At 68.2% G+C, this 53,945-nt stretch carries 60 protein-coding genes and 2 tRNA genes (1 of these 62 only partly in view); 36 read left to right on the top strand and 26 right to left on the bottom strand.

Annotated elements, in window-relative coordinates; genetic code table 11:
* Positions 1 to 67: 67 nt before the first annotated feature.
* Complete coding sequence (locus tag MOX01_RS06670; RefSeq protein ID WP_141368972.1) at positions 68 to 1,618, top strand: amino acid permease; 1,551 nt, start codon at positions 68 to 70, stop codon at positions 1,616 to 1,618.
* Between the two features lie 59 nt (positions 1,619 to 1,677).
* On the opposite strand, the gene MOX01_RS06665 is transcribed toward MOX01_RS06670, so the two are convergent.
* Positions 1,678 to 1,950 (bottom strand): metal-sensitive transcriptional regulator, encoded by a 273-nt coding sequence (locus tag MOX01_RS06665; RefSeq protein ID WP_045263421.1) that lies wholly within the window; start codon positions 1,948 to 1,950, stop codon positions 1,678 to 1,680.
* Positions 1,951 to 2,055: 105 nt separating this feature from the next.
* Between MOX01_RS06665 and MOX01_RS06660 the strand changes: the two genes are divergently transcribed.
* The 3 genes from MOX01_RS06660 to MOX01_RS06650 are packed head-to-tail and all read left to right on the top strand — an operon-like array spanning position 2,056 to position 4,798.
* Positions 2,056 to 3,333, top strand: a complete 1,278-nt coding sequence (locus MOX01_RS06660; RefSeq protein WP_061017772.1) for a DUF445 domain-containing protein — start codon at positions 2,056 to 2,058, stop codon at positions 3,331 to 3,333.
* A gap of 2 nt (positions 3,334 to 3,335) precedes the next feature.
* Positions 3,336 to 4,268: an arginase family protein gene (locus MOX01_RS06655; protein ID WP_141368970.1), complete on the top strand. Its 933-nt coding sequence runs from the start codon at positions 3,336 to 3,338 to the stop codon at positions 4,266 to 4,268.
* 8 nt (positions 4,269 to 4,276) lie between these two features.
* Positions 4,277 to 4,798 carry an AAA family ATPase gene (locus MOX01_RS06650; protein ID WP_170224165.1) on the top strand — a complete coding sequence of 174 codons (522 nt, stop codon included), beginning with the start codon at positions 4,277 to 4,279 and terminating at the stop codon, positions 4,796 to 4,798.
* Positions 4,799 to 4,927: 129 nt separating this feature from the next.
* On the opposite strand, the gene MOX01_RS06645 is transcribed toward MOX01_RS06650, so the two are convergent.
* From MOX01_RS06645 to galU, 4 genes are all read right to left on the bottom strand, one after another.
* Positions 4,928 to 5,000, bottom strand: a tRNA-Ala gene (locus tag MOX01_RS06645).
* 52 nt (positions 5,001 to 5,052) lie between these two features.
* Positions 5,053 to 5,898 carry a hypothetical protein gene (locus tag MOX01_RS06640; RefSeq protein ID WP_141368968.1) on the bottom strand — a complete coding sequence of 282 codons (846 nt, stop codon included), beginning with the start codon at positions 5,896 to 5,898 and terminating at the stop codon, positions 5,053 to 5,055.
* Between the two features lie 93 nt (positions 5,899 to 5,991).
* A complete protein-coding gene (locus MOX01_RS06635; RefSeq protein ID WP_141369147.1) occupies positions 5,992 to 6,603 on the bottom strand; it encodes a GNAT family N-acetyltransferase in 612 nt (203 codons plus the stop codon).
* Positions 6,604 to 6,646: 43 nt separating this feature from the next.
* Positions 6,647 to 7,534, bottom strand: a complete 888-nt coding sequence (gene galU / locus MOX01_RS06630; RefSeq protein ID WP_046749794.1) for a UTP--glucose-1-phosphate uridylyltransferase GalU — start codon at positions 7,532 to 7,534, stop codon at positions 6,647 to 6,649.
* A 41-nt stretch (positions 7,535 to 7,575) separates the two neighbouring features.
* Here galU and MOX01_RS06625 point away from each other — a divergent pair, with 41 nt between their 5' ends.
* Genes MOX01_RS06625 through mscL form a run of 3 tightly spaced genes read left to right on the top strand, consistent with a single transcriptional unit; the run spans position 7,576 to position 8,906 of the window.
* Positions 7,576 to 8,172 carry a 5-formyltetrahydrofolate cyclo-ligase gene (locus MOX01_RS06625; RefSeq protein ID WP_046749795.1) on the top strand — a complete coding sequence of 199 codons (597 nt, stop codon included), beginning with the start codon at positions 7,576 to 7,578 and terminating at the stop codon, positions 8,170 to 8,172.
* A gap of 14 nt (positions 8,173 to 8,186) precedes the next feature.
* The gene (locus tag MOX01_RS06620; RefSeq protein ID WP_046749796.1) at positions 8,187 to 8,459 is read left to right on the top strand and encodes an FmdB family zinc ribbon protein; all 273 of its coding nucleotides are present in this window, start codon (positions 8,187 to 8,189) and stop codon (positions 8,457 to 8,459) included.
* 24 nt (positions 8,460 to 8,483) lie between these two features.
* Positions 8,484 to 8,906 carry a large conductance mechanosensitive channel protein MscL gene (gene mscL / locus MOX01_RS06615; protein ID WP_046749797.1) on the top strand — a complete coding sequence of 141 codons (423 nt, stop codon included), beginning with the start codon at positions 8,484 to 8,486 and terminating at the stop codon, positions 8,904 to 8,906.
* A 284-nt stretch (positions 8,907 to 9,190) separates the two neighbouring features.
* Here mscL and MOX01_RS06605 read toward each other — a convergent pair whose 3' ends face one another.
* Positions 9,191 to 12,859 carry an ATP-binding protein gene (locus tag MOX01_RS06605; protein ID WP_174799759.1) on the bottom strand — a complete coding sequence of 1,223 codons (3,669 nt, stop codon included), beginning with the start codon at positions 12,857 to 12,859 and terminating at the stop codon, positions 9,191 to 9,193.
* 228 nt (positions 12,860 to 13,087) lie between these two features.
* Here MOX01_RS06605 and MOX01_RS06600 point away from each other — a divergent pair, with 228 nt between their 5' ends.
* Complete coding sequence (locus MOX01_RS06600) at positions 13,088 to 13,600, top strand: methylated-DNA--[protein]-cysteine S-methyltransferase (protein ID WP_058631257.1); 513 nt, start codon at positions 13,088 to 13,090, stop codon at positions 13,598 to 13,600.
* Between the two features lie 66 nt (positions 13,601 to 13,666).
* Here MOX01_RS06600 and MOX01_RS06595 read toward each other — a convergent pair whose 3' ends face one another.
* Entirely contained in the window at positions 13,667 to 15,301 is a 1,635-nt protein-coding gene (locus tag MOX01_RS06595) for a monocarboxylic acid transporter (RefSeq protein WP_058631258.1), read from the bottom strand.
* Entirely contained in the window at positions 15,298 to 15,645 is a 348-nt protein-coding gene (locus MOX01_RS06590; RefSeq protein WP_061015963.1) for a DUF485 domain-containing protein, read from the bottom strand. Before MOX01_RS06590 ends, MOX01_RS06595 begins: the two co-directional genes overlap by 4 nt.
* Positions 15,646 to 15,754: 109 nt before the next feature.
* On the opposite strand from MOX01_RS06590, the gene MOX01_RS06585 reads away from it, so the two are divergent.
* Together MOX01_RS06585 and MOX01_RS06580 are read left to right on the top strand one after the other, a co-directional pair.
* Positions 15,755 to 16,612, top strand: a complete 858-nt coding sequence (locus MOX01_RS06585) for a LuxR C-terminal-related transcriptional regulator (protein WP_046749803.1) — start codon at positions 15,755 to 15,757, stop codon at positions 16,610 to 16,612.
* Between the two features lie 96 nt (positions 16,613 to 16,708).
* Entirely contained in the window at positions 16,709 to 17,056 is a 348-nt protein-coding gene (locus MOX01_RS06580) for a histone-like nucleoid-structuring protein Lsr2 (protein WP_058631260.1), read from the top strand.
* Between the two features lie 39 nt (positions 17,057 to 17,095).
* Here the strand turns inward: MOX01_RS06580 and MOX01_RS06575 are convergent, their stop codons facing one another.
* Positions 17,096 to 17,743: a MarR family winged helix-turn-helix transcriptional regulator gene (locus MOX01_RS06575; RefSeq protein ID WP_082738431.1), complete on the bottom strand. Its 648-nt coding sequence runs from the start codon at positions 17,741 to 17,743 to the stop codon at positions 17,096 to 17,098.
* 89 nt (positions 17,744 to 17,832) lie between these two features.
* Between MOX01_RS06575 and idi the strand changes: the two genes are divergently transcribed.
* From idi to MOX01_RS06530, 9 genes are all read left to right on the top strand, one after another.
* Positions 17,833 to 18,354, top strand: a complete 522-nt coding sequence (idi, locus tag MOX01_RS06570) for an isopentenyl-diphosphate Delta-isomerase (protein WP_141368966.1) — start codon at positions 17,833 to 17,835, stop codon at positions 18,352 to 18,354.
* 3 nt (positions 18,355 to 18,357) lie between these two features.
* Positions 18,358 to 19,440: a polyprenyl synthetase family protein gene (locus MOX01_RS06565; RefSeq protein WP_058631262.1), complete on the top strand. Its 1,083-nt coding sequence runs from the start codon at positions 18,358 to 18,360 to the stop codon at positions 19,438 to 19,440.
* Positions 19,437 to 20,345 carry a phytoene/squalene synthase family protein gene (locus MOX01_RS06560; RefSeq protein WP_058631263.1) on the top strand — a complete coding sequence of 303 codons (909 nt, stop codon included), beginning with the start codon at positions 19,437 to 19,439 and terminating at the stop codon, positions 20,343 to 20,345. The genes MOX01_RS06565 and MOX01_RS06560 overlap by 4 nt, the downstream gene beginning before the upstream one ends.
* Complete coding sequence (gene crtI / locus MOX01_RS06555) at positions 20,342 to 21,943, top strand: phytoene desaturase family protein (protein WP_113681618.1); 1,602 nt, start codon at positions 20,342 to 20,344, stop codon at positions 21,941 to 21,943. Before MOX01_RS06560 ends, crtI begins: the two co-directional genes overlap by 4 nt.
* The gene (locus MOX01_RS06550; protein ID WP_127012508.1) at positions 21,943 to 22,287 is read left to right on the top strand and encodes a lycopene cyclase domain-containing protein; all 345 of its coding nucleotides are present in this window, start codon (positions 21,943 to 21,945) and stop codon (positions 22,285 to 22,287) included. Before crtI ends, MOX01_RS06550 begins: the two co-directional genes overlap by 1 nt.
* Positions 22,284 to 22,631 carry a lycopene cyclase domain-containing protein gene (locus tag MOX01_RS06545; RefSeq protein ID WP_307723495.1) on the top strand — a complete coding sequence of 116 codons (348 nt, stop codon included), beginning with the start codon at positions 22,284 to 22,286 and terminating at the stop codon, positions 22,629 to 22,631. The genes MOX01_RS06550 and MOX01_RS06545 overlap by 4 nt, the downstream gene beginning before the upstream one ends.
* On the top strand, positions 22,628 to 23,521 hold the full coding sequence (locus tag MOX01_RS06540) for a prenyltransferase (protein ID WP_141368964.1): 894 nt from the start codon (positions 22,628 to 22,630) through the stop codon (positions 23,519 to 23,521). Before MOX01_RS06545 ends, MOX01_RS06540 begins: the two co-directional genes overlap by 4 nt.
* Positions 23,522 to 23,556: 35 nt before the next feature.
* Positions 23,557 to 25,743: an MMPL family transporter gene (locus MOX01_RS06535; protein WP_113681617.1), complete on the top strand. Its 2,187-nt coding sequence runs from the start codon at positions 23,557 to 23,559 to the stop codon at positions 25,741 to 25,743.
* A 60-nt stretch (positions 25,744 to 25,803) separates the two neighbouring features.
* Positions 25,804 to 25,876: transfer RNA gene (locus MOX01_RS06530), tRNA-Arg, on the top strand.
* Between the two features lie 62 nt (positions 25,877 to 25,938).
* Here MOX01_RS06530 and MOX01_RS06525 read toward each other — a convergent pair.
* From MOX01_RS06525 to MOX01_RS06515, 3 genes are all read right to left on the bottom strand, one after another.
* Entirely contained in the window at positions 25,939 to 26,436 is a 498-nt protein-coding gene (locus MOX01_RS06525; RefSeq protein ID WP_045263393.1) for an HNH endonuclease, read from the bottom strand.
* Positions 26,437 to 26,745: 309 nt separating this feature from the next.
* Positions 26,746 to 27,501, bottom strand: a complete 756-nt coding sequence (locus MOX01_RS06520; protein ID WP_046746555.1) for a M23 family metallopeptidase — start codon at positions 27,499 to 27,501, stop codon at positions 26,746 to 26,748.
* A 361-nt stretch (positions 27,502 to 27,862) separates the two neighbouring features.
* Positions 27,863 to 28,564 (bottom strand): iron-dependent transcriptional repressor DtxR, encoded by a 702-nt coding sequence (locus tag MOX01_RS06515; RefSeq protein ID WP_045263392.1) that lies wholly within the window; start codon positions 28,562 to 28,564, stop codon positions 27,863 to 27,865.
* Between the two features lie 101 nt (positions 28,565 to 28,665).
* Here MOX01_RS06515 and serC point away from each other — a divergent pair, with 101 nt between their 5' ends.
* Positions 28,666 to 29,778, top strand: a complete 1,113-nt coding sequence (serC, locus tag MOX01_RS06510) for a phosphoserine transaminase (RefSeq protein WP_141368962.1) — start codon at positions 28,666 to 28,668, stop codon at positions 29,776 to 29,778.
* A gap of 10 nt (positions 29,779 to 29,788) precedes the next feature.
* On the opposite strand, the gene MOX01_RS06505 is transcribed toward serC, so the two are convergent.
* Together MOX01_RS06505 and MOX01_RS06500 are read right to left on the bottom strand one after the other, a co-directional pair.
* Positions 29,789 to 30,394, bottom strand: coding sequence for a DUF3027 domain-containing protein (locus MOX01_RS06505; RefSeq protein ID WP_113681616.1), 606 nt, complete (start codon positions 30,392 to 30,394; stop codon positions 29,789 to 29,791).
* Positions 30,378 to 30,758 (bottom strand): cold-shock protein, encoded by a 381-nt coding sequence (locus MOX01_RS06500; protein WP_045263389.1) that lies wholly within the window; start codon positions 30,756 to 30,758, stop codon positions 30,378 to 30,380. Before MOX01_RS06500 ends, MOX01_RS06505 begins: the two co-directional genes overlap by 17 nt.
* 118 nt (positions 30,759 to 30,876) lie before the next feature.
* On the opposite strand from MOX01_RS06500, the gene MOX01_RS06495 reads away from it, so the two are divergent.
* The 3 genes from MOX01_RS06495 to MOX01_RS06485 are packed head-to-tail and all read left to right on the top strand — an operon-like array spanning position 30,877 to position 34,550.
* On the top strand, positions 30,877 to 31,152 hold the full coding sequence (locus MOX01_RS06495; RefSeq protein WP_046746551.1) for a hypothetical protein: 276 nt from the start codon (positions 30,877 to 30,879) through the stop codon (positions 31,150 to 31,152).
* Positions 31,153 to 31,162: 10 nt separating this feature from the next.
* Entirely contained in the window at positions 31,163 to 32,872 is a 1,710-nt protein-coding gene (locus tag MOX01_RS06490; protein WP_141368960.1) for a helicase-associated domain-containing protein, read from the top strand.
* 37 nt (positions 32,873 to 32,909) lie between these two features.
* Positions 32,910 to 34,550 (top strand): DNA repair helicase XPB, encoded by a 1,641-nt coding sequence (locus MOX01_RS06485; RefSeq protein WP_141368958.1) that lies wholly within the window; start codon positions 32,910 to 32,912, stop codon positions 34,548 to 34,550.
* Between the two features lie 10 nt (positions 34,551 to 34,560).
* On the opposite strand, the gene MOX01_RS06480 is transcribed toward MOX01_RS06485, so the two are convergent.
* Positions 34,561 to 35,625 (bottom strand): CPBP family intramembrane glutamic endopeptidase, encoded by a 1,065-nt coding sequence (locus MOX01_RS06480; protein WP_141368956.1) that lies wholly within the window; start codon positions 35,623 to 35,625, stop codon positions 34,561 to 34,563.
* A gap of 163 nt (positions 35,626 to 35,788) precedes the next feature.
* On the opposite strand from MOX01_RS06480, the gene MOX01_RS06475 reads away from it, so the two are divergent.
* From MOX01_RS06475 to MOX01_RS06465, 3 genes are all read left to right on the top strand, one after another.
* The gene (locus MOX01_RS06475) at positions 35,789 to 36,481 is read left to right on the top strand and encodes a response regulator transcription factor (RefSeq protein WP_017828926.1); all 693 of its coding nucleotides are present in this window, start codon (positions 35,789 to 35,791) and stop codon (positions 36,479 to 36,481) included.
* Positions 36,482 to 36,542: 61 nt separating this feature from the next.
* Positions 36,543 to 38,237 (top strand): sensor histidine kinase, encoded by a 1,695-nt coding sequence (locus tag MOX01_RS06470; protein WP_141368954.1) that lies wholly within the window; start codon positions 36,543 to 36,545, stop codon positions 38,235 to 38,237.
* A gap of 122 nt (positions 38,238 to 38,359) precedes the next feature.
* Positions 38,360 to 38,647, top strand: coding sequence for a WXG100 family type VII secretion target (locus MOX01_RS06465; RefSeq protein WP_058631004.1), 288 nt, complete (start codon positions 38,360 to 38,362; stop codon positions 38,645 to 38,647).
* A 63-nt stretch (positions 38,648 to 38,710) separates the two neighbouring features.
* Here MOX01_RS06465 and groL read toward each other — a convergent pair whose 3' ends face one another.
* The 4 genes from groL to MOX01_RS06445 all read right to left on the bottom strand — a co-directional run bounded on the left by groL (position 38,711) and on the right by MOX01_RS06445 (position 42,362).
* A complete protein-coding gene (groL, locus tag MOX01_RS06460) occupies positions 38,711 to 40,330 on the bottom strand; it encodes a chaperonin GroEL (RefSeq protein WP_058631003.1) in 1,620 nt (539 codons plus the stop codon).
* A 124-nt stretch (positions 40,331 to 40,454) separates the two neighbouring features.
* Complete coding sequence (locus tag MOX01_RS06455; RefSeq protein WP_307723494.1) at positions 40,455 to 41,021, bottom strand: LytR C-terminal domain-containing protein; 567 nt, start codon at positions 41,019 to 41,021, stop codon at positions 40,455 to 40,457.
* Positions 41,022 to 41,102: 81 nt separating this feature from the next.
* Positions 41,103 to 41,360, bottom strand: coding sequence for a DUF3263 domain-containing protein (locus MOX01_RS06450; RefSeq protein ID WP_058631002.1), 258 nt, complete (start codon positions 41,358 to 41,360; stop codon positions 41,103 to 41,105).
* A gap of 9 nt (positions 41,361 to 41,369) precedes the next feature.
* Positions 41,370 to 42,362: a DUF2332 domain-containing protein gene (locus MOX01_RS06445; protein ID WP_141368952.1), complete on the bottom strand. Its 993-nt coding sequence runs from the start codon at positions 42,360 to 42,362 to the stop codon at positions 41,370 to 41,372.
* A 71-nt stretch (positions 42,363 to 42,433) separates the two neighbouring features.
* Here MOX01_RS06445 and msrB point away from each other — a divergent pair, with 71 nt between their 5' ends.
* A complete protein-coding gene (msrB, locus tag MOX01_RS06440) occupies positions 42,434 to 42,838 on the top strand; it encodes a peptide-methionine (R)-S-oxide reductase MsrB (RefSeq protein ID WP_017828933.1) in 405 nt (134 codons plus the stop codon).
* Positions 42,835 to 43,398: a nitroreductase family protein gene (locus MOX01_RS06435; protein WP_058631000.1), complete on the top strand. Its 564-nt coding sequence runs from the start codon at positions 42,835 to 42,837 to the stop codon at positions 43,396 to 43,398. The genes msrB and MOX01_RS06435 overlap by 4 nt, the downstream gene beginning before the upstream one ends.
* Position 43,399: 1 nt before the next feature.
* On the opposite strand, the gene MOX01_RS06430 is transcribed toward MOX01_RS06435, so the two are convergent.
* On the bottom strand, positions 43,400 to 44,311 hold the full coding sequence (locus MOX01_RS06430) for a DMT family transporter (RefSeq protein WP_141369145.1): 912 nt from the start codon (positions 44,309 to 44,311) through the stop codon (positions 43,400 to 43,402).
* Between the two features lie 48 nt (positions 44,312 to 44,359).
* On the opposite strand from MOX01_RS06430, the gene MOX01_RS06425 reads away from it, so the two are divergent.
* From MOX01_RS06425 to MOX01_RS06405, 5 genes are all read left to right on the top strand, one after another.
* Positions 44,360 to 45,040, top strand: a complete 681-nt coding sequence (locus MOX01_RS06425; RefSeq protein ID WP_227750912.1) for an SOS response-associated peptidase family protein — start codon at positions 44,360 to 44,362, stop codon at positions 45,038 to 45,040.
* Between the two features lie 96 nt (positions 45,041 to 45,136).
* Entirely contained in the window at positions 45,137 to 46,048 is a 912-nt protein-coding gene (locus MOX01_RS06420; RefSeq protein ID WP_141368950.1) for an ABC transporter ATP-binding protein, read from the top strand.
* On the top strand, positions 46,045 to 46,860 hold the full coding sequence (locus MOX01_RS06415; RefSeq protein ID WP_046746539.1) for an ABC-2 transporter permease: 816 nt from the start codon (positions 46,045 to 46,047) through the stop codon (positions 46,858 to 46,860). Before MOX01_RS06420 ends, MOX01_RS06415 begins: the two co-directional genes overlap by 4 nt.
* Positions 46,861 to 46,869: 9 nt before the next feature.
* Positions 46,870 to 48,144 (top strand): sensor histidine kinase, encoded by a 1,275-nt coding sequence (locus tag MOX01_RS06410; protein ID WP_141368948.1) that lies wholly within the window; start codon positions 46,870 to 46,872, stop codon positions 48,142 to 48,144.
* Positions 48,141 to 48,860, top strand: a complete 720-nt coding sequence (locus tag MOX01_RS06405) for a response regulator transcription factor (protein WP_061018031.1) — start codon at positions 48,141 to 48,143, stop codon at positions 48,858 to 48,860. The genes MOX01_RS06410 and MOX01_RS06405 overlap by 4 nt, the downstream gene beginning before the upstream one ends.
* On the opposite strand, the gene MOX01_RS06400 is transcribed toward MOX01_RS06405, so the two are convergent.
* Together MOX01_RS06400 and ppk2 are read right to left on the bottom strand one after the other, a co-directional pair.
* On the bottom strand, positions 48,823 to 49,776 hold the full coding sequence (locus MOX01_RS06400; protein WP_141368946.1) for an aldo/keto reductase: 954 nt from the start codon (positions 49,774 to 49,776) through the stop codon (positions 48,823 to 48,825). The genes MOX01_RS06405 and MOX01_RS06400 overlap by 38 nt on opposite strands.
* A gap of 66 nt (positions 49,777 to 49,842) precedes the next feature.
* Entirely contained in the window at positions 49,843 to 50,691 is an 849-nt protein-coding gene (gene ppk2 / locus MOX01_RS06395) for a polyphosphate kinase 2 (RefSeq protein WP_371861846.1), read from the bottom strand.
* Positions 50,692 to 50,873: 182 nt separating this feature from the next.
* On the opposite strand from ppk2, the gene MOX01_RS06390 reads away from it, so the two are divergent.
* On the top strand, positions 50,874 to 51,197 hold the full coding sequence (locus MOX01_RS06390; RefSeq protein ID WP_061018027.1) for a DUF7882 family protein: 324 nt from the start codon (positions 50,874 to 50,876) through the stop codon (positions 51,195 to 51,197).
* A 30-nt stretch (positions 51,198 to 51,227) separates the two neighbouring features.
* Here MOX01_RS06390 and MOX01_RS06385 read toward each other — a convergent pair whose 3' ends face one another.
* Positions 51,228 to 51,506, bottom strand: coding sequence for a hypothetical protein (locus tag MOX01_RS06385; RefSeq protein WP_061018024.1), 279 nt, complete (start codon positions 51,504 to 51,506; stop codon positions 51,228 to 51,230).
* 115 nt (positions 51,507 to 51,621) lie between these two features.
* Here MOX01_RS06385 and MOX01_RS06380 point away from each other — a divergent pair, with 115 nt between their 5' ends.
* Positions 51,622 to 52,254, top strand: a complete 633-nt coding sequence (locus MOX01_RS06380; protein WP_141368942.1) for a hypothetical protein — start codon at positions 51,622 to 51,624, stop codon at positions 52,252 to 52,254.
* A gap of 39 nt (positions 52,255 to 52,293) precedes the next feature.
* Here the strand turns inward: MOX01_RS06380 and MOX01_RS06375 are convergent, their stop codons facing one another.
* Both MOX01_RS06375 and MOX01_RS06370 read right to left on the bottom strand, forming a co-directional pair.
* Entirely contained in the window at positions 52,294 to 52,692 is a 399-nt protein-coding gene (locus MOX01_RS06375) for a VOC family protein (RefSeq protein ID WP_058630992.1), read from the bottom strand.
* 285 nt (positions 52,693 to 52,977) lie between these two features.
* Positions 52,978 to 53,160, bottom strand: coding sequence for a helix-turn-helix domain-containing protein (locus MOX01_RS06370; protein ID WP_141368940.1), 183 nt, complete (start codon positions 53,158 to 53,160; stop codon positions 52,978 to 52,980).
* Positions 53,161 to 53,317: 157 nt separating this feature from the next.
* Here MOX01_RS06370 and MOX01_RS06365 point away from each other — a divergent pair, with 157 nt between their 5' ends.
* Positions 53,318 to 53,530: a hypothetical protein gene (locus tag MOX01_RS06365; protein ID WP_141368938.1), complete on the top strand. Its 213-nt coding sequence runs from the start codon at positions 53,318 to 53,320 to the stop codon at positions 53,528 to 53,530.
* Positions 53,531 to 53,645: 115 nt separating this feature from the next.
* Here the strand turns inward: MOX01_RS06365 and MOX01_RS06360 are convergent, their stop codons facing one another.
* Positions 53,646 to 53,945, bottom strand: the 3' portion of a protein-coding gene (locus tag MOX01_RS06360; protein WP_141368935.1) for a zinc ribbon domain-containing protein. Its footprint extends 330 nt past the window's final position; only the last 300 of its 630 coding nucleotides appear in the window; its start codon lies beyond the right edge, outside the window; it ends in the stop codon at positions 53,646 to 53,648.

The raw sequence follows: 53,945 nt of genomic DNA, 5'->3' as shown, positions 1-53,945 counted from the left end.
CCATTGGCTGTCACAATCATCCGCAAGGTGCACCCGGCGCCTGTGTGTGCTTGCGAACGGAGAGCGGATGTCTGAGCAGAGCAGTGAATCCCGCAAGGTCGCTGGGGCGACCTATACACGCGCCGGGAACGAATACTTCGAGAAACGCACCCTGAAGAGGTCTGCCGGTGTCTGGGGCCTGTGGGGTCTCGCGGTCGCCGCCGTCATCTCCGGAGACTTCTCCGGCTGGAACTTCGGCATCGACTTCGCGGGCTTCGGCGGAATGCTGATCGCCTTCGTGATCCTCGTGCTCATGTACTACGGCATGATCTTCGCGATCGGCGAGATGGCCGCGATGATGCCCCACACCGGGGGCGCCTACTCCTTCGCGCGATCGGCGATGGGACCGTGGGGCGGCTTGGTCACGGGCGCAGCGGAGACGATCGAGTACGTCGCGACCACGGCGGTGATCGTCTACTTCTCGGCGTCGTATGCGAACGGCATCACGAGCGAGCTGCTGGGAATCCAGCTGCCGGGGTGGCTCTGGTACCTCATCCTCTACGTCGTGTTCATCGCGCTGAACTCCGCGGGGGCCGCGATCTCGTTCCGATTCGCGATCGTCGTCTCGATCATCTCGATCGGCATCATCCTGGTGTTCTCCCTGATGGCGATCTTCTCCGGCGCCTTCAGCTGGGACGCGCTGTGGGACATCACCCCCGACCCCGGCCAGACGGAGTTCCTGCCGCACGGCGTGCTGCCGATCCTGTTCGCGCTCCCGTTCGCGATGTGGCTCTTCCTCGGCATCGAAGAGCTGCCCCTGGCCGCCGAGGAGTCGCACAACCCGACCCGCGACATCCCCAAGGCCGGCTTCTGGGCGCGCGGCACCCTCATCGTCACGGGTCTGCTCGTCCTCTTCCTGAACACCGGCGTGATCGGCGCCGAGGCCACCGGCACCGCGGGCGAGCCGCTGCTCGACGGCTTCCGCGCCATCGTGGGCGACCAACTCGCCGCGGTGCTCGCGCTCTTCGCCCTGATCGGGCTGCTCGCCTCCCTGCAGGGCATCATGTTCGCCTACGGCCGCAACATGTACTCACTCTCCCGCGCAGGCTACTACCCTCGCTTCCTCTCCCTCACCGGCAAGCGGCAGACGCCGTGGGTGGCGCTCGTCGTCGGTGCGGCGATCGGTTTCGTCGCCCTCATCGTGCTCGACGTGCTCGCGGCCGTCGACGCCGAGGGCGCCGGGTCGGTGGCAGGCGCGATCGTGCTGAACATCGCGGTCTGGGGCGCGGTGCTCGCCTACGGACTCCAGCTGGTGTCGTTCATGATCCTCCGCAGGAAGTACCCGGACGTCGCGCGGCCGTACCGGAGCCCGTGGGGGATCCCCGGCGCAGCTGTCGCGCTCGTGATCGCCGCGCTGATCTTCGTCGGGTTCCTGCTGAATCCGACGTTCGGCCCCGCCATCGTGGCGATCGCCATCGTCTACGTCGTGATCCTGCTCGGATTCGGGCTCTTCTTCCGCCACCGTCTGGTGCTGTCGCCCGAAGAGGAGTACGCGATCTCCGGCGGCTCCCACGGCGACCCGCAGGCCGAGGGTTACGACGCCATGGAGGGCGAGGTGTTCGACGACAGCGGCAGGTGACTCACCGCGCAGCGCCTCGACGACTCCGTCGGGGCGCTGTGTCGCGCCGCCCCTGGACCCTACTTGCGGTCGAAGTCGAAGGCCTTGAGCAGCTCGACGACGGCCTTCTCCCGCTCCTCGCCGCCCTCCTCGAACATGTGGGTGACGTGCGTCTGCAGGTGGTTCTCCAGCAGCAGGCGGTTGAGTGACTCCAGGGAGCGCTGGATGGCGCGGGACTGCGTGATGATGTCCATGCAGTAGTCCTCGTTCTCGATCATCCGCGCGACGCCGCGCATCTGTCCTTCGAGGATGCTGGTGCGGTGCAGCGCACGTTTCTTGATGTCTTCGATCACCCCTCGAGGGTACTCCCCCCAGGGGGTATCCGGCTGTCTGTGCGCCGAGACAGCGCACGCTCCGCGCACAGGGCCGCCGGTGCGGTGGCGTGAAAGGATGACGTCATGCCGCGAACACCGATGACGCAGCTCTCGCCCGCCGACCAGGAGCGCCTCCGCGCGCTCCGACGCATGAAGGCCGTCGCCCTCGGCGCCCTGGTGTTCATGGCCGTCGTGTTCGTGTTCGCCTTCGCGTTCCAGCAGCGCATCGAGGGACTCGCCTATGTGCGCGCGGCGGCCGAAGGCGGCATGGTGGGTGCGCTCGCGGACTGGTTCGCGGTGACCGCGCTCTTCCGACGCCCGCTGGGGCTCCCCATCCCGCACACCGCGATCATCCCGAACCGCAAGGACGAGATCGGCCGCTCGCTCGGCGAGTTCGTGGAGACGAACTTCCTCGCCGCCGACGTAGTGCGCACCAAGCTGTCGACCACGAAGATCGCTCTGCGCGCAGGCGACTGGCTGCGTGAGGCCCCGCATGCGGAGCGGGTCGGCGCCGAGGGTGCGACGATCGCCACGGCCGTGCTCAACGCGCTGAGCGACGACGACGTGCGAGACCTGATCACGGACCTCGCCCGCGAGCATCTGGTCGATCCCGAGTGGGGTCCGCCCGCCGGAGCGTGGCTCGAGAAGATCGTCGAGGCCGATGCCCATCACGGCGCTGTCGACCTCGCCGCCGACAGCATCTCGCGCTGGCTCGACGCGAACGCCGAATCGTTCAGCGGTCTGGTCTCCCGGCGCCTTCCGGGGTGGGTGCCGAAGCTGGCTCACCGCTTCGTGGACGACACGGTGTATCACGAGGCGGTCAAGTTCGTGCACGCCGTGCAGGCCGACCCCCACCACCCGGCACGCCTCGCGGTCGACGGCTATCTGGCACGTCTGGCCGACAGCCTGCAGAACGACCCGGCGACGCGGGCGAAGCTCGAGAACGCCAAGGCGTCGCTGTTCGACAGCCCCCGCGTCGGCGCTCTGGCCGCTGAGGCGTGGAACACCGCGAAGAACGGCTTGCTCGCTGCCCTCGCCGATCCCGAGAGCGGCCTCCGACGCCGCGCCGTGCAGGCCCTGCAGGAGGTCGGGGAGCGCCTCACGACCGACACCGCGCTGCAGAACCGCGTCGACACGTGGGTATCGGACGCCGCGGTCTTCCTCGTCGACCGCTACCGGCACGACATCGCCTCGATCATCACCGACACCGTCGAACGCTGGGACCCGGCGGAGACGACGGAGAAGATCGAGCTCATGGTCGGCCGCGACCTGCAGTACATCCGTTTGAACGGCACGTTCGTCGGCGCCCTGGCCGGTCTCGTCATCTTCTCCATCGCGCACGCCCTGATCCCCGGAGTCTGACCATGCCCTCGTCCTCCCGACCGCTGAGCCACGATCCCCTCTGGCCCCGAGCCGGGTCCTGGCCTGCCTTCGACGGCACCGCCGACGCCGTGCTCGTCGGGGTGCCGACCTGGCGCACCTCGCTCTCCCCGACCGGTGCGCACGCGACGCCCACGGCGATCCGCGCGGCTCTCCCCCGCTACGGCACCGCGCTGATGGGACCGCCGGTGATCGAGCTCGACGAGGTGCTGCGCATCGCCGACGCCGGCGACATCGCCGATCCTGACGGCTCCGCCGGTGAGGCCAGGGTCATCTCCCGCGTGCGCGAGCTCGCCGCCGCTTCGAAACTCGTGATCGCCCTCGGCGGCGACAACTCGCTCACCTATCCCGTGGCGCTCGGTGCCGAAGCGACGGGACTGATCACGTTCGACGCCCACTTCGACCTGCGCGACGGCATCTCGAACGGCACTCCCGTGCGGCGCCTCGTGGAAGATGTCCCCGCCACGTCGCCGCTGGATACCACGCGCATCGACCCGACCAAGGTCGTGCAGATCGGCATCGCCGACTTCGCGAACTCCGCCGCCTACGCCCGACGCGCAGCCGAGTGGGGCATCCGTGTCATCCCCCTCGACGAGCTCCGCCGCCGCGGAATCGACGATGTCGTCGCGGAGGCCGTGGAGGTCGCCGGTTCCGGAGCCGATGCGCGCATCCATCTCGACATCGACGTCGACGTCTGCGACCGGTCGGTCGCGCCGGGCTGCCCGGCGAGCGTGCCCGGCGGTCTGCAGGCGTGGGAGCTGCGCGCCCTCAGCAGGGCCGTCGCGGCGGATCGACGTGTCGCGAGCGCCGACCTGGCCGAAGTCGACGCCACCGCCGACGCCGACGATGCCCGCACCGTCCGCCTGGCGGCTCTGTGCGTGCTGGAGCTGCTCGCCGGACTCGCCGCACGCACATGAGGATCGTGGTGTCGGGGACGCACGCCAGCGGCAAGAGCACGCTGATCTCGGACTTCCGTGCGGTCCGCCCCCAGTACGTCGTACTGCCCGACCCCTTCGAGGACCTCGATCTCGACGATCCCGCGAGCGAGCACAGCTTCGCCGTGCAGCTGCGCGTCACCGCGGCGCGACTCCGGGAGTCGGCCGCCGCTTCCGCGGTGATCTGCGAGCGGGGGCCACTCGACTTCCTCGCCTACCTGACCGCTCTGGAGGAGCTGGGCCGCAGTGACGGCGCGCTCCTCGCCCGCGCCGCAGAGATCGTGGAGGCGTCGATGGCCGCGATCGACCTCGTCGCGATCGTGCCCCTGGACGGGAGCCGGCCGATCCACGTCACCGGCGACGAGGACCCGGCTCTGCGCGTCGCGATGGACGAAGCGCTGGTGGGACTCGTCGATGACCTCGAGCGCGCAGGCTCCGTCCCGCACGTGGTCACGATCGTCGGCAGCCCCGAGGAGCGGCTCCGGCTACTGCTCGAGGCGAGCCGGGGCTGACCAGCCCCAACCCCCGTGCGGCGAGGGCGCTCACTCACAGACCCGGTCTCGACCTCCAGCACGAGCGGCCGAGGAACCAGAACGGCCGACGGGACATGATCTCTCATGTCCCATCGGCCGTCTTCACGGTGGACCTAAGGGGATTCGAACCCCTGACCTCCTCGATGCGAACGAGGCGCGCTACCAACTGCGCCATAGGCCCGTGAACAGGTTCTACGCTATCACGACGAGAGGGCCGCTCGCGTCGCAGACCGTCATCCTGCGGCCCGACGGGAGAGCAGTTCGCGCACGTGGGCCTCGATCTCGGCGTCGTCGACGAACCCCATCCGCGCGTACGGCGACGACGCGGCCGGCAGGGCCACCGGCGGCTCCGGTGCCATCTGCTCCGCCCGCTCGCGCAGTGCGGCGACCCGCGCGGCCTTGCGGCGCGCCTCCTGGGCGTCCAGCTGAGCCTGCGCGACCTGCGCGCGGGACCCCGCCACGGATGCCATCGGCTCGGGCAGCGGACGCGGCGTCCACGTCGCTCGGCCCTGGTCGTGAAGCTCGGGGGCCACACGCGGAGCAACAGGGGTGGCCACGACGTGGGCGGCGCGCGCGGCACGGTTCGCGACCGCGGCCATGCGCTGCAGAGCGACACCGGCGACGACGACCACCGCACCACCGACCCAGATCAGAGCAGATCCGCCGGCAGCCAGCAGCTGCCACACGCCCAGCCCGGCGACGATGAGCCCGACCAGCAGGCTGCTGGTCGCGAGGATACGCACACGTCTGCGCGCGCGCGCCCGACGGATCACAGGGTCGGCCCTGGTGGCCGCGAGTTCCTGCCGCAGAGCCTCGAGCGCGGCGGCCTCCCGCTCCGACTGCACCCTCTTCGCCAGCTTCTGCTGAGCGAGCGCGGTGCGGGCGTTCAGCTCGACGCGGACCTCCCCCGGCGTCTCGCTCGTCTCGGCGAGCACGCGCAGCGCCTGGTTCAGTCGCACGGCGTTGCGTTCGGCGGCGTTGTACTGGAACCGGCCTCGCCACGACGGCAGCAGATAGAGCATCCACAAGAGCACGGCGACGAGCACGATCACTCCTCCGCTCAGCACCGGCCCGTCCATACCGACAACGCTAAGGGCTGGGAGCGGGCAGCGCCGTACAGACGGGCGCGTGTCGCGGCGTGTTCGTCCGGATCCGCTGTCCGGACGGGTGTTTCAGGACGATATGCGGTCGGCCGGCGGCACCGTCGCGGCGTCGGGAGGCACCTGGCCGCTGAGCCACCGCGCCAGCACACCCTGCGGCACGTCTTCCGTGGTCAGGGCGAATGCGTAGTGGTCGCGCCAGTCCCCGTCGATGTGGATGTAGCGCCGCCGCAATCCCTCGTACCGGAACCCGAGCTTCTGGACGATGCGCAGGCTCGCGGCGTTCTCCGGACGGATGCAGATCTCCATGCGGTGCAGGCCGTACTCGGTGAAGCACGCATCGGTGGCCATCGCGACCGCTGTCGGGGTGATCCCGCGACCCGCGAACCGCTCGCTCACCCAGTACCCGATCGTGGCAGAGCACAGCGAGCCCCGAGAGACTCCCCATACGTTGAGCTGCCCCGCGACCTCCCCGTCGTACTCCATGATGAAGGGGTAGCCGGAGCCGTCACGGTACTGCTGGAGCAGGCGACGGATGCTGAGCCTCATATCGAAGGACACCGATCCGTACGGGACGGTCGCCTCCCACGGCTGAAGCCATGACCTGTTGGCGAGCAGCTCATGCTGCAGAGGCCGCGCATCCTTCGTTCGGACGAGCCGCAGCTCTATCGGGCCGTGTCGCATCCCCGTCGCCAGATCCATGCCGCACCGACGCCCGCGAAGCCGCCTAGAGGCGTTCCGCGAACTCCTTGAGCCAGGGGCGCAGCTCCGAACCGAGGTCGTCGCGGTCTGCCGCGAGCTGGACGATCGCCTTGATGTAGTCGACGCGGTCGCCCGTGTCGTAGCGGCGACCACCGAAGACGACGCCGACGACGCCGGGGCCGTCAGGGTCGGCCGCCATCACCTGCAGTGCGTCCGTGAGCTGGATCTCGCCCCCCTTGCCCGGCTCGGTGTGCTCGAGGATCTCGAAGACCGAGGCCGGGAGGACGTAGCGTCCGATGACCGCGAGGTTCGAGGGGGCGTCCTCCTGTGCCGGCTTCTCGACGAGACCGGTGACCCGAACCGCATCCGACCCTTCGAGGGGTTCGACCGCAGCGGCGCCGTACATGTGGATGTTCGCGGGATCGACCTCCATCAGCGCGATCACCGCGGCGCCGGTGCGCTCGTGCTCGGCGATCATCTCGGTGAGCAGCGGATCGCGCTCGTCGATCAGGTCGTCACCGAGCAGCACGGCGAAAGAACTGTCGCCGACATGGGTGCGCGCACGCAGCACTGCATGACCCAGACCCTTCGGCTCCCCCTGACGGACGAAGTGGATGTCGGCGAGGTCGCTCGACTTCATCACGCGCTCGAGGCGACCGGTGTCGCCCTTCTCCATGAGCTTCACCTCGAGCTCGGGGACCGAGTCGAAGTGGTTGGAGATCGCGTTCTTGTTGCGCCCGATGATGACGAGGATGTCGTCGATCCCGGCGTCAGCCGCCTCTTCGACGACGTACTGGATGGCCGGCTTGTCGACGACCGGGAGCATCTCCTTCGGCATCGCCTTCGTGGCGGGCAGGAATCGTGTCCCCAGTCCGGCGGCGGGGATGACTGCTTTGATCTTGTGGTTGCCCATCCTCTCAGCCTAGTGGTGAGCGTCGACGTAGACTCGGAGCCATGTCGAACGACGTCGAACACGCCAAGCGCGCACTCCGCGCCGAGCTCCGCGAACGACGCCAGCTCCTCTCCGACACACAACGCGAGACGGCGGCCACGGCCATCGGCGAACGCCTCGATGCCCTCGTCGACGAACTGGGCGCCCGATCCATCTCCTGCTTCCTCTCCACCACGACAGAGCCGGGCACCCGTGACTTCGTGACCAGGGCCGTGCGCCGCGGCATCCGCGTGCTCCTCCCCGTCACCCGCGCCGACGGACTGCTGGACTGGGCTGTCGCCACGGACGATGACGAGGTCGCCGAGGGCCTCTTCGGCCTGCCGGAGCCCACGGGCGAGGTGCTGGGCCCTATCGCCGTGAACGACGTCGACCTGATGATCGTCCCTGCCGCGGCGGTCGACCGTTCCGGCATGCGCATGGGCTGGGGGCGCGGGTACTTCGACAAGACGATCGGCTCGATGGAGAAGTGCCCTCCCGTCTACGCGGTCATCTATGATTCCGAGGTACTCGACGAACTTCCGCGAGAGGTCCACGACCAGCCGGTGAACGGCGTCGTTACCCCGTCGCAGACCCTCACCCTGTCGCCGCGGCGACGCTGATCTCAAGGACCCCCATGCCCACCTACGCCTATGCCTGCACCGCGTGCGGTCACACCTTCGACGCCGTGCAGAGCTTCGCCGACGACGCTCTCACTGTGTGCCCCGAGTGCGGTGGCGCGCTGCGCAAGCAGTACGGCTCGATCGGTGTGACCTTCAACGGCTCCGGTTTCTATCGCACGGACTCGCGCGCCAAATCCGGTGGATCGAAGGATGGTTCGGCATCATCGAAGACGGAATCGACGACGAGCGCCAAACCGGCGGCTGCGTCGACTCCGGCCTCTTCCTGAGGTATCGATCTGTTGGGGGATCCCATGCTCAAAGGTTTCAAGGACTTCCTGCTCCGGGGCAACGTCATCGATCTGGCCGTCGCGGTCGTCATCGGCACGGCGTTCACCGCGATCGTCACGGCGGTCGTCAACAGCATCATCAACCCGCTCATCGCGCTCTTCCTCAAGGCGGACGCGGCCGGACAGTTCGGGATCCAGGTTCCGAACATCTACGGCGAGACGGTGACCTTCCCGATCGGCGACCTGATCTCGGCGATCATCAGCTTCCTCGCCGTCGCCGTCGTCGTGTACTTCGTGTTCGTGCTGCCGATGAACACGTTCAAAGCTCATGTCGAGGCCCGCAAGGGCACGCCCGCGGAAGAGCCGGAGGAGGAGCCGGCCGCGGCGACCGAGTCCGAGCTGCTCGTCGAGATCCGCGATCTGCTCAAGGCACAGCGCGGAGCCTGACCGGCTGGAACCACTCGAGACGCACGGTCCCTCTTCGGAGGGACCGTGCGTCTCTCCGTTCCCGGCCGAGGTAGGAGCCGCACAGTCAGTAGTGCGGCGGGACGTCCTGGAGCAGCTGGTCGTCGTTCGGCCCCTTGGCACCCTTCGGCCGGTTCCGCGCCGGCGGCGTCTCCGCTGGCCCCGATTCCGGTTCCGGGTCGCTCCCCGGCACCGGAGTGAGACGCGCACGACGAGATCCAGCGATGCGTTCCACGTGCTGGCGCGGGTCCGCGGGCCCCGGGTGCTCAGTCATTCTGGGTGTCGAGCGTGTCGATCGGCTGCGTATCGTTCTCCGCGCGCGGGGCGGAATCCGAGATGCCGAGCACCGCGGCGATCCGGGTCGCCACGGTCACGGGGTCGCTGTAGAGGTCGAACGCGTGCACGCGCACGTAGTGCCAGCCCAGGCGACGCAGCACGTGCGGGCGCAGACGCAGGGACTCGCGCAGGGACTCGCCTCGCGTCTCGGGATCCGACTCGATCACGACGGCCTTGCCGCCGTGCTGCGCGACCAGCGGGAGCAGTCCGCGGTAGTCGACGTCCACCGAGGCGCCGAGGCGCCGCAGTTCGCGGGCAAGCGCCAGGGTCAGCGGGTCGGCGAGATCCTCCAGCCGCGCATCCCGGCTCCGGGCGGCCAGGCCGCCGAGGATCGACATCAAGGTCGCCGCCCCATGCTCCAGGCGCCCATCGTCGAACGAGGAGGGACGGATCGACGAGACGAGGACCATCGAACGGCGCGCTCGCGTCATCCCGACCGTGAGCAGTCGCTCGCCGTCCGGTGTGGAGAGGTCGCCGAAGTCGCTCAGGACGCGGCCGTGCTTGGTGAGGCCGAAGCCGAGCGAGAAGATCACACGATCGCGGCTCTCGGCAACTGACTCCTCGAGCGTCAGCACCGCGAACGGTTCGACCGTGTCTCGGCCGACGAAGTCCGCGACATCGGATCGCCCGGCGAACGCCGAAGTGACGGCGGCGCGCACGCGCTCGGCGTGGCGGGCGCTCGCGGTGACCACCATGAGGGATTCCGACGGGCGGTGCACCGCGTGCTCGACCACGAGGGTCACGACCCTGGCGACCTCGGCATCCGGGCTCTCGACCGCACCCGAGATCGGATCGGGCGTTCCCGTACCGCCCTCGACGTAGTCGACCGTCAGACTGCCACGACCGAGGTACGAGCCCGCCCAGGGAAGGGAGACGATCTCGCCTCCGTAGAAGGCATCGTTGATGAGCTCCGCGAGGTCCTCGCCACCCGCCCGGTAGCTGCGGGTGAGGGTCAGCACGGGCAGGAGCTCGGACAGCCGCTCGAAGGCCGAGACGTCGTCGAAGGGCACCTCGGGCTCCCACGACTCCTCCGGATCGACCGCGATGCGGAACGGGGTGGGGCGCTGCGTGACCGGGTCGCCGAACGCGACGATCTGGCGCGCACGACGGATCGCCGGGGCCGCTTCTGCGAGGTTGATCGCTGCGGCATCGACGAGGATCACGGTGTCGAACTCGACCGAGTCGGGGATCTCGGGCACCAGGTACGGCGAGGAGATCCAGGCCGGCGCGAGCACGTCGACAAGGGTGGGCGCAGCGCTGACCACCTGCGCGGTGGTCGTCGCGGATTGCGTCAGCGCCTGACGCAGGTGCTGCGACTGCTGGGGCTCGTCGACGATCGCGATGCGCCACTGATTGGCCAGCTGCCATGCGAGCAGCGGTCCGGCCATAGCGGCATGCGCCTCATCGACCAGGCGGAAATCGCGCTCGAGCCGATCGACGACCGCGGTGTTCGCTCCGAGGAGGGCGCGGTTGTCCTGCAGGGCGCGCTCGAGGAGGGACTGCCACCAGGCGAACTCGAGCTCCTCCCCCACCTGGGACTCCGAGACGTGGCGGACGGAGAGCTCGGTGAGAAGCGGCTCCAACCCGAGGAGGGCGAGTCGGTCACGCAGCTGGGCGCGCTCGACCAGGTTCTCGAAGACGTCGGATTTGGCAGCGAGGCCGGCGAGGGTGCGAACGAGCCGGGCCACGGGCAGCGATGCCAACGGCTCACGGCGTCCGAGGGCGGTGTCGAGTTCGGCGAGCTCGGCTTCCACACGCTGCCAGGCCGCGTGGACGTCGGCGAGACCGAGCGGGATCTCCGGAGCGACGCCGGCGTCGACGAAGCGCTGCCATTGGGTGCGCTGCGCCTGGATCCGCAGGAGAGCCTCATGCATCTCGGTGACATGCACTCCAGGGCGGACATACTCCTTGGCGAGCCGACGGAGCCTCCGCCTGTTCGCCCCGGACAGGCCGGGAGCGTCGCGGCGCGAACCGTGCGCCTGGATGAGCTCACCCAGAGGACGTTCGAAGACCGTGGGGCTGAATCGGTCGAGCGAATCGCGGATCCCCTGCAGCAGCCGCAGGTACTCGCCGAGCTCGTCGATGGTCGCGAACGGACGCATGTGCGTCTGCGCGATCAGCTCGTAGCCGCGCTCGAGCAGGGTGGGCACGCTCTGCGAGTGCAGTCGCCCGGCGAGCTCGTGCGCCGCTCGTGCGGCTTCGGTGCTGGAGAAGGTGACCCCGTACCAGGGCGAGTCGTTCGGGCCGAAGCGGAATTCGCCGAGACGGGCGGCCTGTGCGAGGGCCTCGGCAGCCTCGCTGCGGTCGGCGGCGAGGCGACGAAGCGCATCGGGTCCGAGACGCGCGGTGGTCGACGGTGGAACAGGGAGCGACGCCAAGCGCGTCAGCTGGCGGGTGGCGTCGAGGACCGAGGCGCCCAACCCGGCGATCGGCGCGCTGAGCGCCTGACGGTAGTCGCGCAGGACGGTGCGCAGGCGCACGAGGGCATCGTCGACTTCGCCGACCTTCGGCGCCGTGGCCTTCTCGTTGCGCCCGATGGCCCTGACCAGATCGCGCCGCACGTTCGCCGGCGAGACCGCGAGGCTGTCCAGTCCGATCCCGGCGAGACGATGGCGGACGCCGTCGAGGGTCGAGCGACGCGCGGACACGACGAGGACGCGCTTGCCTCCGCGCACGAGTTCGCCGAGCGCGTTGATCACGGTCTGCGTGCCGCCGGTCCCCGGAAGCGTCGCGACGGTCAGGGAGTGCCCCGCGGCGATGCGCGCGAGCACAGCTTCCTGCTCGGCGTCGGCGTCGAGGAGGAGATTGTCGGACGCAGGAGCGCGGTCGTCCGGCCCGATGTGGTGCGGGATCGCCCGTGGGGCGGTCACGCGCTCGCGGTCGCCCACGTGTCCGGCGAGGGCGTTCAGCACCTGATGGTCGAGACTGCCGCCGTCGCGGGACATCACCCCGGACACGTCGGCGAACGTCGAGACGACCAGGCGCGGCTCGACCGAGAAGGTGTCGATCGATCGCGTGATCGCGCGCAGGCTGTCGATCACCGGCTGCGGCTTGAAGATCCCGCCGTCGTAGGCGAGGGCTGCGAGAGCTGTCGCGTCGATCGTGAGACCGAAGTGATCGCGGGCGATCCGCACGAGTTCGGGATTCACCTCGAAGGTGCCCTGCAGCTTCAGCTCGAAGTCGGAGTGGTGGCGGCGGATCGCCAGCGGACGCAACAGCACAGGTGCGGCGAACCCCGCTCCCCCGATGCGCCACCGGGCGACGCCGACGGCGAGGTGCACGGCCTCGATGCCGCGGACGGTGCGCAGCTCGGTGTTCTTTGCTGTGATGCGCTCCGCGGCGAGTCTCGCTGTGCGCAGACCGACCTCATCGCGGAAGAGGTTCGAGAGCAGCGTCGACTTGCCGGTGATGAACTGCGGCAGGCTGCCGGGGTGCGCCTTGGAGATGTCGATACCCGACTCGGGGCTGTCGCGGAAGCTCACCAGTGGCGAGGGGCCGCCGAGATCCGCGGCCTCCGCTCTCAGACGCGTGCGCTCCGACTCCGCTGCGTGCGCGATGTCGATGCCGGCAGTGGACCCGTGCAGGTCGCTGATCGACACAGCAGGATCCACCGCTGTGTCGTCCGCAGACTTTCCTTCACGTCGCCACACAATGACACCCTAGGCGCGCGACATGCCGACGCGGGGTATCCCGGGCGGGTTTCCGCCGAATTTCCGCGATGCGATGCACCGTCCACTTCTCCTGCCCGGCGTCCGCGCCGACGAGGTTCTCCACCCGGAGCGGCAACAGCGGCGTGCGGTGTCCCGTCCAGCGGTCAGGATGGGGGCATGACCTTCCGCTACGACTTCGCGCCGACCCCCTTCGGCGATGCTCTCGCGGTGTTCTCCGACGAGGGCATCGTGCGGTTCGATCTCTCCGAATCCGAAGACCCGCGCGTGCCCTGGCTGCTCGAAGGCGTGTCGCGCCAGCTGAGATCCGTGCCGGAGCCCGACCCCGGCGCCGCCGACGAGCTCGCCCATCTGCTCGCCGACTACTTCGACGGCGAGCAGGTGCGCTTCGACGAGCACATCCGCCTCGACTGGCGACTCGTCGACGGGTTCGCTCTGACCGCTCTGCGGACGATCTGCGACATCGAGTGGGGCGAGACGATGAGCTACGGAGAGGTCGCGGTCCTCGCCGGACACCCCGGCGCCGCGCGCGCCGTCGGCACAGCGTGTCGCATCACACCGTTCTCGATCATCGTCCCGGTGCACCGCGTCGTGCGGTCGGACGGCAGCGCGGGCCAATACGGCGCGCACCCTGAGCGCAAGAAGTTCCTGCTCGACCTCGAGACGAGCTGAGCCGTCGGCAGGCGGTGTCGTGGACCCGGCGAGTAGGCCGCCGGGTCCACGACTTCAGGCTCAGGCTCAGTGCTCCGTGGCCTTCTCCGCGCCGAATCCGGTGAGCGATCGCACCTCCATCTCCGCGGCCAACCGGGGAGACTCCTTGCGGCTGCTGGTGATCGTGCCCAGCCAGCCGAGCAGGAAGCCCAACGGGATCGAGACGATGCCCGGGTTGTTCAGCGGCCACACGGCGATGTCGATCCCCGGGATCATCGATGTCGGGGTTCCCGAGAACACCGGCGAGAGGACGATGAGGACAATCGCCGACCCGAGCCCGCCGTACATGCTCCACACGGCCCCGCGAGTGGTGAATCGGCGCCAGAACAGCGAGTACAGGATGGTGGGCAGATTCGCCGACGCGGCCACGGCGAAAGCCAGCGCCACCAGGAACGCGATGTTCTGCCCCTGCGCGCCGATCCCGCCGACGATCGCCAGGATGCCGATCACGATGACCGTACGTCGGGCGACGCGCACCTCTCCGTTGGGGTCGGCTTCGATCGGCTTGCCCTCCGAGTCCTTGCGCCCCTTCTGGATGACGTTCGCGTAGATGTCGTGCGCGAACGACGCGGCAGCGGTGATCGTGAGTCCCGCGACGACCGCGAGGATCGTCGCGAATGCCACAGCCGAGATGAAGCCGAGCAGCACCGGTCCGCCGAGTTGGAGAGCCAGCAGCGGGGCCGCGGAGTTCACACCCCCCGGGGCCGCGGCTATCACGTCCGCTCCGACCAGGGCGCCGGCACCGTACCCGAGCACGAGCGTGAGCAGGTAGAACCCGCCGATGAGCCAGATGGCCCAGACGACCGAGCGACGGGCCTCCTTGGCGGTCGGAACCGTGTAGAAGCGCATCAGGACGTGCGGCAATCCCGCGGTGCCCAGCACGAGCGCCAGACCGAGAGAGAGGAAGTCCCACGGATTTGCTCCGTACTGCAGACCGGGCGCCAGGATCGCGTCACCCTTGTCCGAGTTCGCCACCGCGGCCTCGAGCAGCGTGTTCAGACTGAACCCGTTGATCGCGAGCACCCACACGGTCATCCCGAGGGCACCGCCGATGAGGAGGAAGGCCTTGACGATCTGCACCCAGGTCGTTCCCTTCATGCCGCCGATCAGCACGTAGACGATCATGAGGATGCCGACGACCGCGATCACGACCGACTGACCGACCCGACCGTCGATGCCGAGCAGCAGGGACACCAGACCGCCGGCACCCGCCATCTGCGCCAGCAGGTAGAAGAAGCACACGGCGAGCGTCGTGATGGCGGCCGCCATCCGCACAGGCCGCTGCTGCAGGCGGAACGAGAGCACGTCCGCCATGGTGAACTTGCCGGTGTTCCGCATCAGCTCGGCGACCAGGAGCAGGGCCACGAGCCACGCCACGAGGAAGCCGATGGAGTAGAGGAATCCGTCGTACCCGTTGATCGCGATCGCACCGCAGATCCCGAGGAATGATGCGGCGGACAGGTAGTCGCCCGCGATAGCGAACCCGTTCTGCGGACCGGTGAACGAGCGGCCGGCGGCGTAGTAGTCGGCCGCGGTCTTGTTGTTGCGACTCGCTCTGATCACGATGAACAGCGTCACCGCCACGAACGCCAGGAAGATCGAGATGTTGAAGACCGGATTGATCTCGAGGGCAGCGGGTGCTGCCGTGCGCACGCCGCTCATGCCGCGCCCTGCGCTTCCTCGAGTTCCTCGCGGATCTGCGCCGCGAGCGGATCGAGCTTGCGATTCGCGAAGGAGACGTAGGCCATCGTGATCGCGAAGGTGGTGACGAACTGGCCGAGGCCGAAGAGGAGGCCGATCGTGATGTCACCCCACACCCGCTGTCCCATGAAATCCGGAGCGAAGGCGGCCAGAAGGACGTAGACGAAGTACCAGAGAAGGAAGAAGGCCGCCATCGGGAAGATGAACGATCTCTGCGTGCGTTTCAAGGTCAGGAATCTCGGTGATCGTTCGACCGCTGTGTAGTCGATCTCACCGTTCGGATCCGTGTTCGTCTGGTCGCTCATGGGGCCTCCTTGCCACATGTCCGGTGCTCGCACGAGCCACCTCGCGCGAATGGTAGGGTCGACGCTACGAAACGGGGCATTGCGTCGTCACCCCCGAAAGTAGGTAGTCGTGAACTCACCCGTCGCCCGCGAATCCGAGGCGGATCTCGTCGCGAACGCGGTGCGGGAGCTTGCACGGCGCACACGCTTCCCTGTCGCTTTCGGCGGCCTCATCGAAGAAGGCGTGGTGAGCGTCACCAGCATCGTCGGCGCTCGCACGCGTTCGCTGGACGGTCTTCGCGTGCGTCCGGAACGCGGCCTCGGCGGTCGCGCGATGATGGAGCTCCGCCCCCGCATGACGAGTGACTACGGGTCGTCCCAGCAGATCACCCACGACTACGACGTCTTCGTGCTGGGAGAAGGTCTGCGTACGCTCCTCGCTCTTCCCATCGTCGTCCAGGGACGCTCCCGCGGGGTGCTCTACGCCGGCGGGTGGGACGAGGAGCGAGTCGGCGGGGTGACCACCGCCCCCGCCATGCAGGTCGCCCGATCCGTCGCCGATGAACTGCGCATCCGCGACGAGGTGCAACGGCGACTCCAGGAGACCGCCCTCAATGAAGACGTGGTCGCCCCGGCGCAACGCGAGGAACTGCGGCAGAGCTTCGCGGAACTCCGCAGCATCGCGGCCTCCGTCGAGGACGAAGATCTCCGCACCAGGATCGCGCACGTCGAGCGGCGCCTGCTGACCCTCGCCGGGGACGGTGCGGCGCCGGCCACGGGGCCGATCCCCGCGATCCACCTCTCTCCGCGCGAGACCGACGTGCTCGCATGCGCCGCGCTCGGTTCGACCAACGCGGAGATCGCGTCGCAACTCGGTCTGCGAGAAGGCACCATCAAGGCATATCTGGGGACGGCGATGTCCAAATTGGATGCGTCGACGCGCCACGCCGCTGTCGCGAGAGCCCGGCGAATCGGACTTCTTCCCTGATCAAAGGGAATGGAGTAATCGCACGGGCTTTGCGAGATGAATGCGATCGAGCATTTCGAGTTGTCGCATTTCTCTCAGGGGAGTAAAGTCGCCCCCATGGCGAGACGAATTGTGCACCAGCTGGTCGACGACATCGATGGCAGCGTTCTGGAGGTCGGCGAAGGCGAGACTGTGCATTTCTCGCTCAACGGCACCGCTTATGAGATCGACCTGAACACCGCGCACGCCGATGAATTGCGCAAGGCGCTGGAGCCCTACGTGGCGGCCGGACGCAAGGCGGGATCGTCCTCGAACGCCTCACGCACGTCGTCCGCACGCAAGCGTCCAGCGCGGAACCCCGAGGTCGCGGCGATCCGCGCATGGGCGAATGACAATGGCCACAAGCTCTCCGAGCGTGGACGCATTCCTGCGCAGGTCGTCGACGCGTACAACGCGGCGCACTGACGTCATTCCAGACGTTCTTCACCCCCTACGGGGTAATTGTTACGCGCCCTCCTGCAGCCAGGGCTCGTCCCGAAGCGTGATCTCCTCGGTCATATCCGTGAGGAAGCGGATCACGACTTCCCTTTCGGCCTGCGTCAGGCGAGCGGCGGAATAGAACCGCTTCGCCTGCTGCCGACCCACGGTCTCCATCGCCGCATGCCGAGTCTCCGGGGTGATGGATATCTGCAACGCCCTGCGGTCGGTCGGGTGCGGAGCGCGGGCGATATGCCCTCCCTGCTCGAGGCGGTCGAGAAGCTTCGTGGTCGCCGCGGTGGAGACGCCGAGGTGGTGGGCGATGCCCCCCGGAGTGGCCACGAGGTTTCGATTCGCGCACACGATCAGATAGTGCAACGCGCGCATGTCGGTCTCGTTCAGGCGCATGTACCGGCGCGAGGCCTGCGAGAGGGTCTGCTCCGCTTCGCGCAGCCCTGCCAACGACTCCATGACCTGCGCGATCTGCTTCAGCTCCTCGGGCGGCACGCCTGTGCGGTCGATCAGGACACTGCGGGGGTCGCTGGCCTCGACGTCGTAGATCGCGGTGTGGATGAGCCCGTCCGGCGTCTCGCCCGTCGGACTCACCCCTGCTCCCGGTGCGGGGGACGACTCCTGCGCGCCCGCGTTCGGGGTGGTGCCGGGCTCCGAGTCCATGCGATCATGTTACACACCAACAGTTTCATGCTAAGTTGACTACTCACCAAGTTAGCTAAATCGGGAACGCTCGAGGCCAAGGAGATGCCGTGGATGACGTGACCCTCCTCGCCGAAGACGGGACGGCTGTCGGAACGCTTCCCAAGAGCGAAATCCACACCAGCGACACTCCCCTGCACCTGGCCTTCTCCTGCTACGTCTTCGACCGTGACGGTCGCCTGCTGATCACCCGCCGGGCGCTCACGAAGAAGACGTGGCCGGGTGTCTGGACCAACAGCTTCTGCGGCCACCCGCGACCGGATGAGGCCATGGTCGATGCGGTGCTTCGCCACGGTCGCGGGGAACTCGGCATCCAGGTGTCGGACATCCGCACCGCGCTCCCCGACTACCGGTACCGCGCCGTCGATGCGAGCGGGATCGTCGAGAACGAGATCTGTCCAGTGCACGTCGCCGTCCTCGACGCCGACCCCACGGCGAATCCCGATGAGGTGTCCGAGTGGACGTGGGTCGACGTGGATCCGCTGATCGAGGCCGTGGCGCATGCGCCCTTCGCCTTCAGTCCGTGGTTGGTCGAGCAGCTGCCCCTGTTACGTCAACGCGGCGAGGTGTGACCGATGAGCGCGACGACCACCGAGGAATCGCTGAGCACCCGGATCGAGGAGGCACTTCGCCACCGGTTCTCCGAGAGAAGCACAGCGGCCGAGCGTTACGGGAGCGAGTTCGTCGCACTGTGGCGGGCCGCCGAGGAACACGCTCTCGGGGGAAAGCTGATCCGTCCCCGCCTGCTCCTCGATCTCACGCATGCGCTGGCACCCGCGCCGCTGACGATCGCCGAGACGCAGTCCGCGATCGAGGTGGCCGCCCACGTCGAGCTTCTCCACTACGCCTTCCTCCTCCACGACGACGTGATCGACGGTGACCTCACGCGGCGCAGAAGACCCAATCTGATCGGAGCGCTCGCGGCATCCCGCCCCGCAGGACCGACCGAGACCTCCTTGCACTGGGCGCGCTCGAGCGCGATCCTCCTCGGGGATCTGCTCCTGTCGTCGGCGGTGCTGGGCTTCGCGCGCGCCGAGGTCGCCGCAGAGTCTCGCGAGCGCCTGCTCGGCCTGCTCGAAGAGACGATCTTCGAGACCGTGGCGGGGGAGCACACCGACGTCGCACTCAGCGACGGCATCATCGCTCCCGATCTGCGGACGATCCTCTCCACGAGCGCGTACAAGACCTCGACCTACTCCTTCGTCCTGCCGCTGCGCGCCGCTGCGGTGCTCGCGGGTTCGTCGACCGCTGCCGAGGAGCACCTCACGGCGATCGGATGGAACCTCGGACTCGCCTATCAGCTGCAGGACGACCTGCTGTCGGTGTTCGGCGACCCCGAGGAGCACGGCAAGGACCCCTTCTCCGATCTGAGAGAGGGCAAGGAGACGGCGATCATCGCGTACGCGCGCATGACGAGCGAATGGGACGGGATCGAGCGGCACTTCGGACGGACCGACCTCAGCCCGGCGGACGCCGCGGCTGCTCGCGACCGACTGCGCGCATGCGGCTCCGAGGCCTTCGTCGAGGGTTTGGTGCAGGAGCATCTCGATGCCGCCGATGCCGCGCTTCTCGACGCGGAATCCGCGGGCCTGGTCCCCACCACGGCGGCAGAGGCCATTCGGAGCCTCGCTTCCCGAGTCGGGAGTCGTCGCCGATGAGCACGACCCCATCCGGCCACCGCGATGAGACCGCACTCCGACGTTTCAACCGCACGGCGGAGATCGCCACGACCGATGTCATCCGCACGTACTCGACGTCGTTCGGACTCGCCAGCCGCCTGCTCGGGAAACGCCATCGGCAGCACGTGCGCAACATCTACGCGATGGTCCGCATCGCCGACGAGATCGTCGACGGCGTGGCTGCGGAGGCCGGCCTTGACGTCACGGCACAATCAGCCGCCCTCGATTCGTACATCGCGGAGACCCATCGGTCGATGCGCAGCGGCTACAGCAGCGACCTGATCCTGCATGCGTTCGCTCGCACGGCGCGGGAGTGCGCGATCGGCGAGGACCTGACCCAGCCGTTCTTCGACTCGATGCGTGCGGACATCGACGCGGACTCCGGTTTCGCCGCGTATGACATCGACGCCCATGCGGCCTACGTCTACGGCTCCGCTGAGGTCGTCGGGCTCATGTGTCTGCAGGTGTTCCTCCGAGACGCCGAGCGGACGCGGGAGGAACGGGAGATCCTGCGGCACGGGGCACGGCAGCTCGGCGCCGCGTTCCAGAACGTGAACTTCCTGCGCGACCTCGCGGACGACACCGACCGCCTGCACCGCGGTTACCTCGGCGGGAGCGCGCGTCTCACCGACGCTGATCGCGACGCGTGGGTCGAGACCGTGTTCGGGCAGCTGGCCGACGCGCGCGCCGCGATCCCGCTGCTGCCCAAGGACGCGCGCGCCGCGGTTCGCAGCGCCCTGGCGTTGTTCGCCGCGCTCACTCGGCGGGTGTCGACGACTCCCGTCGACGTCCTCTACCGGCGCCGGGTCCGCGTTCCCGATCCGATCAAGGCCGTCCTCGCCGCTCGATCCGTGCTCGTCACAGCGCTGGAGCGCGACCGATGAGCCGGGTGGTCGTCATCGGCGCCGGCGTTGCCGGTCTCGCCACGGCAGGACTGCTCGCACGGGACGGACACGACGTCGTCGTCCTCGAGAAGAACGATCGTGTCGGCGGCCGAGCAGGGACGATCGAACGCGACGGGTTCCGTTTCGACTCCGGCCCATCGTGGTACCTGATGCCGGAGGTCTTCGACCACTTCTTCGAGATGATGGGCACCACGACCGCCGAGCAGCTCGACCTGGTCAGGCTCGATCCGGGCTACCGCGTGTTCCGAGCGCCCGGAGCGGTGGATGCCTCCCCGACACCGGTGACCGTGCCCGCAGGACGGGAAGAGGTCACACGGCTGTTCGAAGCGCTCGAACCCGGCTCAACGGCAGCGCTCGACGCGTACCTCGACTCCGCGCAGGATGCCGGAGCGATGGCCCGGAAGTACTTCCTCTACAACCCGTTCACGCGCATGCGGTCGCTTCTCGCGCCGGAGGTGGTCCGCGCTCTGCCCCGACTGGGCGCCCTGCTCGGAACACGCCTGCAGTCCTACGCTGCGCGGCGCTTCGACCACCCTGTCGTGCGCCAGATCCTGGGCTACCCCGCAGTGTTCCTCGGAACCGATCCCCGAAGCGCTCCGGCGATGTACCACCTCATGAGTGCGCTCGACCTCGATCAGGGCGTCAGCTACCCGCAGGGCGGATTCTGGCGCGTGGTCGAACGGATCGAGGCACTCGCACGCGATGCGGGAGCACGGATCGTGACCGAGGCGCAGGTGACCGGGATCCGCACGCAGGACGGCGCCGACGGCACGCACGTGACCGGCGTCGGCTGGCTCGACGAGTCCGGTGCCTCCCACGTCGAGAGCGCCGACGTGGTGGTCTCAGCAGCCGATCTGCACCATACCGAGACCGCCCTGCTCCCTGCCTCGCTGCAGACCTATCCGGAATCGTGGTGGGCGCGACGCACCAGCGGACCCGGCGGGATCCTCGTGATGCTGGGCGTACGCGGCGCGCTGCCCGAGCTCCCTCACCATTCGCTGTTCTTCACCGACGATTGGGACGCGAACTTCGACGCGATCTTCGGCTCCACCCCGACGGTGCCGGACCCGGCATCGATCTACGTCTGCCGGCCGAGCGCGACCGACCCCGACGTCGCTCCCGCCGACCATGAGAACCTGTTCGTCCTGATCCCGGTGCCCGCCGACGTCGATCTCGGCAACGGTGGGGCCGACGGACACGGATCCCCTGCGGTCGAGCGTGCGGCCGACGCGGCGATCGATCAGGTGGCGACCTGGGCGGGCATCCCCGACCTGCGGGAGCGGATCGTCGTGCGGCAGACGACAGGGCCCGCGGACTTCCGTGACGACTATCACTCCTGGCGCGGCGGGATGCTGGGCCCGGCCCACATCCTCTCGCAGAGTGCGATGTTCCGCGCCCAGAACGCATCCAAGCGCGTGCAGGGTCTGTTCTACGCCGGCGCCACGACGGCACCGGGCGTGGGGGTTCCGATGTGTCTGATCAGCGCGGAGGTCGTCCTCAAACGCATCAGGGGCGACCACTCGCCGGGGCCGCTCCCCGTTCCCGCACACTCCCCCGTCGGGACGGAGGCGTCCTGATGGGTGCGGTGTATCTGGCGGCCCTCCTGGTGTCGCTGGGCTGCATGCTGCTGCTGGACTGGCGGTTCCGGCTCTTCTTCTGGCGCGACGCGGTCTCCGCTGCCGTCGTGACGGCCCTCGGCCTCGTGTTCTTCCTCGTGTGGGACGTGGCCGGGATCGCGAACGGGATCTTCTTCCGCGGCGACGGAGCGATCGCGACGGGCCTGGTGCTCGCTCCCGAGCTGCCCATCGAGGAACCCGTCTTCCTGCTGTTCCTCGTCGTCTGCACCATGATCATCTACACCGGGACGACGCGTGTGCTCGCCCGACTCCGTGCACGCACAAGGGCACAGAGGGAGCGATGATGACCTACCTCCAGCTCTCCGCCTGGTTCGTCGCCGGTTCCGCAGTTGCCGGCGCGGCGCTCGTGCTCGCGTCCCGCGGTCGCGGACCACGCCCCGCATCCGTGCTCCTGACCATCCTCGTGCTCTTCCTTCTCACCGCCGCGTTCGACACCGTGATGATCGCGAGCGGGCTGTTCCACTACGCCCAGGATCCGCTGCTCGGAGTGCACGTCGGGCTCGCGCCGATCGAGGACTTCGCCTACCCGCTCGCAGGTGCTCTGCTCCTTCCGGCCGCGTGGACCGCGATGCGCGCCCTTCGGCGGTCCCGCGGGCGGACACCGACAGATGAGGAGGAACGACGTTGAGCGGAGCCACCGCGCCGTCGAACGGCATCGCACGGGACATCGCCCAGATCGTGCTGTCGTCGCGTCCGATCAGTTGGATCAACACGGCTTTCCCGTTCGCGGCCGCCTACCTCCTGAGCACGCGCGACATCGACCTCACCCTCGTGCTCGGCACCCTGTACTTCCTCATCCCCTACAACCTCGCGATGTACGGGATCAACGACGTGTTCGACTACGCCTCCGATCTGGCGAACCCGCGCAAGGGAGGCATCGAGGGAGCACTGCTCGCACCCCGCATCCATCGAGCGACCCTGTGGGCGGCTGCGGCGACGAACATCCCCTTCCTCGTCTACCTCGTGATCGTCGGGAACCCGGCCTCGACGGCCTGGCTTGCGGTGAGCGTCTTCGCGGTCATCGCATACTCCGCGCCGTTCCTCCGATTCAAGGAGCGCCCGTTCCTCGATTCCGTCACCTCCAGCACACATTTCGTCAGTCCCGCGATCGTCGGCCTCGCCCTGGCCGGAGCGTCGGCGACGACGGGAACCGTCGTCACGCTCGGCGCGTTCTTCCTCTGGGGGATGGCCGCCCATGCCTTCGGCGCCGTGCAGGACATCGGCCCCGACCGGGCGGGCGGCATCTCTTCGATCGCCACGGTCATCGGTGCACGGGCGACCGTACGCCTGTCGCTCGCGCTGTGGGTGATCGCAGGCACGGCCATACTGTGGACTCCGTGGCCCGGCCCGCTCGCTGCCGTCCTCGCGTTGCCCTATGTGGTGAATGCAGCACCGTGGTGGAACGTGACGGACGCGACTTCCGCCTCCACGAACCGCGCCTGGCGACGCTTCATCGCCCTCAACTACTTCGCCGGCTTCCTCGCGACGATGATCCTCATCCTCGCCTGGATCTCCTGACCGCCCGTTCCGAAGCACCCCCGAAAGGACCCCCGATGTCCCGCCCCGACACCGCGCAGACCCCGCCGCCGAGAGAGCGCACTCGACGGCACTCCTGGGTGCGCGTCTTCCTCCCCGTCGCCCTGATCCTCGTGTGGCTGGTGGGCGCGTCGCTGGGCGGACCGCTGTTCGGCAAGGTCGACGAGGTGTCGTCCAACGAGCAGACGACGTATCTCCCGGAATCGGCGGATGCGACGCAGGTGCAGAAGCTTCTCGGCGAATTCAGCGACAGCGACTCGATCCCGGCCATCGCCGTGTTCACCGCCGACGACGAGCTGACCTCTGCCGAGCTCGATGCCATCTCCGCCGCCGTCGCGGATGCGCCGACGGTCGAGGGCGTCGGCGGCGACGTCTCTCCCGCGCTCCCCTCCGACGACGGACGCGCGGTGCAGGCGTTCATCCCGATCGACTCCGACGCCGAGCTCGCGGATGTGACGACGGCCCTGGGCGACGAGCTGCGCGCCGCCGTGCCGGAGGGGGTCACCGTCTACATCACGGGACCCGCCGGTTTCAGCGCCGACCTGGTGGCCGGTTTCGCCGGTATCGACGGACTGCTGCTCGGTGTCGCGCTCCTTGCCGTTCTCGTGATCCTGGTGCTGGTCTACCGGTCGTTCCTGCTTCCCCTCGTCGTGTTGTCCACCAGCCTCTTCGCGCTCTGCGTCGCGCTGTTGGTCGTCTGGTGGCTTGCGAAGTTCGAGGTGCTGCTCCTCAGCGGCCAGACCCAGGGGATCCTGTTCATCCTCGTGATCGGTGCCGCCACCGACTACGCCCTGCTGTTCGTCGCTCGCTTCCGGGAGGAACTGCGCGTCGCTCAGGACAAGGGCACCGCGGTGATGGCGGCGTGGAAGGGCTCGGTGGAGCCGATCGTCGCCTCAGGCGGCACCGTGATCGCCGGCCTGCTGTGCCTGCTGCTCAGCGACCTCAAATCCAACAGCACTCTGGGACCGGTCGCGGCGATCGGCATCGTGTTCGCGATGCTCTCGGCGCTGACGCTGCTCCCGTCGCTGCTGTTGCTCTTCGGTCGCGCCGTGTTCTGGCCGCGGCGCCCACGCTTCGAACCCGAGGTCGTGGCCGCTGAGCACGGCATGCGCACCACGGGCCTGTGGGCGCGGCTCGCCGGCCTCATCAAGCGCCGCCCTCGGGTCATCTGGATCGTGACGACGCTCGTGCTGCTCGCAGGGGCGGCGGGAATCACGCAGCTCGACGCCGACGGCGTACCGCAGTCGGATCTGGTGCTCGGCGCGTCCGAAGCGCGCGACGGCCAGGTGGCCCTGGGTGAGCACTTCCCCGGCGGATCCGGAAGCCCCGTGTACGTCGTCGTGAAGGAGGGTCAGCTGCAGGACGCGGCCGATGTGCTCCTCGCCAACGACGGCGTCGATGGCGTCACGGTCACCGCGGCCGATTCCCCGAGTGGTTCGGCACCCGTGACGGAAGACGGCATCACGGCCGTCGGCCCTCCCGGCACGCCCGCCCCGGAACCGACCACCGTGAAGGGCGATGTCCTGCTTCAGGGCACCCTGACCGATGCGGCGGATTCCGAGGCCGCGGCCTCGACCGTGCGAGAGCTTCGCGAAGACCTCGATGCCATGGATGCGCTGGTCGGCGGTGTCACGGCGACCTCGATCGACACCAACGACGCATCGATCCACGACAGGAACCTCATCATTCCCGTCATCCTCGTCGTGATCATGCTGATCCTGATGCTGCTGCTGCGCTCGATCCTCGCGCCGGTGCTGCTGATCCTCACCACGGTGCTGTCCTTCGGCACGGCGATGGGAGTCTCGGCGCTCGTCTTCAACGGGATCTTCCAGTTCCCGGGCGCCGACCCTGCCGTCCCGCTGTTCGGATTCGTCTTCCTGGTGGCGCTCGGCATCGACTACAACATCTTCCTGATGACCAGAGTCCGTGAGGAGTCGAAGGCGCACGGGACGCGGGAGGGCATCCTGCGAGGGCTCTCGATCACGGGTGGGGTGATCACTTCGGCCGGCCTCGTGCTCGCGGCCACCTTCGCCGCGCTGTCGGTGATCCCGATCCTGTTCCTGGTGCAGCTCGCCTTCATCGTCGCCTTCGGCGTGCTCCTCGACACGTTCGTGGTGCGCTCCCTGCTGGTCCCTGCACTGACCTACGACATCGGCAAGGCGATCTGGTGGCCGTCGAAGCTGTGGCGTCGCGGAGAAGACTGAACCACAGCGGGGACGACGGAGACGCAGCGGCGTGCATCCGGTCGCTTAGACTGGATGCACGCCCTCGTAGCTCAGGGGATAGAGCAGCCCTCTCCTAAAGGGCAGGTCGCAGGTTCGAATCCTGTCGCGGGCACGACATGCAGAAGGGGAGCCGTCCTGGCGACGGCTCCCCTTCTGCATGTCGTGCCGCCCTCGTCACGCCGCCAGCGCGAGATACGGCTCCCACCGCGGGTCGCTGCGTTCCGTCCCGCGCACCGTCCAGGCGGTGCCGTGCGGGGGTCGAGGGGTGAAGCGCAACTGCCAGCGCATCTCCTGTGGCGTACGATCGCTCTTCACGTTGTTGCACCGCAAGCAGCACGCGACGAGGTTCTCCCAGGAATCAGCTCCTCCGCGAGAACGGGGCAGGATGTGGTCGATCGTGGAGGCCGACTTCCCGCAGTAGCCGCACCGGTGATCGTCACGACGGAGCACGCCGCGCCGGGTGACGGGCACGCGTCTGCTGGTGGGGACGCGCACGTAGCGCGCCAGGATGATGACCGCAGGGCGGTCGTAGACGCCGTGCGAGCCCCAGACGGGGTCTTCCTCGACGCGTTCGATCACGGTGGCTTTGTCGTTCATCACGAGCACCAGGGCGCGTTTGAACGACACGATCGCCAGCGGCTCGTATCCGGCATTCAGGACCAGTGTGCGCATTCGTCATCCTCTCGATCCGCCGGGACGGCTTCCCGGCACTCTCGACTCACACGAGGTCGCGCAGGAGGCAGATCGATCGCGAGGACGAAAAAAGGCGCCGTCTAGAGACAGCGCCTTTCGCGCACGGCAGCGCCGTGGCATCCCTGCGGGCTATGCAGAAGGACGTGACGACCGAGGGCATCCATGGTTCGGATGCTCGGTATTCGCTCCATCAGCCTCTCCCACCTGTACGACAACGGGATCAGGCTAACCCATCTCCCTGGGTGCAGGGCGAAACGGGAGGTGAATGGAGCGGAGCGTGTCTGGAAATCAGCCGGCGTTGACCGACAGCCACGACATGGGCTCGACGAGCCCGCCGTTGATCCAGACCTCGAAGTGGAGGTGGTTCGCGGTGGAGCGACCGGTGCTGCCGACGTAGCCGATCAGCTGTCCTGCCGACACCGACTGCCCGACCTGAACCTGACGCGAGCCGTAGAGCATGTGACCATAGGTGGTCTGCAGACGCTGTCCACCGACCACGCTGTCGAGCATGACCGCCACACCGTAGCCGCCGATGCTCTCGGCCGATGCGCGGACCACTCCGGCAGCAGCGGCGTAGATCGGCGTGCCGGCCGGAGCGAGCATGTCTGCACCGTTGTGGCCACCGCCGACCGTGCGGCTGACGTTCCAGGATCCCATGGGGAGCGGATAGCGCACCTCGCCCGAGCCGGGCGAAGTGAGCGCGTAGCCCGCGGTGTTGAAGCGCGAGGAGGAGGTGCCGGCCGCGGAGGCGGTCGCGGCAGCAGCGGCTGCACGGGCGGCAGCAGCCTCTTCTGCCTTCTTCTTCTCGATCTCCTCGGGCGTGGTCGCGCTGAACGTGCCGCGCGCGAGCGGAGCAGCAGTCGCCTGCGAGGCGACGACGAGCGACTGCGCATCGACGGCGGCGAGCTGCTGGAGAGTCGTGGGCGCTGCTTCGCTCGGCTTCGACGAGGCGAACGCGGGCAGAGCGATGCCGGCGACCAGCGCACCGACCGCCCCGAAGATGGCGATGGATCGAAGAGGCTTGACGGCCTTTCGAGCACTCATTCGCGCGCCGGTGCGGCGGGCGGGTACTGCTTCTTCAGATGTCTTCTTCGCGGGCGATTCGATGTCTGCGGCCAAAACTTGGTCCTCCTGGGCCCTCACGCTGTTCGGGTCAGCGCTGGCTCGTCGGCACTCTGCTCTCGTGGCACGAATGTAGCTCGGGTACTTTGTGCGTTCTTGCCGTGAAGACGACGAGCCTGGAAGGCGATCTTCAGCGGGTTCATCTCCAGCGGGCTTCTTCGCTGGCGACCTGACCGAGGTTACCGGAAGATAACGATCATGTCACCCTGGGAAACTGGCAATTCTCGGAGAGGGCGACGCCGCTCTCCTTCCACGCCGATCGCACCCGCGAATTCTCGCGGGATCAGGCCGGTTCGCCGACCAGGAAGATGTGCGAGGCCAGCTCGACGGGAAGCTCGAGTCCATCGTCCTTGCCGTCCATCTGGATGAGGACGTAGCCCTCGCTGAAGCGGAAGTCACCGTGCGCTCCGGGAACGACTCCGGCATCGCGCAGCTGCTCGAGCAGCTCAGGGTCGACCTGAGCCGGCTCGGCGAGACGACGCACCGTGCCTTCGACGGGCTCGCCGGCGGCGTTCAGGCGCTGGACGAGTCCGATGACGCCTTCGTCGAAGGTGCGCGCCGGCAGATCGCCGAGCTGATCGAGTCCGGGGATGGGGTTGCCGTACGGCGACTCCGTCGGATGTCCGAGCAGCTCGACGAGGCGACGCTCGACCTGCTCGCTCATGACGTGCTCCCAGCGGCACGCCTCTTCGTGCACGAAGGCCCAGTCGAGTCCGATCACGTCGGAGAGCAGGCGCTCGGCGAGACGGTGCTTGCGCATCACGTCGACCGCCTTGCGCCGACCGGCGTCGGTGAGCTCGAGTGTGCGGTCTTCCGAGACGATCACGAGACCGTCTCGCTCCATGCGCCCGACCGTCTGCGAGACCGTCGGGCCGGAGTGGCCGAGACGCTCGGAGATGCGCGCGCGCAGCGGAACGATGTTCTCCTCCTCGAGTTCGAGGATGGTGCGGAGATACATCTCCGTGGTGTCGATCAGATCGGTCATGTGCGGGCCCTCCGAGGTTCTTAGGCAAGCCTACATTCCCGCGGCGACATCGGACTCGCGAGCAGTCCTGCGGCACGCCGAGCGCCCCCTAGAATCGACGCATGGCGATCGAGATTCCCGGTGACCTCCTGCCCGTCGACGGCCGCTTCGGCTGCGGTCCCTCCAAGGTGCGCCCTGCGCAGCTCGAGGCGCTGCTCTCGTCGGGAGCCTCGATCCTGGGCACATCCCACCGTCAGGCACCCGTGAAGAACCTCGTGGGCAGCGTCCGCGAGCAGCTCGCGGCTCTGTTCCGCCTGCCGGAGGGATACGAGATCGTCCTGGGCAACGGCGGCTCGACCGCTTTCTGGGACGCGGCGGCCTTCGGACTGATCGAGAAGCGCAGCCAGAACCTCGTCTTCGGCGAGTTCGGCGGGAAGTTCGCCGCCGCCGCCGGCGCTCCCTGGCTCGAAGCCCCCGATGTGCGCAAGGCCGAGCCCGGTTCGCTGACCGTTGCAGAGACCGTGGAGGGTGTCGACGTCTACGCCTGGCCGCACAACGAGACCTCGACCGGCGTCGCGGCCCCGATCCGACGCATCGCCGCTGAAGGCGCGCTGACCGTCATCGACGCGACGAGCGCCGCCGGCGGTATCGACTTCGACGCCGCTCAGGCCGACGTCTACTACTTCGCGCCGCAGAAGAACCTGGGCTCCGACGGCGGTCTGTGGTTCGCCGCCGTCTCGCCCGCTGCCGTGGAGCGCATCGAGCGCATCGCCGCCTCGGGTCGTTACATCCCCGAGTTCCTCAGCCTGAAGAACGCGGTCGACAACTCGCGGCTGAACCAGACGCTGAACACCCCGGCGCTCACCACCCTGCACCTGCTCGACAGCCAGCTTCGCTGGATCCTCGACAACGGTGGCCTCACATGGGCGGCGGCGCGCACGTCCGAGTCGTCCGCCGTCCTCTACGACTGGGCCGAAGCCTCGTCCATCGCCACGCCGTTCGTGGCGGACGCGGCGCACCGCTCCCCCGTGGTCGCGACGATCGACTTCGACGACAGCATCGACGCGGCAGCGATCGCGAAGGCACTACGGGCGAACGGCATCGTCGACACGGAGCCGTACCGCAAGCTCGGGCGCAACCAGCTGCGGGTGGCGACCTTCGTCTCGATCGAACCGGACGACGTGCGTCAGCTGACCCGGTCGATCGAATACGTGCTGGAGAACCTGGGCGGCTGAGCGCCCGGAGTCACTCCTCCTCGTCGACCTCGCCGGCGTCCTCATCGAGGGCGTCGGCGTCGTCGTCCTCGGACTCATCCTCTTCCGACGCGACGGACTCGTCGTCGACAGCGCCCTCGTCGAGTTCGTCGATGTCCACACCGTCCACGTCGCCGGCGTGGAGGATGTCCCCCTCGACGTCGTCATCATCGTCGTCGAGGTCGTCGTCGTCGAGCCCGCCGTCTTCGTCGTCCTCGAGTCCGCCGTCGTCCGTCACCACGTCGTCGCCGGCAGCCGCGGCCGCTTCAGCGAGCTCGACCTGGTGCGCGCGGTACTCGGCCAGGCGCTCGGCCCACGGAACCCACTCCGGAGCCAGCAGGGCGCCATCGCCGGGAAGGAGCTCGACCTCGAGCACCGTCGGCTCCTCATCCTCGACGCGGGCGACGGTCACCGTCCAGTACCACCCCGGGTAGCCGGCGAGCCGGTTCTCGAAGCGCAACGAGACCGACCCGTCCTCCTCCGCGAGGTATCCGGCGGCGGGGCCGACGGTGGACGCCGGGGTGATCTCGGCCAGCGCGGCGAGCGCGAGATCGTGGGCGTCCAAGAGACGCGCGTCGGCGTCAGGCTTCGAGGTCATCAGCGACCTTACGCAGGACGGCCGCGATCTTGCGGCCCTGACCGGAGGAGGGGTAGCGACCGCGGCGGAGGTCTCCGCCGATGCCGTCGAGGAGCTTCACGAGGTCCTCGACGATGATCGCCATGTCGTCGGCCGGCTTGCGCTTGGCCTTGGAGAGGCTCGGAGGCGCCTCGAGCACGCGCACCGACAGTGCCTGCAGCCCGCGCTTGCCGTCGGCCACGCCGAACTCCACGCGCGCACCGGCCTTCACCGCGGTGCCGGCCGGCATCGCGGAGGCGTGCAGGAAGACATCCTGGCCGTCATCGCTGGCGATGAAGCCGAAACCCTTGTCTTCGTCGTAGAACCTGACCTTGCCGGTGGGCATGGGAGAACCTCGCTGGGATCGTCGTGCAGAACAGTGGGCGCGCTCATGCGCGTGCCCCCAGCCTACCGGTCACGACGCGCGCGAAGCCGAAGGCCGCGGTGCGAGTAGGCTGGTGCGGATGAGCACGAAGAATTCCGAACCGGAGGTTCCCATCCGGCGGCTGGATCGCATCCTGGCGTTCACCGCGCTCGGAATCGCGGCAGCATCGGTGGTCTGTTTCTTCGCGATCATCATCGGGACCGCGCTCGGGATGGATCAGACCGCGTTCGGCGAGGGCCTCTGGCCGATCGTCGCGGCGATCCCCTACTGGGGCCTGCCCGTCGCTTTCCTCATGATCATCGCGCTCCTCACGATGAGCTTCATCCGGAAGGGCCGCGCGTCTTCGCGTTCATGAGGCATCGGCCATGAGCACTCACGCGCGACCGCTGGCGGATTGGCTGGCTGCGGCGAGCGACGATGAGCTCTGCAGACTCCTCGCCGCGCGTGGGGTGCGCTCTGACGCCCCGTGGCAGGACTTCTTCGATGCCGCGGAAGCGCTCCTGGACCCCGCTTCGATCTCCCGCGTCCTCCCGTCGCTGACCGCGACCGAGGCGACCGCGCTCCTCACGGCGGCTTCCGGAGGGGACGCCGGGCCCGAACGAGAGGCGCTGACGGCACTCGCGCTGCTGCGGCCCGATGGGTCGCCGTATCCGCCGGTCACGGCCGCCCTCGCAGGCCGCTCAGCCCCTCCGACGACCCCGGCCCCCACCGTCGCTCCTGCATCTGCATCCGCGGCAGCCCATGCCGCCGAGCGCGCCTTCACGACGGTCGCCGTGCTCGCCGACGTGCTGCTGATCGCGCGGGAGAGTCCCTTCGCCCTCCTGACCGGCGGCGGTGTGAGCGCCGGCGAGAAGCGCCAGCTCGCCGAGGCCGGAGTGCCCGCGGAGATCGTCGACGCTCTCGCGGCGATCGCCCTCCAGGCGGGCCTCGCCGTGTCGACCGACCGGCGGCTGCGGTCGAGCCTCTCCGCAGAGAGCTGGCTGCGCTCGTCCGCGGCGGATCGTTGGATCGTCCTCGCGACGGCGTTCCGCGACGCTCTCCCCCGCGGCGTCCGTTCTCAGACCGGTGGCTGGATCCCCCCTCAGCTGTGGCCTCTCGCCCATCCGTGGGACCCCGCGTGGCCCGATCGTTCTCGGGGTATGCAGGAGGCGGCAGCGCTTCTCGGACTGATCGCGGAGGATGGGACCGAACCGGAGTGGGCGGTGAGCCTGCGAAGCGGAGGTCCCGCGGATGCCGGCGCACTCGTGGCCCTGCTGCCCGCCGAGGTCGATCGCATCTTCCTGCAGAACGATCTGACGGCGATCGCACCCGGCCCGCTGGAGCCCGCGCTCGACGTGCGCTTGCGCACCATCGCCGTCCGCGAGTCCGCCGCGCAGGCATCGTCCTACCGCTTCACCGCCGAATCCGTGGCACACGCCTTCGTCGTCGGCGAGACGGAGCAGTCGATCCTCGATCTCCTCTCCTCCGTCTCGCTCACGGGCATCCCGCAGCCCCTCAGCTACCTCCTCACCCAGACCGCCCAGCGACACGGCCTGGTCCGCGTCTCGACCGACGACGAGACAGGCCGCACGCGCATCGAGAGCGCCGACAGCCATCTCCTCCAGGCGATGACCGTCGATCAGACGCTGCGCCCGCTCGGTCTCACTGCGCACGTCGACTCGTTGACGACCCGCGTCGGTCGCGACACCGTGTACTGGGCGCTCACCGATGCGCGATACCCGGCGACGCTCGTCGGCTCCGACGGCGCTCTCCTGGTCAGAGAACGACACCCAGCGCCGCCGGCTCCGGCGTCGACCGACGACTCCTCCGGACTGGCTCCTCTGATCGCGCGCCTGCGCTCACACCAGGGGCCTGACGCCGATGCGGCATGGCTCGATCGCGAACTCGAAGCTGCGGTGCGGGCGAAGTCCGTCCTCAAGGTCACCGTCGGGATGCCGGACGGGTCGACCAGGGACCTGCTCCTGGAGGCGACGGGCCTCGGTGGAGGCAGACTCCGTGGACGAGACCGCGCAGCGGACGTCGAACGCACGCTGCCGGTTTCGAGCATCCTCACAGCGACGATCGTCGCCCCATGAGGCCCTGCGCATCGGGCGACCGCTAAACTGGTCAGCTATGTCTGATGGCCCCTTGATCGTCCAGAGCGATCGCACAGTGCTGCTCGAAGTCGCCCACGCCGATGCCGAGAGCGCCCGCCACGAACTGGCGATCTTCGCCGAGCTGGAGCGCGCTCCCGAGCACATCCACACCTACCGCATCACGCGGCTCGGTCTGTGGAACGCCCGCGCCGCAGGGCACACCGCAGAGGACATGCTCGAGACGCTCGATCGCTGGTCCCGCTTCCCGGTCCCGCCGTCCGTCGCGGTCGACCTGCGGGAGACGGTGAACCGCTACGGCCGGCTGGTGATCGAGCGCGACGACGAGGGCACCCTGATCCTGCGCTCCTCCGATCCCGCCGTGCTGGCACAGGTCGCGAACAACAAGCGCATCCAGCCCCTTCTCATCGGGCACCCGGCCCCCGAGACCTTCGTCATCGACGCATGGGCACGCGGCCAGATCAAGCAGGAGCTTCTGAAGATCGGCTGGCCGGCGGAAGACCTGGCGGGCTACACCCCGGGAACTCCCCACGAGATCGACCTCGCCGAGGACGGCTGGCACATCCGCCCCTACCAACAGGATGCCGTCGACGCGTTCTCGAAGGACGGCTCGGGCGTGGTCGTGCTCCCCTGCGGCGCCGGCAAGACGATCGTCGGTGCCGGAGCGATGGCAGCGACCAAGACGACGACCCTCATCCTCGTGACGAACACCGTCTCGGCACGGCAGTGGCGCGACGAGCTGCTCAAGCGCACCAGCCTCACCCCCGAGGAGATCGGCGAGTACTCCGGGCAGGCCAAGGAGGTCAAGCCCGTCACGATCGCCACCTATCAGATCCTCACGGCGAAGCGGAAGGGCGAGTACGCGCACCTCGCACTGCTCGACGCCCTCGACTGGGGCCTCATCGTGTACGACGAGGTCCACCTCCTTCCCGCCCCCGTGTTCAAGCTCACCGCCGACCTGCAGGCGCGTCGTCGCATCGGCCTCACCGCCACCCTGGTGCGTGAAGACGGTCGCGAAGGCGATGTGTTCAGCCTGATCGGGCCGAAGCGCTTCGACGCCCCCTGGAAGCAGATCGAGGCGCAGGGCTTCATCTCGCCCGCCGCCTGCTACGAGGTGCGGGTCGACCTGCCGCCGAGCGACCGTCTGGAGTACGCCGCCGCGACCGACGACGAGCGCTATCGCCTGGCGGCCTCCGCGCCGGCGAAGGTCGCAGCCGTGCGCGAGCTCATCGCCAAGCACGAGGGTGAGCGCATCCTCGTGATCGGGCAGTACCTCGACCAGCTCGAATCGCTGTCCGAGGCGTTGAACGCCCCGCAGATCACGGGTGCGACCCCGGTCGATGAGCGCGAAGAGCTGTACCGCGCGTTCCGGGAGGGTGACATCTCGCTGCTCGTGGTCTCCAAGGTCGCGAACTTCTCGATCGACCTGCCAGAGGCCTCGGTCGCCATCCAGGTGTCCGGATCGTTCGGATCGCGCCAGGAGGAGGCCCAGCGTCTGGGCCGTCTGCTGCGTCCGAAGCAGTCGGGGCACACCGCGAGTTTCTACACCCTCGTGGCCCGCGACACGATCGACCAGGACTACGCCCAGAACCGTCAGCGCTTCCTCGCCGAGCAGGGGTACAGCTACACGATCATGGACTCCGACGCGATCGCCGCCTGACGCTCCCCTGTCACCCGCGTGCGACGCGTCCGTGGAGCACCGCACCCAGCTGGTGGGTCCCCGACGGCTGATGGGTCCCTGACGGCTGATGGGTCTCTGACGCGCGCACCGGAGTCGTGCGCCACGCTGTCCGCGCGATCCCGAGTCGCGCAGCCCATCGGTCGGCGAGCACGGCGTAGATCACCATCGCGAGTGCCGAGGCGAACAGATCGACAGCCGTTCCCGAGGTCGCGTTGGCATCGACGAGCGTGACGGAGCCGAGCAGGAAGATGAGCACGTTATTCACGATGTGCAGCGAGATCGCCGCCTCGAGGCCCCCCGTTCGCCAGGTCAGCCATGCGGCGACGATCGCGAACATCCCGACGCTGGCCGCACCCCACACGTCGTACCCATGACCGAGGACGAAGATCGGCACGGGCAGGAGGATGGCGAAGGCAGGATGGCGTAGCCAGCCACCGACCAACTGCATCAGGTACCCGCGGAAGACATACTCTTCGGCGGCAGCCTGCAACGGGATCAGCAGCAGGACCAGCAGCACCATCGTCCACAGCCGGGGGTGGGAGAAGTCGGCGGTCACCGCGTCGCCGCTCAGCGCCGACCAGCCCAACACGACGGCGAAATAGACGAGGAACACCGCCAGGGCCAGCAGCAGGCTCTTCCCGAGCCATGCCATGCGAAGGCGCCCGGTCACGGAGGACAGCAGTCCCACCCCGCGCCCTTCGATGAGGCGTGACGCCAGCAGCAGCGCCGGGATCATCAGGATCAGGGGAAGAACCAGCGCGACGAGCAGCCAGGGCCGATCGAGATCGAAGAACTGCGTGGTGCTGAGGAGCACCTCTGATTCGACGCGCCCCCCGGGGATGAACATCGACATGATCGCGAGAGGCACGATCACGATCAGCAGGATCACGACATAGAGAGCGATGCCGACGAGCCCCGTGAGCAGCATGCGCCACCAGCGATACCGTGGCCGCAGGTGTGCCAGCCGATGGTATGCGAGTTCCTCCCCGTCGGGGCGATCGGCCCGTGCGGCGGGAGTTTCCGGGGCGGCGACGTCGTCCTCGTGAGAGCTCATACCTCGATCCTCCCGGGTCCGGCTATGCGACGCATCCGACCGCGGGACGATCCCGTTCCCCGATGCCGATACACGGCTCACGAAGGCCGGCGCGAACGCGCGAGTCGACGCCGTTCCGCACAATAGTCAGCATCCACATGGCCGGAGTCACCATAATGGGGACATGACTGCTCCGCGCATCCTGGTCGTCGACGACGAACCCAACATCCGTGACCTGCTCTCCACGGGTCTCAGCTTCGCCGGATTCCAGGTGAAGACGGTCGCCAACGGCGCCGCGACGATCTCGGCCGTCCTCGAAGAGGAGCCGGACCTGATCATCCTGGACGTCATGCTGCCCGACATGAACGGCTTCAGCGTGACGAAGCGTCTCCGTGGCGCCGGGTTCACCGCGCCGATCCTGTTCCTGACCGCCAAGGACGGCACCGACGACAAGATCGAGGGTCTCAACGCGGGCGGGGACGACTATGTCACGAAGCCCTTCAGCCTCGACGAGATCGTGGCCAGGGCACAGGCTATCCTCCGCCGCACGATGCAGGCCGACGAGGAGTCGATCATCCGCGCCGGCGAGCTGTCCATGGACCAGGACACGCACGACGTCCACGTCGGCAAGGAACCGATCGAGTTGAGCCCGACCGAGTTCAAGCTGCTCCGCTACCTGATGCTCAACCCGAACCGCGTGCTGTCGAAGGCGCAGATCCTCGACCACGTGTGGGAGTACGACTTCAACGGCGACGCCGGCATCGTGGAGAGCTACATCTCGTACCTGCGCCGCAAGATCGATCCGCACACCGAGGAGTCGCTCATCCAGACCAAGCGCGGCTTCGGATACATGCTGAAGGTCGGCAAGACGGTCTGACGACCACCGCACCATCACCGCCACCGTCTCACGGTGGTGTCGCCGCACCGAGGAGGACCGCATGGCGCACAAGCCCGATGCGGTCACCAGCTGGTGGCGGCGCATCAGTCTTCGCGCGAAGGTCACCGGCGTCACCGTCGCGGTGCTCGCGCTCGGACTGCTCATCGCCGGCATCGGCACCGTGCCGATCCTGCGCAACGCCCTGGTCGCGAACATCGACGCGCAGCTGCCCGCTCTGGTGTCGAGCGATCTGGTCGAGCGCTACTTCGACTCGGTGACGGTCGACGGCGTCACCACGTACAGCCCGCGCGACGAGCAGCCGCGCGACTTCTCCTTCGCGATCTACGATGCGACGGGCGAACTGCGTGCGACCGCTCGCGGCACCTCGGGCCAGGCTCCCCTCTTCCCGTCCAAGTATTCGCTCGCCAAGGCGACGGCCAACACGGATCAGATCCCGCTCGAGATGACCGGAGCCGACGGGGAGCTGTTCCACGCCGCGGTCGCCGTCGTCCCTTCGGAGGGCGGGGTCCTGCGCATCCAGCTGGTGGCCCTCCCCCTCGCGCCCGCCGATCGCATCATCAGTCAGTACTTCGGCATCTACATCACGATCGCCCTGATCACCATCCTGATCGCCGCGCTCCTCACCCGCGGGCTCGTCACGCTCACGTTCCGCCGTCTGGGTCAGGTCGAGGCCACGGCCATGTCGATCGCCGCCGGCGACTTCCGTCAGCGGCTGACCGACCTCGAACCGACGACGGAGGTCGGTCGCCTCAACACCGCCATCAACACGATGCTCGACCGTGTCGACGCCTCACTCGCGCAACGGGACCGCACCGTACAGCACATGCGGCGATTCATCGGGGATGCGAGCCACGAGCTGCGCACCCCGCTGGTGAGCGTGCGGGGCTACGCGGAGCTCTACCGGATGGGTGCCATCAAGGGCGAGGAGGACACCGCTCGGGCCATGGAGCGCATCGAGAAGGAGGCCATCAGGATGGGCGTCCTGGTGGAGGACCTGCTTGCGCTCGCGCGGCTGGATGAGGAGCGCGAGCCCGAGATCGTGCCGCTCGATCTCCGCCCGATCGCGCGGGATGCAGCGCTCGACCTCCGTGCCGCTGCCCCCGGTAGGACCGTCACGGTGATCGACCGGACGGCCGACAGCAAGACCGTGATCCCCCTGCATGAGATCCCGCCCCTTCAACCTCTCGAGCAGCCGACCCCCCGCGGGCTTTCCCGCGCCACGCTCTCCCGGCTTCGCCGCCGGTCCCGTCAGCAGGAGAAGGCTCCGGTGATCGACTTCACCGAGGTTCCGGACCTCCCTGTGCGCACTCCCCCGATCGTGCTCGGCGAAGAGAACAAGGTGCGCCAGGTGGTGACGAACCTGTTGGGCAACGCGCGTCGGTTCTCCCCTGAGGACGGCCCCATCGAGATCGTCGTCGACTCCGACCGTGCCGCGGGCACAGCGAGCATCGCGATCGTCGACCACGGCGAAGGCATCCCGCCGCAGATCCGGGAGCAGATCTTCGAGCGCTTCTGGCGGGCCGACACCTCACGCGCGCGGGAGACCGGCGGCTCCGGCCTCGGACTCGCGATCGTCGCGTCCATCCTGAAGGCGCTTCACGGTGGTGTCGACGTGTCGGAGACCCCGGGCGGCGGCGCGACGTTCACCGTGACGCTTCCGCTCGCGCCGGCACGGGCAACGCCTGCGCACCTCCTGGAAGACACGCAGCCACTCGATCGCGTCGACCTCCCCTGACGTCACTGCACGGAGGGTCGCGTTCCCCGGGTTGCGCACAGGACGCGGTTCCCGGCCCCCTGGTGCGTCTTCATCTGGCCGGGCCCCGTCTAGCCTCGGAACCCCTACGAGAAGGAGTTCCCATGTCTGTCTTCACCGTCGACACCGAAGCCGTCCACGCCGCTCACGGTGCGACACGCGCCACCATCGAGCGCCTCCAGAGCGAGTCTGCGACCCTGATGTCTCAGCTCCGGCAGCTGCAGTCGACCTGGTCGGGCACCGCGTCCAACGCCTTTCAGAACTGCGCTGAGCAGTGGCAGGGCGCACAGATCCACGTGGAACAGGTCCTCGAATCGATCGGCACCTCGCTCGGCTCCGTCGCCACCCAGTACGCGGACGCCGATCAGTACTCCGCCAGCCTCTTCCGCTGACACGCGCCGTGAACGCAGAACGCCCCCGGCCGAAGCCGGGGGCGTTCTGTCATGAAGGCAGGATCAGAAGTCCATGCCACCCGACGGGTCGCCCATCGGAGCAGGAGTCTTCTCCGGCTTGTCGGCGACGACGGCCTCGGTGGTGAGGAACAGAGCCGCGATCGACGCTGCGTTCTGCAGCGCGGAGCGGGTCACCTTGGCCGGGTCGATGATGCCGGCGGCGAACATGTCGACATACTCGCCCGTGGCTGCGTTGAGGCCCTGGCCCGCGGGGAGCTCGGACACCTTGTTCGCGACGACGCCCGGCTCGAGCCCGGCGTTCATGGCGATCTGCTTCAGCGGAGCCTCGATCGCGACGCGGACGATGTTCGCGCCCGTCGCCTCGTCGCCCGAGAGCGAGAGAGCGTCGAGGGCCTTGGTGCCCGACTGGATGAGCGCGACGCCACCACCGGGGACGATGCCCTCCTCGACGGCTGCCTTCGCGTTGCGGACGGCGTCCTCGATGCGGTGCTTGCGCTCCTTGAGCTCGACCTCGGTCGCGGCACCGGCCTTGATGACCGCCACGCCACCGGCGAGCTTCGCCAGGCGCTCCTGGAGCTTCTCACGGTCGTAGTCGCTGTCGGTGTTCTCGATCTCGCGACGGATCTGCGTGACACGACCCTCGATCTGGTCGGCCTCGCCCGCACCTTCGACGATCGTGGTCTCGTCCTTGGTGACGATGACCTTGCGCGCACGACCCAGCAGGTCGAGCGTGGCGTTCTCGAGCTTGAGGCCCACCTCTTCGGTGATGACCTGGCCGCCCGTGAGGATCGCGATGTCCTGCAGCTGCGCCTTGCGGCGGTCGCCGAAGCCCGGAGCCTTGACGGCGACCGACTTGAAGATGCCCTTGAGCTTGTTCAGCACGAGCGTCGCGAGAGCCTCGCCCTCGACGTCCTCGGCGATGATGACGAGCTCCTTGCCGTCCTGGATCACCTTGTCGACGATCGGCAGCAGGTCCTTGATGTTGGAGACCTTCTGGTTCGCGATGAGGATGTACGGGTCCTCGAAGACCGCTTCCTGGCGCTCCGGGTCCGTGACGAAGTAGGGGTTCAGGTAGCCCTTGTCGAAGCGCATGCCCTCGGTGAGCTCGAGCTCGGTACCGAACGTCTGCGACTCCTCGACGGTGACGACGCCCTCCTTGCCGACCTTGTCGATCGCCTCGGCGATCAGTTCGCCGATGGCGGGGTCAGCGGCGGAGATCGAAGCCGTGGCGGCGATCTGCTCCTTCGAGTCGATCTCCTTGGCGCTGGCGAGCAGCTCCTCGGTGATCGCAGCGACGGCCTTCTCGATGCCGCGCTTGAGCGAGATGGGGTCGGCGCCGGCTGCGACGTTGCGCAGACCCTCGCGGACCAGCGCCTGAGCGAGGACCGTGGCGGTCGTGGTGCCGTCACCCGCGACGTCGTCGGTCTTCTTGGCGACCTCCTTGACGAGCTCCGCACCGATCTTCTCGTACGGGTCGTCCAGCTCGATCTCCTTGGCGATGGAGACGCCGTCGTTCGTGATGGTGGGGGCGCCCCACTTCTTCTCGAGAACGACGTTGCGGCCGCGCGGGCCGAGGGTGACCTTGACCGCGTCGGCGAGGATGTTCAGGCCGCGCTCGAGGCCGCGGCGGGCCTCCTCATCGAAAGCAATGATCTTTGCCATGAGTTTTTTCGTCCCTCCTGGACGTAGACGTTGGGTTTAGCACTCAGAGTGAGAGAGTGCTAACGCCATTCTGGCACTCGACACCTTCGAGTGCAAGCCGCCGGAGGTACGGCACCGGCCGAGGTCAGGGGGTGGGCGTCTCGCCGGCCGAGCTCGATCGATCGAGGCCGATGACCACTGTGAACTGCTTGTTGCCCTCCTCGGTCTGACCCGAGTAGTAGTCGCTCTGCTGCACGGCCGCTCCACCGAGCACGTTCGCCAGTCCGATCGCCGCGAGTTCGTCCTCGTCGTTGACGTAGAACACGGTCGTGGTGGCGAAGTCCTGGCTGGAGCTGTCACCGGCGAAGACGTTCTCCGACGCCCATCCGTTGTTGATGAGCAGGTCGCGCATCTGGGTGTCGAGCCCTTCCTCCGGCGTGCCGTTGAGGATCATCACGGAGATGGAGGTGTCCACCACGCCCGTCTCCACCGGGGTGGGAACGGCGCTGGGAGCGGCCTCGGGGAAGAGGGAGATGCGTCCCATGACCACGAGCGATCCGAAGATGCCGGCGATGATGAGCACCAGAGCGGCGACGAAGGACCACAGCAGCACGACCCAGCCGTTCATCCCCGGAGCTTCGGCGCGATGCGCTCCCACCCGTCCGGTGGAACGGGGAACGTCATCGAAGCGATCGCGGGAGGGCTTGGACACCCCTCGATGCTAGCGGCACCTTCCTGGCAATCCGTTCTCCGGCGCGGCACTGCTCGTTCCGAGAGCCTTCCTCGAGTCGCTTCAGCCGACGAAGCCCGGTATCCGAGCCGACCTCTGCCTGGCGCGTGAATCCCTGATCCGGCGCAATCTCCGCACCAGCATGGGGTCGTACTCCAGGGCGGCCTCCGACTCGATCAGGCGTCCGAGGAGCTGGTAGTACCGGGCGGCGCTCATCCCGAGCTGAGCTCGGATGACCTCTTCCTTGGCCGATCCATGGCGTGGCCAAGCGACCTCCAGGGCGAGGATCGCGCGGTCGCGCTCCGTGAGATCTCCGAGCATGAGTCCAGGTTAGGACGCATCAGACAGCGAAGCCGTTCGCCACTCCCACCAGCCCCCGAGCGGATCTGCGGCCGCGCGCACCCGTCCGTCGAGCGCCACCACGAATCCCGGCCAGTCGTCGCCCTCGACCGGCGGCTCCCAGACATCGAGGGCACCGGGCGGATCGATCGTGACCCACCGGGCGTCCAGAGCGGAGATGCGCGCGACCAGCGCCTCCCTCCGGGCCCTCGGGATATGGACCAGCACACCCGGCGTGGTGACGACCAGGGTCGCCCCGCTCGGCGCCGCCGCGGCGAGCGCATCGATCTCCTCGAGGGCATCGCCGGCGACGATCAGAGGCGGATCCGATGCCGCAATTTCGAGCGCGGCATCGATGCGCTCCTCCCGCCCCTCCTCTCCCGGCCACACGAGCCCACGCAGCCAGCGCCGATCGCGTTCATCCGCCGCATCGAGGGGCGCGAGGTCGACGCCCGCCCGCCAGACCACGTCCGGCATCCGCAGCGGAGGCAGCGCGCCCGAGACCCGGCTCTCCAGCACGACGGTCGAGGGTCCGTCAAGAGGATCGAGAACGCTCCTGACCGATCCATCCGCCGCGATGAAGCGATACGAGTAGCGGTCCGGGTAGAGGCACAACCCCGCCGACGCTCCGACCTCGAGCAGCGCGATCGGTCCGGCTATCTCCGACAGCACGGGCAGCAGCGCCGCGAGGCGGAGGGGCTCATTGGTCTGGAGGCTGCGGTTCGCGCACTCGGCGATCACCGCGTCGGCGTTGCGGAGCACGAAGTCCCTCCACTGCGGGTACCCGACGAGTCCGGAGCCGAGCATGCGCGTCACGGCGAACACGAGGGGCGGCTGCCGACGATTCTCCGGGATCCGCTGGAGGATGGCCTTGAGCTCGTCGTCGTCCGCCACACCGGCGGCCCATTCGGCGTAGAGGGCGCTGCGTCCGGGCGCCTCGTCGCGGGCGAATCGTGCGTAGCGGTCCTGCACGGCATCGGTCATCGTCCCATTCTGACGCTGAGCACCCGAGACCTCGTCTCCCGGGAGAGAATGGAAGCGACTCAGGAGGACACATGTCGTACAGCGTGGACAAGACCGAAGACGAATGGCGCGAGGAGCTCGGTGAGGAGCAGTACGCGGTGCTGCGTCAGGCCGCGACCGAACGGGCCTGGACGGGCGAGCTGCTCGACGAGGAACGCGCCGGCCTCTACACCTGTGGTGCCTGCAACGCCGAGCTCTTCAAGAGCGGAACGAAGTTCGACTCCGGGTGCGGTTGGCCGAGCTTCTACGAGTCGATCCGTCCTGACGCGGTCGAGCTCATCGAGGACGACAGCCTCGGGATGGTGCGCACGGAGGTGCGCTGCGCCAACTGCGGGTCGCACCTCGGTCACGTCTTCCCCGACGGATTCGGGACGCCGACCGGCGACCGCTACTGCATGAACTCCATCGCGCTGAACTTCACGCCCGACGCGTCGTGAGCGCTCTCGACGCCGTCCGCGCACGACAGTCCTGGTCGAAGGTCGAAGACACCGCGCCCACCCGCGACGAACTGCTCACGCTGGTCGCGGCCGCCGGTCGCGTGGCCGATCACTCGTCGCTGCGCCCTTGGCGGTTGATCGAGCTGCGAGGCGCGGATCGGGAGGTGCTCGGCGCGGCGATCGCGAAGGCACAGGGCGACTCCTCTCCCTCGTCGAAGCCGCTGCGCGCCCCGCTGCTCATCGCCGTCGTCGCGAGCTACCAGAAGAGCGAGAAGGTACCCCGGTGGGAGCAGGAGGCCGTCGCCTCCGGGGTCGCCCACACGTTGAGCCTTCTCCTCGACGAGGCAGGGTGGGGCGTCATCTGGCGCACGGGCCACTACACGCGAGCCAAGGCCGTCGCCAAGGCCCACGGGCTCGGGAAGAACGAGGAGCTCCTGGGTTGGCTCTACGTCGGCGGCAAGCCCGAACACAAGAAACCGGGACGACGCAAGACCGTCGACGCCCGCAAGCTCGTCACGCGCATGCCGAAGCCGTCAGCCAAGAAGGCGAAGAAGAAGTAGTTCAGCGGCGGCGAGGCCACGGCACCGCGACCACGACAGACGCGACGGCGACCACGACCATCGCGAGCACCTGCCAGAGCGCCGGCCCTGCTGCGGGCGGCCACACCAGGTCGATCACCACCGACGTGGTCAGCTGGCCGAGCACCGACCCCAGGCCCATCAGCAGCACCCCCGTCTGCGCCACGATGAACGTGCCGAGGAGGATGTAGGCGGCGCCGAGGAAGCCTCCGAGGTACAGCCACGGCTCGGCGGGGAGGGCGGCGGGTGCCCCACGGAACGCGATGCTCACGCCGGACGCCAGCGCGAGGACCACGGTTCCGGCGACGAAGCTCATCAGGGTCGCGGCCAGAGGTGAGCGCGCGCGCTGGGCCACACGCCCGTTGGTCGCTGCCTGCCACGCGATGCCGACCCCGGCCGCGAACGGCAGGAGCAGCATCCACAGCGGCGCTGACGCCAGCACGTCCCCGGACAGCGAGATGCCGACCGCGGCGAGCGCGAGCGCACCTCCCAGGACACGTCCCGGCGTGACCGCGACGACGCCGGCCGGTCCGAATCCGATGCGATCGAGCACCAGACCGTGCACGGTCTGTCCCGCCACCACGCCGACCGTGAACAGCGAGACGCCGAGGACTCCGGCCGTGAGCCCCTGGGTGGAGACGGTGAGTGCACCGCAGGCGCCTCCGAGGAGCATCCAGAAGGGGATCGTGCGCTGTCGGACGCCGCTCCAGAGACGCGCCACTCCCCGTCGAGCCGAGGGGAGGCAGGCGATCACGATCGCGAGTGCCAGCAGGCCGACGGAGAAGGAGAGGAAGCCGGCGACGATGCCGTCGTCCACGCGCACCCCGAGCACGCCGTTGATCCGCGCCTGGATCGCCGTCATGACCCCGATCGCGACCGCCCCTCCGAGTGCCACCGGGGCAGGGATTCGACGAGGCTCTGGCACCCGTCGACCCTACCCGAGATGCTGCCCGCTCCCTCCCACCCGGATGTCGGCGCCCCGCGCTACGCTGACGGCATGTGCGCGAGCTACGGTCTCGATCCCCGATTCACCGATGCAGAGCTCCTCGCCGCGGCAGACGACGCGGTGCTCGAGGGCCTGCGCGTCTGGGCGCAGGAGAACGCGGGTGAGACCGTCCGTCCTACCGGCAAGAACCTGCGCAACCTCAATCCGCTGATCGTGCAGCCCGACACAGCGCCGACGCTGGAACCCGCATGGTGGGGTTTCCTCGTGAACGGCGAGCCGGCGAAGTTCCCGTCGATCAACACCCGCTCCGAGCGCCTGCAGGAGCGCCCGGGCGGCGCGAAGTCGCGAGGGATCGTCCCGGCAACGAGCTGGTACGAGATGCAGAAGCCGTCCCGGCAGTGGAACGAGTTCATCGTCGACGACGGCACCCTGTTCGGCATGGCCGCCGTGACGCAACGCGGCCGCACCGCAGACGACCAGTGGTACACGTGCTACTCGATCGTCATGCGCCCCGCGCCTGCGCACCTCGTCGATCTCCACGATCGGATGCCGCTGCTCATCCCGGCGTCGCTGAGCCACGACTGGCTGACGGCTCCGGTTTCGCGGGAGATCATCGACGAGGCGATCATCGCGTCCGACGAGATGGCCGCGCGGGTTCAGGCTCGTCCGCGCCGCTGACACACCGATACATCCGCCGTCGGTCGGACGCCTCGGCACCAGATGTGTACCTGAGGGGGACGCGCACTCCCGACCTCGCTCCGTAACGTTGTCCTCATGATCACAGCAGAAGGCCTCACCAAGAGGTTCGGAGACAAGACCGCCGTCGACGACGTGTCGTTCACCGTCCAGCCGGGCAGCGTCACCGGCTTCCTGGGCCCGAACGGTGCGGGGAAGTCGACCACCATGCGGATGATCGTCGGCCTCGACCGTCCCACGTCGGGGCGCGCCGCCGTCGCAGGCCGCGAGTACCGCAAGCTCCGCGCCCCGCTGACGGAGGTGGGAGTGCTTCTGGACGCCAAGGCGGTGCACACCGGCCGCACGGCCCGCAACCACCTCCGCGCGATGGCAGCGACCCACGGCATCCCCTCCTCGCGCGTCGACGAGGTCATCGACCTCGCCGGCATCGAGTCCGTGGCCCGCAAACGTGCGGGAGGGTTCTCGCTCGGCATGGGCCAGCGGCTGGGCATCGCCTCGGCGCTGCTCGGCGATCCGCACACGCTGATCCTCGACGAGCCGGTCAACGGCCTCGACCCCGAAGGTGTTCGCTGGGTGCGTCAGTTCGTCCGTCATGCCGCAGGGGAAGGGCGCACCGTGCTCCTCTCGAGCCACCTGATGAGCGAGATGGCACAGACCGCGGATCACGTCATCGTGATGGGACGTGGGCGCGTGCTCGCCGATGCACCGCTCGCAGATCTCGTCCGGTCATGGACGAGGAACACGGTGCGGGTGCGCACCCCGCGACCGGCCGACCTGGCTGCGGCCGTCGGCGGACCCGACGTGGAGATCGCGAGCTCCGCTCCCGACCTCCTCGACATCGTGGGCCTGCCCGCTGCGCGGATCGGCGACCTCGCCGCCGACCGCGGTATTCCGCTGCACGAGCTCACCCCGACCACCGGTTCGCTGGAAGACGCCTACCTCGCTCTCACCGGCGACTCCGTCGAGTACCGCACCAAGGAGATCTCATGACCACGACACAAGCCCCCGCACCCACGCGGCCGCGCGTCGACACCGGTCGGAAGCTGACGTTCGGGCGTGCACTGCGCGGCGAGTGGATCAAGCTCGCCACACTGCGCTCGACCTGGTGGTCCATCGGGATCGCTGCAGCCCTGACCGTCGCGATCGCCGTGCTCATCGCCCAAGCCCTCGACATGCCGGACTTCGAACCGATCCAGGCCGTCATCATGCCGATCCAGTTCACCATGCTGCTCGCCGGCATCATCGGTGCGATCTCCGTGACCGGTGAGTACTCGACGGGCATGATCCGCTCGACGCTCACGGCGAACCCGGTCCGCGGCTCGGTGCTGGCGGCGAAGTCGACGGTACTGGCCGCATTCATGTTCATCTCGTCGCTGGTGATCTTCGCCGTCGCGGCGCTCGCGGTCACGCTCATCGTCGCGCCGCGCGATCAGGGCATCGAGTGGTCGGACCCGTCCGCATCGCTGCTGCCGATCGTCGTCGCCTCGCTCGCGATGGCCGTCTTCGCGCTGATCGGGGTCTCGTTCGGCTTCATCCTGCGCTCGGGCGCCGGAGCGATCGCAGCGACTGTCGGTGTGCTGTTCGTCCTGCCGATCGTCGCGAGCTTCTTCTCCTTCGCCGGCGACGCCTGGGCATGGGTCACCGAAGCGTCGGCGTACCTCCCGGTGGCAGCCGCACAGTCCGCGATCATGCCCGGTGAGACGGCTGCTCTCGACGCCCCCGTCGCGTTCCTGACGCTGGGCTGCTGGGTCGCCGGTGGCGCCCTGGTCGCGTGGGGCGTGCTGCGCACGCGCGACGCGTAAAGTCGGCCTGTGAGCAGAACGCGAAGCCGCAGCGACTCGATCCGCGAGGACGAGGAGCTGCGGCTTCCGCGTGCCCCGGGTCTCTTCCGGCGGTTCTGGGCTCGTCACCCGCTCTTCGCCGACATCCTGATCGCGCTGATCTGCCTGTTCCTGACGCTCACTCCGGCCGCGCCCTATCCGCGCAGCACGCTGCCCGAGGCCACGTACGTCACTGTCAACATCGCCACCCTGGTCATGGTCGCGATCGGATGCAGCACCCTGCTCTGGCGCCGTCGAGCGCCGCTGGGTCCCTTCATCGCCGCCGTGATCCTGGGAACCGTCGGGCTCTTCACCGGCATGTCGGGCGGCATCGTGCTCCTGCTCGTGGCCTGCTACGGCATCGCGGTCTACAGCTCGGCCCGCCTGGCGTGGATCTGCTACGGGATCGGCGCTGCCTGGTTCCTCGTGCTCACCACGGTGCTCATGCTGAGCGGGGCCACCGTACTCCAGGTCGGGCTCGACACCGCCCTCGGCTACGCGGCGCTCGGCCTCATCGGCACCCTGGTCGGCGTGAACGTGGGTGGCCGCAAACGCTATCTCCTCGCCATCATCGACCGTTCGCGCCAGCTGCTGATCGAGCGCGACCAGCAGGCGCAGCTCGCGGCCGCATCGGAGAGAGCACGCATCGCACGCGAGATGCACGACATCGTCTCCCACTCGCTCACCGTCATCGTCGCGCTGTCCGAGGGAGCGGCGGCCACCCCCGACCGCGAACAGGCTCAGAAGGCCGCGGCGCACGTCGCGGACACCGCCAGAGGCGCACTCACCGAGATGCGCGCGATGCTCGGGGTGCTGCGCGACGACGAGTCGCCGCTGCCTTTGGCCCCTATGCAGCCCGTGCCCGCACGAGACACCGTGGAAGCCGCTCAGCGCGCAGGCTACCCGGCGACGCTCACCGTGGTCGGGCAGACGGAGGTCTCCCCCGCTGTCGCGCACGCGATCGGCAGGATCGTCCAGGAGGGCGTGACCAACGCCATGCGTCACGCCCCGACGGCCGAGAGCATCAGTGTGCGCCTGGAGTACACGAGCGACGCCGTGACGATCGAGATCGTGAACGACGGCGTCTCCGGCGCGATCGGGTCGGACGGGTTCGGCATCCGTGGCCTGTCGGAGCGCGCCGCCCACGTGCACGGCACGGTGCAGTCGGCGCCGGCAGGTGGAGGACGATGGGTCCTGCGGGCGGTCCTGCCCGCATCGGGGGGCGCGTCCGTCGCACGGGCGCAGACGAGAGAGGAAGAGGGATGACGCAGAGGATCAGGGTGCTGCTGGTGGATGACCAGCAGCTCATCCGAGTCGGGTTCCGGATGGTCCTCGAATCGGAGGACGACATCGTCGTGGTCGGCGAGGCAGGAGACGGCAGGGCGGCCATCACGCAGAGCGCCGTGCTCGCGCCCGACCTGGTGCTGATGGACATCCGGATGCCGGAGCTCGACGGGATCGCCGCCACGGAGGCGATCATCCGGGACCGTCCGCAGACCAAGGTACTCGTGCTGACGACGTTCGATCTGGACGAGTACGCGTTCGGGGCGATCCGGGCGGGGGCGAGCGGATTCCTGCTGAAGGACGCGCAGCGACACGAGATGATCTCCGCCGTACGCGCCGTGCATCGTGGCGATGCCGCGTTGTCTCCTCGCATCACGAGAACGCTGCTGGAACATGTGACGCCGCAGCTCGGCGCCGCCGCGGCTCCTGCACCCGCCGAGAGCGCCGCTCTCGAGTCGCTCACCGAGCGCGAGCGCGACGTGTTCGTCGCGATGGGCCGCGGCCTCACCAACGCAGAGATCGCTCAGACGCTCTACGTCGGCGAGTCCACGGTGAAGACGCACGTCGGTCGGGTCCTCGCGAAGCTCGGTGCCCGTGACAGGATCCACGCGGTGATCCTGGCGCACCGGCTCGGGCTCGTCGGCGACGAGAGCCCGCCGATCACGCGTTCGTCGGCGTCCACTCCGAGACCCGATTGAGCCGCTGCACCTCTTCGCTCGACAGTTCGAGGCGCGCCCCGGCGAGAAGATCGGGAACCTGCTCCACGCTGCGCGCACTCGCGATCGGGGCGACCACCGTCGGCTGCGCGCGAAGCCAGGCGAGGGAGGTCGCGGCGATGGAGGCATCGTGCGCATCCCCGATCTCCTCGAGGGCGTCGATGATCCGCAGTCCCGCCTCGGTCGCGTACTTCGCCGCTCCCTGCGCGCGCGGCGAATCCTGGCCCACGGTCTCCGTCGACCGGTACTTTCCCGTGAGGAAGCCACTCGCCAAGGAGTAGTAGGGCACGAGTCCGAGTTCGAACTCCTCGGCGACCGGGATGATCGAGTCCTCGACCTCGTTGCGGTGCACGAGGTTGTAATGCGGCTGCACGGCGACGGGGAGCGCCACACCCGTGCGCCGTGCGATCTCGATCCACTCACGGATGCGATCGGCGGAGTAGTTCGACACCGCCACGTGACGCACGAGACCGTCGTCGACGAGCTGTCCGAAGGCTGCGACGGTCTCCTCCAGGGGAACCGACGTGTCATCGAAGTGGGCGTAGTACAGGTCGATCTCATCGACGCCCAGACGCCGCAGCGATGCCTCGGCGGCCCGACGGACGTTCGAGGCGGCCAGACCGCGGAAGTCCGGATGCTGACTCACCTTCGTGGCGACGACCACCCCTGCGGGCTTCCGAGACGCGAGCCACTCGCCGATGATCGTCTCGCTCTCGCCGCCCTCGTTTCCCGGAACCCAGGCGCTGTACGAATCGGCGGTGTCGATGAAGTCGCCGCCGCCGTCCACGAAGGCATCCAGCACGGCGAACGAGGTGTCGCGGTCGGCTGTCCAACCGAACACGTTGCCGCCGAGCGAGAGGGGGAGGACGTCGAGGTCACTTGTTCCGATGCGAGTCATGACGATCACAACAGTCGATCCCATCGCCCGCATTCCCGGATGACGCCGTGTTGCGTCGGGTGCCGGTCACGGCGTCGGCGTCTCGTCGTCACCGTAGTGCTGCGACGGACGGGTGACGAGCAGCGGATCCGGCGCGTGAGCGATGAGAGGATCCTTGCCGGGATAGTCGAAGCGGGTGAGGACACACCGCATCGCTTCCAGTCGCGCTCGTCTCTTGTCGTCCGACCTGATGACGAGCCACGGAAGTGCCGCGGTGTCGGTCTGGCGGAACATCGCCTCTTCCGCTGCCGTGTAGTCATCCCATCGATCGATGCTCGCGACGTCGGTCGGGCTCAGCTTCCACTGCCTGACAGTGTCTTCAGCCCGCCGGGCGAAGCGTCGACGCTGCTCGTGCTCACTGACCGAGAACCACAGCTTGATGAGCCGTATGCCCGAGCCGACGAGCATGCGCTCGAACTGCGGTGCCGTCTGGAGGAACTCCTCGTACTCGGCAGACGAGCAGTACCCCATGACCCGTTCGACCCCCGCACGGTTGTACCAGGAACGATCCATCAGGACGATCTCGCCACCCGACGGCAGGTGCGCGACGTAGCGCTGGAAGTACCACTGCGTGCGCTCGATGTCGCTGGGTCTGTCGAGGGCGACCACACGCGCACCGCGAGGATTCAGATGCTCCATGAATCGCTTGATCGCGCCTCCTTTTCCCGCGGCGTCGCGGCCTTCGAAGAGGACGAGCGCACGTTCGGATGAGCGCTTGATGTGCGCCTGCAGTTTCAGGAGCTCGATCTGCAGCAGCCGCTTCTCGCGCTCGTACGCGGCGCGCGCAAGCTTCTCCGTGACATCGTGCCGCCCTTCCGGCGTCGTCGCTTCCGGCATGAGCGCTCCAGGGATCCCGCCTTCAGGAGGCAAGCGCAGGTGGCCGCGGCGGGGAGTCGGCCACCTGCGCCGTCTTCGACCTGGCGCATCCGCAGGACCGCCAGGAAACTCAACAGTCAGTAACATATCACCGTCTAGTGCGATACTCCGGAATGGTCTCGCCTCCGCGTGCCGCTAAGGGCAGAAGCGGGTGGGAGGTGTCGGCGGATAGGGTTTCCCCCATGGGAACGATCCAGTACGGCAACGGCGATGCGATCCACATCGAGGATCGGGCGCTCGCACATCTGAAGGTGGTCATCGCGACGAAACTGCGGCGCAACGAGAGCTTCACCCTGTCGTGGCGTCACCCTGACAGCGACTCCCCCGGGCGCTCGACGATCTGGCTGCACCCGTCGATTCCGCTCCGTTTCACCTTCGACGAACCGGAGGCGCCGCAGTTGAACCCGAAGTGGATTCAGGACCTCATGCAGTCGGCGAGCTCGACAGGCGGGATCAGCCTGATCGAAGAGGTCGTCGAGGCGCCGCCGATCGACGAAGCGAGCTGAACTCCCCCGCGCCGGACACGCAGGGAGACGTCAGTCCGTCTTCCACACGGAGAGCAACTGCCATCCCTCCGGCACCTGACCCTCGAGCGCGGCCATGTCGTCGGCCTCGATCTCGCGAATCCCGTCGCGGCGAAGGAACTTGCCCTCGACAGAGCGCATCGACCCGGCCTTCTCCATCGTCGCCATGGCCGACACCAGGTCCCACCCTTGGGGAGCCTGAGCCGTGAGCTGCGCGCGGACCTCGACGAGGTCTTCGCCCTTGAGGGTCACGCTGTGGGCTTCGACGGGGCGGATCAGTCCTTTGAGCATCAGACCAGCCTAGGACGCCCGCGTTTCGTTCCGATGCCGGCCGTGCGACCGACGACACCCTCGCGGGAAGCGCTCGGTCACCGGGCGATCCCTGTCGCACTCCTATGCTCGACCTGTGCGCACCTCCGTTCGGCTCGTCAGCCTCGCCGCAGCCGCGGCCCTGTCCATCACCCTCGTCGCATGCTCGGCTCCGAGCGCGGATCCGACCCCGTCTGCGACAGCCTCGACCACTCCGACCGCTGCCCCGAGCCCGACCCCGTCATCGACGCCGAGCTTCGACGCGGCGGACACGTCGACCTGGCTCATCACCGACCAGGGGATCGGCCGCGCAGAGCTCGGTTCGGAGTCGATCGTCGATGCGCTGAGCCCCACGTTCGCCCTGACCGACCCCTGCGAAGACCTGGAGTACTACGAGACGGCGGAGGGCGCACAGGCCAGCTTCGGGATCATCAGTCACCCCGGAGAGAGCGGCGTGAGCGGCATCACCATTCGCGTGCCGGGCGATGTCCCCCTGTCCGGCCCCGTGGCGACCTCACCTCTCACGGAGAGCGGCATCGGCCTGGGATCGACGTTGGACGAGCTCACCACCGCGGAACCGGACGGGGCATTCGACGCGGCATCGGGGACCTCCGGCTACGTCGTCGGCACGAGTCCTCGGTGGATGGTCTTCGAGGTCTCCGAAGCCGAGCCGTTCGTTCGCGGCATCACCGTCACGGACACGCTTCCCGCAACCGGCTTCTGCAGCTGAACTCCGACCCGGAAGGCGGAGGACACGAGTGACGCGTTCCTAGTCATCTGTCTCGAACGCGAGGGTGTTTCCGTCGGGATCTTCCACCCAAGCGATGCGACCACCGCCGGCACGGGGGCCGATCCCTCGTTCGTCTTGGTCGAAACCGTCGTAGTGGACGAGTTCAGCGCCGGCCGCCGTCAACTCTGTGACGATCGCATCGAGGTCGTCGACGTACCAAGTGGCGACCGTCGAGTGCGTCGACCCCGCCGTCGGGGTCTCGAAGACGTTGAGCATGGTGCCCTGCCCGCACGCGTAGAAACGCGCGCCCCCCTCGATGTCGGCGCTCGGACCGATGCTTGCGGGGACGAGCCCCAGTATGCCTTCGTAGAAGGCCACGGATCGCTTGATGTCCTTCACGCCGATCGAAGCCCTCACCGGAAAGTCGCCTAGAGTCATGCGCCCATCCTGGTGTCAAGGACGGGCTCGCGTCCACGCCCTGGTCACGATCAGTGCGACGACGAAGGCCCGCATCCCCGGTGTTTCCAAGGGGATGCGGGCCTTCGTGTGCGGAGCCGACTACGGGACTCGAACTCTACTTCGCGACGCGTCAGAGGGCGGCATCCGCGGGATGACGGTCACAATCGCCCACCGTCAGCCACCGATAACCGCGCTCAGGTGTGGGCAACCGTGGGCAAAACGTGGGCAAGTCGCGCCGCTCTCGCGCGGGTCGCGGCTCCGTTCCTAGTGCTGCTCGATGATGCGGTAGACCTGCATGCGCGAGAGCCCTGACGCGCGCGCGATCTCGGTCGGGCTCATCTTTGGATCGCCGGTCGCCGCCGCACGGATGGCGGAATTGCGTTCGGTCCGCCACTTCTCGAGCTGCGCGACGGCCTCGCGAATGCGTTCTGCGAGGTCAGCGGTCACGGCGAGCCCCTCGGATCGCAACGACGAGAGCGGCGACGCTCAGCGCGAATGCCGCGATGCTGATCACCCAGATCACGGGTTCCATGATGATGCCCCTTCGGTACGATGAGAGCGGTAACGCTGTGCAACTCGACGACGAGTAACTATCCTGACGCGCATGGAACGCAGCGATCTGTGCCTCCCTGATTCGGCCATAGCGTGGCTCACCGCCACCTCGGACCAGGTCCAAGCGCTCGGCATCCAGTGGAACGCCGACCCGGATAACGCCAACATGGCCGATATCGTCGACACACTCCTTGCCCTCACCGAGACCCAAGCTCGGATCATTGCTGAACTGGACCGCCGGATCCAGTCGCTCCAACGCCCGTAGCTGACGTCCCCATGGGCGTCGGTGGTGACGGGCTACCACCCACCAGCAAGCAGTGTTAACGTGGCGGGCATGAGCAAGTACGTGTTCTGGCTGGGCATCTTCGCCGTTGGTGCCATCAATGCGTACCTGGGCTCGGTAACTCAGACGCCTGCGGGAACGGTTCTGGGGATTGCAGCGGCGCTGCTGGCCCTGTGGGCTGCGCTCGCGTTGATTGCGACTGTTCGCTCTGCGCGGAGCGCACGGTCTCATCGAGTATCTGCTCGAGCTGCTGGGGAGTGACACCGCCGCTGTTGTTGCTCGTAATCCACATCAGGATCGAGATCAGGACAGCAAGCCAGGCGGCAATATTCGACGAAGTGGGACCACGAAATTTCTCGAGCCACGGTTGGATCGCGGGGACGTTCTCTTCGATGGT

The sequence above is a fragment of the Microbacterium oxydans genome, from assembly GCF_006540085.1.
Taxonomy (GTDB): Bacteria; Actinomycetota; Actinomycetes; order Actinomycetales; family Microbacteriaceae; genus Microbacterium; species Microbacterium oxydans.
This window is presented reverse-complemented; position numbering and strand designations above follow the sequence as displayed.

What these genes read in the sequence shown, in the direction of transcription:
- MOX01_RS06670 (WP_141368972.1), top strand. Translation starts at nt 68, where the DNA reads ATGTCTGAGCAGAGCAGTGAATCCCGCAAGGTCGCTGGGGCGACCTAT.
- MOX01_RS06660 (WP_061017772.1), top strand. Translation starts at nt 2,056, where the DNA reads ATGCCGCGAACACCGATGACGCAGCTCTCGCCCGCCGACCAGGAGCGC.
- MOX01_RS06655 (WP_141368970.1), top strand. Translation starts at nt 3,336, where the DNA reads ATGCCCTCGTCCTCCCGACCGCTGAGCCACGATCCCCTCTGGCCCCGA.
- MOX01_RS06640 (WP_141368968.1), bottom strand. Translation starts at nt 5,898, where the DNA reads ATGGACGGGCCGGTGCTGAGCGGAGGAGTGATCGTGCTCGTCGCCGTG.
- MOX01_RS06635 (WP_141369147.1), bottom strand. Translation starts at nt 6,603, where the DNA reads ATGCGACACGGCCCGATAGAGCTGCGGCTCGTCCGAACGAAGGATGCG.
- galU (WP_046749794.1), bottom strand. Translation starts at nt 7,534, where the DNA reads ATGGGCAACCACAAGATCAAAGCAGTCATCCCCGCCGCCGGACTGGGG.
- MOX01_RS06625 (WP_046749795.1), top strand. Translation starts at nt 7,576, where the DNA reads ATGTCGAACGACGTCGAACACGCCAAGCGCGCACTCCGCGCCGAGCTC.
- MOX01_RS06620 (WP_046749796.1), top strand. Translation starts at nt 8,187, where the DNA reads ATGCCCACCTACGCCTATGCCTGCACCGCGTGCGGTCACACCTTCGAC.
- mscL (WP_046749797.1), top strand. Translation starts at nt 8,484, where the DNA reads ATGCTCAAAGGTTTCAAGGACTTCCTGCTCCGGGGCAACGTCATCGAT.
- MOX01_RS06600 (WP_058631257.1), top strand. Translation starts at nt 13,088, where the DNA reads ATGACCTTCCGCTACGACTTCGCGCCGACCCCCTTCGGCGATGCTCTC.
- MOX01_RS06595 (WP_058631258.1), bottom strand. Translation starts at nt 15,301, where the DNA reads ATGAGCGGCGTGCGCACGGCAGCACCCGCTGCCCTCGAGATCAATCCG.
- MOX01_RS06590 (WP_061015963.1), bottom strand. Translation starts at nt 15,645, where the DNA reads ATGAGCGACCAGACGAACACGGATCCGAACGGTGAGATCGACTACACA.
- MOX01_RS06580 (WP_058631260.1), top strand. Translation starts at nt 16,709, where the DNA reads ATGGCGAGACGAATTGTGCACCAGCTGGTCGACGACATCGATGGCAGC.
- MOX01_RS06575 (WP_082738431.1), bottom strand. Translation starts at nt 17,743, where the DNA reads ATGGACTCGGAGCCCGGCACCACCCCGAACGCGGGCGCGCAGGAGTCG.
- MOX01_RS06565 (WP_058631262.1), top strand. Translation starts at nt 18,358, where the DNA reads ATGAGCGCGACGACCACCGAGGAATCGCTGAGCACCCGGATCGAGGAG.
- MOX01_RS06560 (WP_058631263.1), top strand. Translation starts at nt 19,437, where the DNA reads ATGAGCACGACCCCATCCGGCCACCGCGATGAGACCGCACTCCGACGT.
- crtI (WP_113681618.1), top strand. Translation starts at nt 20,342, where the DNA reads ATGAGCCGGGTGGTCGTCATCGGCGCCGGCGTTGCCGGTCTCGCCACG.
- MOX01_RS06550 (WP_127012508.1), top strand. Translation starts at nt 21,943, where the DNA reads ATGGGTGCGGTGTATCTGGCGGCCCTCCTGGTGTCGCTGGGCTGCATG.
- MOX01_RS06545 (WP_307723495.1), top strand. Translation starts at nt 22,284, where the DNA reads ATGATGACCTACCTCCAGCTCTCCGCCTGGTTCGTCGCCGGTTCCGCA.
- MOX01_RS06535 (WP_113681617.1), top strand. Translation starts at nt 23,557, where the DNA reads ATGTCCCGCCCCGACACCGCGCAGACCCCGCCGCCGAGAGAGCGCACT.
- MOX01_RS06525 (WP_045263393.1), bottom strand. Translation starts at nt 26,436, where the DNA reads ATGCGCACACTGGTCCTGAATGCCGGATACGAGCCGCTGGCGATCGTG.
- MOX01_RS06520 (WP_046746555.1), bottom strand. Translation starts at nt 27,501, where the DNA reads ATGAGTGCTCGAAAGGCCGTCAAGCCTCTTCGATCCATCGCCATCTTC.
- MOX01_RS06515 (WP_045263392.1), bottom strand. Translation starts at nt 28,564, where the DNA reads ATGACCGATCTGATCGACACCACGGAGATGTATCTCCGCACCATCCTC.
- serC (WP_141368962.1), top strand. Translation starts at nt 28,666, where the DNA reads ATGGCGATCGAGATTCCCGGTGACCTCCTGCCCGTCGACGGCCGCTTC.
- MOX01_RS06505 (WP_113681616.1), bottom strand. Translation starts at nt 30,394, where the DNA reads ATGACCTCGAAGCCTGACGCCGACGCGCGTCTCTTGGACGCCCACGAT.
- MOX01_RS06500 (WP_045263389.1), bottom strand. Translation starts at nt 30,758, where the DNA reads ATGCCCACCGGCAAGGTCAGGTTCTACGACGAAGACAAGGGTTTCGGC.
- MOX01_RS06495 (WP_046746551.1), top strand. Translation starts at nt 30,877, where the DNA reads ATGAGCACGAAGAATTCCGAACCGGAGGTTCCCATCCGGCGGCTGGAT.
- MOX01_RS06490 (WP_141368960.1), top strand. Translation starts at nt 31,163, where the DNA reads ATGAGCACTCACGCGCGACCGCTGGCGGATTGGCTGGCTGCGGCGAGC.
- MOX01_RS06485 (WP_141368958.1), top strand. Translation starts at nt 32,910, where the DNA reads ATGTCTGATGGCCCCTTGATCGTCCAGAGCGATCGCACAGTGCTGCTC.
- MOX01_RS06480 (WP_141368956.1), bottom strand. Translation starts at nt 35,625, where the DNA reads ATGAGCTCTCACGAGGACGACGTCGCCGCCCCGGAAACTCCCGCCGCA.
- MOX01_RS06475 (WP_017828926.1), top strand. Translation starts at nt 35,789, where the DNA reads ATGACTGCTCCGCGCATCCTGGTCGTCGACGACGAACCCAACATCCGT.
- MOX01_RS06470 (WP_141368954.1), top strand. Translation starts at nt 36,543, where the DNA reads ATGGCGCACAAGCCCGATGCGGTCACCAGCTGGTGGCGGCGCATCAGT.
- MOX01_RS06465 (WP_058631004.1), top strand. Translation starts at nt 38,360, where the DNA reads ATGTCTGTCTTCACCGTCGACACCGAAGCCGTCCACGCCGCTCACGGT.
- groL (WP_058631003.1), bottom strand. Translation starts at nt 40,330, where the DNA reads ATGGCAAAGATCATTGCTTTCGATGAGGAGGCCCGCCGCGGCCTCGAG.
- MOX01_RS06450 (WP_058631002.1), bottom strand. Translation starts at nt 41,360, where the DNA reads ATGCTCGGAGATCTCACGGAGCGCGACCGCGCGATCCTCGCCCTGGAG.
- MOX01_RS06445 (WP_141368952.1), bottom strand. Translation starts at nt 42,362, where the DNA reads ATGACCGATGCCGTGCAGGACCGCTACGCACGATTCGCCCGCGACGAG.
- msrB (WP_017828933.1), top strand. Translation starts at nt 42,434, where the DNA reads ATGTCGTACAGCGTGGACAAGACCGAAGACGAATGGCGCGAGGAGCTC.
- MOX01_RS06425 (WP_227750912.1), top strand. Translation starts at nt 44,360, where the DNA reads ATGCTGCCCGCTCCCTCCCACCCGGATGTCGGCGCCCCGCGCTACGCT.
- MOX01_RS06420 (WP_141368950.1), top strand. Translation starts at nt 45,137, where the DNA reads ATGATCACAGCAGAAGGCCTCACCAAGAGGTTCGGAGACAAGACCGCC.
- MOX01_RS06415 (WP_046746539.1), top strand. Translation starts at nt 46,045, where the DNA reads ATGACCACGACACAAGCCCCCGCACCCACGCGGCCGCGCGTCGACACC.
- MOX01_RS06405 (WP_061018031.1), top strand. Translation starts at nt 48,141, where the DNA reads ATGACGCAGAGGATCAGGGTGCTGCTGGTGGATGACCAGCAGCTCATC.
- MOX01_RS06400 (WP_141368946.1), bottom strand. Translation starts at nt 49,776, where the DNA reads ATGACTCGCATCGGAACAAGTGACCTCGACGTCCTCCCCCTCTCGCTC.
- MOX01_RS06390 (WP_061018027.1), top strand. Translation starts at nt 50,874, where the DNA reads ATGGGAACGATCCAGTACGGCAACGGCGATGCGATCCACATCGAGGAT.
- MOX01_RS06385 (WP_061018024.1), bottom strand. Translation starts at nt 51,506, where the DNA reads ATGCTCAAAGGACTGATCCGCCCCGTCGAAGCCCACAGCGTGACCCTC.
- MOX01_RS06375 (WP_058630992.1), bottom strand. Translation starts at nt 52,692, where the DNA reads ATGACTCTAGGCGACTTTCCGGTGAGGGCTTCGATCGGCGTGAAGGAC.
- MOX01_RS06365 (WP_141368938.1), top strand. Translation starts at nt 53,318, where the DNA reads ATGGAACGCAGCGATCTGTGCCTCCCTGATTCGGCCATAGCGTGGCTC.